Source organism: Billgrantia ethanolica (assembly GCF_021404305.1).
Classification (GTDB): Bacteria; Pseudomonadota; Gammaproteobacteria; order Pseudomonadales; family Halomonadaceae; genus Halomonas; species Halomonas ethanolica.
Genome location: NZ_JABFTX010000004.1, coordinates 566,683 through 621,130 on the forward strand (window position 1 = coordinate 566,683; position 54,448 = coordinate 621,130).

At 66.6% G+C, this 54,448-nt stretch carries 55 protein-coding genes and 1 pseudogene (2 of these 56 running past the window's edge); 22 read left to right on the forward strand and 34 right to left on the reverse strand.

What is annotated here, in order from left to right; genetic code table 11:
* A protein-coding gene (locus tag HOP53_RS19190; protein ID WP_234271481.1) for a methyl-accepting chemotaxis protein crosses the window boundary here: on the forward strand, positions 1–1,878 show its 3' portion. The gene continues 186 nt to the left of window position 1, outside the view; only the last 1,878 of its 2,064 coding nucleotides appear in the window; its start codon lies beyond the left edge, outside the window; its stop codon occupies positions 1,876–1,878.
* Between the two features lie 41 nt (positions 1,879–1,919).
* Here HOP53_RS19190 and HOP53_RS19195 read toward each other — a convergent pair whose 3' ends face one another.
* The gene (locus HOP53_RS19195) at positions 1,920–2,846 is read right to left on the reverse strand and encodes a LysR family transcriptional regulator (protein ID WP_234271482.1); all 927 of its coding nucleotides are present in this window, start codon (positions 2,844–2,846) and stop codon (positions 1,920–1,922) included.
* A 146-nt stretch (positions 2,847–2,992) separates the two neighbouring features.
* On the opposite strand from HOP53_RS19195, the gene HOP53_RS19200 reads away from it, so the two are divergent.
* Positions 2,993–3,769, forward strand: a complete 777-nt coding sequence (locus HOP53_RS19200) for a ferredoxin--NADP reductase (RefSeq protein ID WP_234271483.1) — start codon at positions 2,993–2,995, stop codon at positions 3,767–3,769.
* 75 nt (positions 3,770–3,844) lie between these two features.
* Here HOP53_RS19200 and glnK read toward each other — a convergent pair whose 3' ends face one another.
* The 3 genes from glnK to HOP53_RS19215 form a co-directional block, all read right to left on the reverse strand.
* Positions 3,845–4,183 carry a P-II family nitrogen regulator gene (glnK, locus tag HOP53_RS19205; RefSeq protein WP_086509163.1) on the reverse strand — a complete coding sequence of 113 codons (339 nt, stop codon included), beginning with the start codon at positions 4,181–4,183 and terminating at the stop codon, positions 3,845–3,847.
* 136 nt (positions 4,184–4,319) lie between these two features.
* The gene (locus tag HOP53_RS19210) at positions 4,320–5,645 is read right to left on the reverse strand and encodes an ammonium transporter (RefSeq protein WP_234271484.1); all 1,326 of its coding nucleotides are present in this window, start codon (positions 5,643–5,645) and stop codon (positions 4,320–4,322) included.
* Between the two features lie 30 nt (positions 5,646–5,675).
* Positions 5,676–6,014, reverse strand: coding sequence for a P-II family nitrogen regulator (locus tag HOP53_RS19215; protein ID WP_010625805.1), 339 nt, complete (start codon positions 6,012–6,014; stop codon positions 5,676–5,678).
* Positions 6,015–6,296: 282 nt separating this feature from the next.
* On the opposite strand from HOP53_RS19215, the gene HOP53_RS19220 reads away from it, so the two are divergent.
* Both HOP53_RS19220 and HOP53_RS19225 read left to right on the forward strand, forming a co-directional pair.
* A complete protein-coding gene (locus tag HOP53_RS19220) occupies positions 6,297–6,626 on the forward strand; it encodes an accessory factor UbiK family protein (protein ID WP_234271485.1) in 330 nt (109 codons plus the stop codon).
* A gap of 75 nt (positions 6,627–6,701) precedes the next feature.
* Positions 6,702–8,207: a YifB family Mg chelatase-like AAA ATPase gene (locus HOP53_RS19225; RefSeq protein WP_234271486.1), complete on the forward strand. Its 1,506-nt coding sequence runs from the start codon at positions 6,702–6,704 to the stop codon at positions 8,205–8,207.
* 171 nt (positions 8,208–8,378) lie between these two features.
* Here the strand turns inward: HOP53_RS19225 and HOP53_RS19230 are convergent, their stop codons facing one another.
* Both HOP53_RS19230 and HOP53_RS19235 read right to left on the reverse strand, forming a co-directional pair.
* Entirely contained in the window at positions 8,379–8,858 is a 480-nt protein-coding gene (locus HOP53_RS19230; protein ID WP_010625795.1) for a hypothetical protein, read from the reverse strand.
* Positions 8,852–9,835, reverse strand: coding sequence for an alpha/beta hydrolase (locus HOP53_RS19235; protein WP_234271487.1), 984 nt, complete (start codon positions 9,833–9,835; stop codon positions 8,852–8,854). The genes HOP53_RS19230 and HOP53_RS19235 overlap by 7 nt, the downstream gene beginning before the upstream one ends.
* A 350-nt stretch (positions 9,836–10,185) precedes the next feature.
* Between HOP53_RS19235 and HOP53_RS19240 the strand changes: the two genes are divergently transcribed.
* A complete protein-coding gene (locus HOP53_RS19240; protein ID WP_234271488.1) occupies positions 10,186–12,372 on the forward strand; it encodes a malate synthase G in 2,187 nt (728 codons plus the stop codon).
* Between the two features lie 133 nt (positions 12,373–12,505).
* Positions 12,506–12,919 (forward strand): PaaI family thioesterase, encoded by a 414-nt coding sequence (locus tag HOP53_RS19245; protein WP_010625792.1) that lies wholly within the window; start codon positions 12,506–12,508, stop codon positions 12,917–12,919.
* Here HOP53_RS19245 and HOP53_RS19250 read toward each other — a convergent pair.
* Complete coding sequence (locus HOP53_RS19250) at positions 12,895–13,299, reverse strand: DUF423 domain-containing protein (protein ID WP_234271489.1); 405 nt, start codon at positions 13,297–13,299, stop codon at positions 12,895–12,897. The genes HOP53_RS19245 and HOP53_RS19250 overlap by 25 nt on opposite strands.
* Positions 13,300–13,402: 103 nt before the next feature.
* Between HOP53_RS19250 and thiS the strand changes: the two genes are divergently transcribed.
* Genes thiS through trmB form a run of 3 tightly spaced genes read left to right on the forward strand, consistent with a single transcriptional unit; the run spans position 13,403 to position 15,219 of the window.
* A complete protein-coding gene (gene thiS, locus HOP53_RS19255; protein WP_234271490.1) occupies positions 13,403–13,603 on the forward strand; it encodes a sulfur carrier protein ThiS in 201 nt (66 codons plus the stop codon).
* Between the two features lie 56 nt (positions 13,604–13,659).
* Complete coding sequence (locus HOP53_RS19260) at positions 13,660–14,454, forward strand: thiazole synthase (RefSeq protein WP_234271491.1); 795 nt, start codon at positions 13,660–13,662, stop codon at positions 14,452–14,454.
* A 24-nt stretch (positions 14,455–14,478) separates the two neighbouring features.
* Positions 14,479–15,219, forward strand: coding sequence for a tRNA (guanosine(46)-N7)-methyltransferase TrmB (gene trmB / locus HOP53_RS19265; protein WP_234271492.1), 741 nt, complete (start codon positions 14,479–14,481; stop codon positions 15,217–15,219).
* A 10-nt stretch (positions 15,220–15,229) separates the two neighbouring features.
* On the opposite strand, the pseudogene HOP53_RS19270 reads toward trmB, so the two are convergent.
* Positions 15,230–16,084: pseudogene (locus tag HOP53_RS19270) on the reverse strand (DMT family transporter); the annotation flags it as partial.
* Positions 16,085–16,172: 88 nt separating this feature from the next.
* On the opposite strand from HOP53_RS19270, the gene HOP53_RS19275 reads away from it, so the two are divergent.
* Entirely contained in the window at positions 16,173–17,075 is a 903-nt protein-coding gene (locus HOP53_RS19275) for a LysR substrate-binding domain-containing protein (protein ID WP_234240465.1), read from the forward strand.
* Between the two features lie 242 nt (positions 17,076–17,317).
* Here the strand turns inward: HOP53_RS19275 and HOP53_RS19280 are convergent, their stop codons facing one another.
* Complete coding sequence (locus HOP53_RS19280) at positions 17,318–18,235, reverse strand: AEC family transporter (protein ID WP_234271493.1); 918 nt, start codon at positions 18,233–18,235, stop codon at positions 17,318–17,320.
* Between the two features lie 137 nt (positions 18,236–18,372).
* On the opposite strand from HOP53_RS19280, the gene HOP53_RS19285 reads away from it, so the two are divergent.
* Both HOP53_RS19285 and HOP53_RS19290 read left to right on the forward strand, forming a co-directional pair.
* Positions 18,373–18,885: a hypothetical protein gene (locus HOP53_RS19285; RefSeq protein ID WP_234271494.1), complete on the forward strand. Its 513-nt coding sequence runs from the start codon at positions 18,373–18,375 to the stop codon at positions 18,883–18,885.
* Positions 18,882–19,475 carry an SCO family protein gene (locus HOP53_RS19290; RefSeq protein ID WP_234271495.1) on the forward strand — a complete coding sequence of 198 codons (594 nt, stop codon included), beginning with the start codon at positions 18,882–18,884 and terminating at the stop codon, positions 19,473–19,475. Before HOP53_RS19285 ends, HOP53_RS19290 begins: the two co-directional genes overlap by 4 nt.
* Before the next feature lie 21 nt (positions 19,476–19,496).
* On the opposite strand, the gene HOP53_RS19295 is transcribed toward HOP53_RS19290, so the two are convergent.
* From HOP53_RS19295 to HOP53_RS19325, 7 genes are all read right to left on the reverse strand, one after another.
* Positions 19,497–20,528 (reverse strand): prolyl oligopeptidase family serine peptidase, encoded by a 1,032-nt coding sequence (locus HOP53_RS19295; protein WP_234271496.1) that lies wholly within the window; start codon positions 20,526–20,528, stop codon positions 19,497–19,499.
* Positions 20,529–20,537: 9 nt separating this feature from the next.
* Positions 20,538–21,221, reverse strand: a complete 684-nt coding sequence (locus HOP53_RS19300) for a BamJ family beta-barrel-assembly machinery protein (RefSeq protein WP_234271497.1) — start codon at positions 21,219–21,221, stop codon at positions 20,538–20,540.
* 167 nt (positions 21,222–21,388) lie between these two features.
* The gene (locus tag HOP53_RS19305) at positions 21,389–21,832 is read right to left on the reverse strand and encodes a universal stress protein (protein ID WP_234271498.1); all 444 of its coding nucleotides are present in this window, start codon (positions 21,830–21,832) and stop codon (positions 21,389–21,391) included.
* A gap of 26 nt (positions 21,833–21,858) precedes the next feature.
* On the reverse strand, positions 21,859–23,142 hold the full coding sequence (locus HOP53_RS19310; protein ID WP_234271499.1) for a TRAP transporter large permease: 1,284 nt from the start codon (positions 23,140–23,142) through the stop codon (positions 21,859–21,861).
* A 25-nt stretch (positions 23,143–23,167) separates the two neighbouring features.
* Positions 23,168–23,755 (reverse strand): TRAP transporter small permease, encoded by a 588-nt coding sequence (locus HOP53_RS19315; protein WP_422677626.1) that lies wholly within the window; start codon positions 23,753–23,755, stop codon positions 23,168–23,170.
* A gap of 141 nt (positions 23,756–23,896) precedes the next feature.
* Entirely contained in the window at positions 23,897–24,916 is a 1,020-nt protein-coding gene (locus HOP53_RS19320) for a TRAP transporter substrate-binding protein (RefSeq protein ID WP_234271500.1), read from the reverse strand.
* A gap of 101 nt (positions 24,917–25,017) precedes the next feature.
* The gene (locus HOP53_RS19325) at positions 25,018–25,542 is read right to left on the reverse strand and encodes a TIGR02444 family protein (protein ID WP_234271501.1); all 525 of its coding nucleotides are present in this window, start codon (positions 25,540–25,542) and stop codon (positions 25,018–25,020) included.
* Positions 25,543–25,620: 78 nt separating this feature from the next.
* Here HOP53_RS19325 and HOP53_RS19330 point away from each other — a divergent pair, with 78 nt between their 5' ends.
* Positions 25,621–27,573 (forward strand): ATP-binding cassette domain-containing protein, encoded by a 1,953-nt coding sequence (locus HOP53_RS19330; RefSeq protein WP_234271502.1) that lies wholly within the window; start codon positions 25,621–25,623, stop codon positions 27,571–27,573.
* A gap of 179 nt (positions 27,574–27,752) precedes the next feature.
* Here HOP53_RS19330 and dtd read toward each other — a convergent pair whose 3' ends face one another.
* The 3 genes from dtd to thiD all read right to left on the reverse strand — a co-directional run bounded on the left by dtd (position 27,753) and on the right by thiD (position 29,989).
* Positions 27,753–28,190, reverse strand: a complete 438-nt coding sequence (gene dtd, locus HOP53_RS19335) for a D-aminoacyl-tRNA deacylase (protein WP_234271503.1) — start codon at positions 28,188–28,190, stop codon at positions 27,753–27,755.
* A gap of 61 nt (positions 28,191–28,251) precedes the next feature.
* Positions 28,252–29,097, reverse strand: coding sequence for a universal stress protein (locus tag HOP53_RS19340; protein WP_234271504.1), 846 nt, complete (start codon positions 29,095–29,097; stop codon positions 28,252–28,254).
* Positions 29,098–29,176: 79 nt separating this feature from the next.
* The gene (gene thiD, locus HOP53_RS19345) at positions 29,177–29,989 is read right to left on the reverse strand and encodes a bifunctional hydroxymethylpyrimidine kinase/phosphomethylpyrimidine kinase (protein WP_234271505.1); all 813 of its coding nucleotides are present in this window, start codon (positions 29,987–29,989) and stop codon (positions 29,177–29,179) included.
* Positions 29,990–30,031: 42 nt separating this feature from the next.
* On the opposite strand from thiD, the gene HOP53_RS19350 reads away from it, so the two are divergent.
* On the forward strand, positions 30,032–30,463 hold the full coding sequence (locus HOP53_RS19350; RefSeq protein WP_234271506.1) for a YqaA family protein: 432 nt from the start codon (positions 30,032–30,034) through the stop codon (positions 30,461–30,463).
* Between the two features lie 35 nt (positions 30,464–30,498).
* Here HOP53_RS19350 and HOP53_RS19355 read toward each other — a convergent pair whose 3' ends face one another.
* From HOP53_RS19355 to HOP53_RS19375, 5 genes are all read right to left on the reverse strand, one after another.
* Positions 30,499–31,905, reverse strand: a complete 1,407-nt coding sequence (locus HOP53_RS19355; RefSeq protein WP_234271591.1) for a TRAP transporter large permease — start codon at positions 31,903–31,905, stop codon at positions 30,499–30,501.
* Positions 31,906–31,915: 10 nt separating this feature from the next.
* Positions 31,916–32,464 (reverse strand): TRAP transporter small permease subunit, encoded by a 549-nt coding sequence (locus tag HOP53_RS19360; RefSeq protein ID WP_234271507.1) that lies wholly within the window; start codon positions 32,462–32,464, stop codon positions 31,916–31,918.
* Positions 32,465–32,566: 102 nt separating this feature from the next.
* Positions 32,567–33,322, reverse strand: coding sequence for an endonuclease/exonuclease/phosphatase family protein (locus HOP53_RS19365; RefSeq protein ID WP_234271592.1), 756 nt, complete (start codon positions 33,320–33,322; stop codon positions 32,567–32,569).
* 83 nt (positions 33,323–33,405) lie between these two features.
* On the reverse strand, positions 33,406–34,053 hold the full coding sequence (locus HOP53_RS19370) for a thiol:disulfide interchange protein DsbA/DsbL (RefSeq protein ID WP_234271508.1): 648 nt from the start codon (positions 34,051–34,053) through the stop codon (positions 33,406–33,408).
* A 184-nt stretch (positions 34,054–34,237) separates the two neighbouring features.
* On the reverse strand, positions 34,238–34,858 hold the full coding sequence (locus HOP53_RS19375) for a c-type cytochrome (RefSeq protein WP_234271509.1): 621 nt from the start codon (positions 34,856–34,858) through the stop codon (positions 34,238–34,240).
* A gap of 260 nt (positions 34,859–35,118) precedes the next feature.
* On the opposite strand from HOP53_RS19375, the gene yihA reads away from it, so the two are divergent.
* A complete protein-coding gene (yihA, locus tag HOP53_RS19380) occupies positions 35,119–35,763 on the forward strand; it encodes a ribosome biogenesis GTP-binding protein YihA/YsxC (protein ID WP_234271510.1) in 645 nt (214 codons plus the stop codon).
* Here the strand turns inward: yihA and HOP53_RS19385 are convergent.
* Genes HOP53_RS19385 through argH form a run of 7 tightly spaced genes read right to left on the reverse strand, consistent with a single transcriptional unit; the run spans position 35,733 to position 41,893 of the window.
* Entirely contained in the window at positions 35,733–36,503 is a 771-nt protein-coding gene (locus HOP53_RS19385) for an HAD family hydrolase (protein WP_234271511.1), read from the reverse strand. The two genes, yihA and HOP53_RS19385, sit on opposite strands and share 31 nt — an antisense overlap.
* A gap of 3 nt (positions 36,504–36,506) precedes the next feature.
* Entirely contained in the window at positions 36,507–37,421 is a 915-nt protein-coding gene (locus tag HOP53_RS19390; RefSeq protein ID WP_234271512.1) for a tyrosine recombinase XerC, read from the reverse strand.
* Positions 37,414–38,151 (reverse strand): DUF484 family protein, encoded by a 738-nt coding sequence (locus HOP53_RS19395; protein ID WP_234271513.1) that lies wholly within the window; start codon positions 38,149–38,151, stop codon positions 37,414–37,416. Before HOP53_RS19395 ends, HOP53_RS19390 begins: the two co-directional genes overlap by 8 nt.
* Before the next feature lie 36 nt (positions 38,152–38,187).
* On the reverse strand, positions 38,188–39,021 hold the full coding sequence (gene dapF, locus HOP53_RS19400) for a diaminopimelate epimerase (protein WP_234271514.1): 834 nt from the start codon (positions 39,019–39,021) through the stop codon (positions 38,188–38,190).
* Positions 39,021–40,313: a diaminopimelate decarboxylase gene (lysA, locus tag HOP53_RS19405; RefSeq protein WP_234271515.1), complete on the reverse strand. Its 1,293-nt coding sequence runs from the start codon at positions 40,311–40,313 to the stop codon at positions 39,021–39,023. Before lysA ends, dapF begins: the two co-directional genes overlap by 1 nt.
* Positions 40,314–40,322: 9 nt before the next feature.
* Positions 40,323–40,475 (reverse strand): LPS translocon maturation chaperone LptM, encoded by a 153-nt coding sequence (gene lptM / locus HOP53_RS19410; protein ID WP_234271516.1) that lies wholly within the window; start codon positions 40,473–40,475, stop codon positions 40,323–40,325.
* Positions 40,472–41,893 (reverse strand): argininosuccinate lyase, encoded by a 1,422-nt coding sequence (gene argH / locus HOP53_RS19415; RefSeq protein WP_234271517.1) that lies wholly within the window; start codon positions 41,891–41,893, stop codon positions 40,472–40,474. The genes lptM and argH overlap by 4 nt, the downstream gene beginning before the upstream one ends.
* Before the next feature lie 258 nt (positions 41,894–42,151).
* Between argH and hemC the strand changes: the two genes are divergently transcribed.
* From hemC to HOP53_RS19440, 5 genes are all read left to right on the forward strand, one after another.
* The gene (gene hemC / locus HOP53_RS19420) at positions 42,152–43,090 is read left to right on the forward strand and encodes a hydroxymethylbilane synthase (protein ID WP_234271518.1); all 939 of its coding nucleotides are present in this window, start codon (positions 42,152–42,154) and stop codon (positions 43,088–43,090) included.
* Positions 43,091–43,888, forward strand: coding sequence for a uroporphyrinogen-III synthase (locus HOP53_RS19425; protein WP_234271519.1), 798 nt, complete (start codon positions 43,091–43,093; stop codon positions 43,886–43,888). It abuts the gene before it with no gap.
* A gap of 6 nt (positions 43,889–43,894) precedes the next feature.
* Complete coding sequence (locus tag HOP53_RS19430; RefSeq protein ID WP_234271520.1) at positions 43,895–45,475, forward strand: uroporphyrinogen-III C-methyltransferase; 1,581 nt, start codon at positions 43,895–43,897, stop codon at positions 45,473–45,475.
* The gene (locus HOP53_RS19435; protein ID WP_234271521.1) at positions 45,472–46,731 is read left to right on the forward strand and encodes a heme biosynthesis HemY N-terminal domain-containing protein; all 1,260 of its coding nucleotides are present in this window, start codon (positions 45,472–45,474) and stop codon (positions 46,729–46,731) included. Before HOP53_RS19430 ends, HOP53_RS19435 begins: the two co-directional genes overlap by 4 nt.
* 73 nt (positions 46,732–46,804) lie before the next feature.
* Positions 46,805–47,869, forward strand: coding sequence for an AI-2E family transporter (locus HOP53_RS19440; protein WP_234271522.1), 1,065 nt, complete (start codon positions 46,805–46,807; stop codon positions 47,867–47,869).
* Here HOP53_RS19440 and HOP53_RS19445 read toward each other — a convergent pair.
* Together HOP53_RS19445 and HOP53_RS19450 are read right to left on the reverse strand one after the other, a co-directional pair.
* Positions 47,863–49,569: a potassium/proton antiporter gene (locus tag HOP53_RS19445; RefSeq protein ID WP_086511738.1), complete on the reverse strand. Its 1,707-nt coding sequence runs from the start codon at positions 49,567–49,569 to the stop codon at positions 47,863–47,865. The genes HOP53_RS19440 and HOP53_RS19445 overlap by 7 nt on opposite strands.
* 252 nt (positions 49,570–49,821) lie before the next feature.
* Positions 49,822–52,131 carry a mechanosensitive ion channel domain-containing protein gene (locus HOP53_RS19450; protein WP_086511739.1) on the reverse strand — a complete coding sequence of 770 codons (2,310 nt, stop codon included), beginning with the start codon at positions 52,129–52,131 and terminating at the stop codon, positions 49,822–49,824.
* Positions 52,132–52,422: 291 nt separating this feature from the next.
* On the opposite strand from HOP53_RS19450, the gene HOP53_RS19455 reads away from it, so the two are divergent.
* On the forward strand, positions 52,423–52,815 hold the full coding sequence (locus tag HOP53_RS19455) for a fluoride efflux transporter FluC (RefSeq protein WP_086511740.1): 393 nt from the start codon (positions 52,423–52,425) through the stop codon (positions 52,813–52,815).
* On the forward strand, positions 52,812–53,204 hold the full coding sequence (locus HOP53_RS19460; RefSeq protein ID WP_234271523.1) for a fluoride efflux transporter FluC: 393 nt from the start codon (positions 52,812–52,814) through the stop codon (positions 53,202–53,204). Before HOP53_RS19455 ends, HOP53_RS19460 begins: the two co-directional genes overlap by 4 nt.
* A 38-nt stretch (positions 53,205–53,242) precedes the next feature.
* Here HOP53_RS19460 and pgi read toward each other — a convergent pair whose 3' ends face one another.
* Positions 53,243–54,448 carry the 3' portion of a glucose-6-phosphate isomerase gene (gene pgi, locus HOP53_RS19465; protein WP_234271524.1) on the reverse strand. 459 nt of this gene lie beyond the right edge of the window, so 1,206 of the gene's 1,665 nt are visible here — the last part of the coding sequence; its start codon lies beyond the right edge, outside the window; its stop codon occupies positions 53,243–53,245.

A 54,448-nucleotide genomic window follows, 5' to 3' on the forward strand; every position in this document is an offset into this window, starting at 1 on the left:
GAGGCCGGCAGGATCCAGCGCGAGCTCGAGCATGCCCTGACCCTGGCCACCCAGCTGGCCGATACCAACGCGCTGATGGGGCAGAGGGACGGCAGCGGCCGTACCGCCCTTGGCCTGAGCCGGCGCGAACTCTCCAACCTGGTACGCGAGACGGTGGTGCAGAACCCCTCGCTGCTGGATGCCTTCATCGGCTGGGAGCCCGATGCCTTCGGCCGCGATGCGCTGTATGCCGAGCTTGGCGAAAGCGACGGCTACGATGGCAGCGGCCGCTTCATGCCCTGGTGGTATCGCACCGGGGAGGGTGGCGTTGAGGTGCTGCCGCTGGGCGAGACCATGGAGAGCACGGCGCTGCTCGGCAACGGCGTGCGTGAGGGCGAATACTACCTCTGTCCGCGGGAGAGCCTCGCCCCCTGCATCATCGACCCGGCGCCCTACGACTTCGGCGGCGAGACGCTGCTGGTCACTTCGTTCAACGTGCCGATCGTCGTCGGCGGGGCGTTTCGCGGCGTAGCCGGCGTCGACCTGTCGCTGGACTTCATCCAGGAGCTGCTGATGCAGGCCAATGGCCAACTGTACGGCGGTGCGGGCGAAATGGCGCTGGTGGCGGGGCGCGGGGGGCTGGTGGCCTATACCGCCAATGCCGAGCGGCTGGGCGATGCGGCAAGCGAGGCCTTCGATGCTCAGGTGCTGTCGGCCCTCGACCGGGCTCGGGCCGAGGGCACCAGCGTGAGTCTGGCGCGGGATGGCATGCTGGAGCGCTATCAGCCCTTCACCATCGGTGCCAGCGAGCAGCCCTGGACGCTGATGATCCGGCTGCCCGAAGCGGCGGTGATGGCAGAACTCACGGCGCTGCAGGCGATGATGAACGAGCAGCGCCGGGCCGACACCCTGGGCATGGCGCTGGTCGGCCTGCTGCTGGCGGCATTGGGGCTCGCCGCCCTGTGGTGGGTCGGCACCCGCGTGTCGCGGCCGCTGCGCCTGCTGGCCGAACGCATGCGTGACATCGCCTCCGGCGACGGCGATCTGACCCAGCGCCTGCCGGTACGAGGGCGCGACGAGAGCGCCGAGCTCGCCATTCAGTTCAATGCTTTCGTCGACAAGATCCACGACGTGCTGCTCGATGTGCGCGCCAGCAGCGAATCGGTACGTATAGCGGCCAGCGAGATTGCCAGTGGCGGCGAGGATCTGTCGCGGCGCACCGAGCAGGCCGCCGCCAGTCTGCAGCAGACTTCTGCCTCCATGGAGCAGATCTCGGCCACGGTGGAACACACCTCGGCCTCCTCGCGGGAAGCCAACGGGCTGTCGAAGTCGGCCGCAGAGGTCGCCCAGCGCTCCGGCGACACGGTAGGCCAGGTGGTGGACACCATGCAGGAGATCAGCCGCTCGTCGGAGAAGATCGGCGAGATCGTCAAGGTGATCGACGGCATCGCCTTCCAGACCAACCTGCTGGCGCTCAATGCCTCGGTCGAGGCAGCCCGGGCCGGCGAGCACGGCCGCGGCTTCGCCGTGGTGGCGGGAGAAGTGCGCCAGTTGGCCACCCGCAGCGCCGAGGCCTCGCGCGACATCCGTGGGTTGATCGAGGCCTCCAGCCAGCGCGTCATCAACGGCACCGAGCTGGTGGGACGCGCCGGCGAGAGCATGGGCGAGCTGATGGCCAGCGTGAACCGTGTGGCCAACATGCTCGGCGAGATCAGCATGGCCGCCGGTGAGCAGAGCGACGGCATCGGCCAGGTCAGCGTGGCCGTGGCCGACCTCGACCGTACGATCCAGCAGAATGCCGCGCTGGTGGAGGAGTCGACCACCGCCGCCGAGCAGCTCAGCGAGCAGGCCGATCGTCTGGCCCAGGTCGTCGGCGGCTTCCGCCTGCGCGATCGCTGACGCGCAGAGGCTGAGGCACAGAGGCTGGGGCAACAGGCGGGTCAGGAGACCGGCGGCAGATCGATCTCGTCGCTGCGTCTGGCCCCCTCGGTCATCTGGCGGCACAGGCGCAGGAACTCGCGCATGCCGGTGGCCAGGTACTTGTGGCGATGCCAGATGAAGGCGAACTGACGGCTCAGGTCGAGTTCGGGCGTGGGAATCGGCACCAGGCTGCCGCGGCGAAAGGCGTCACGCAGCGCCAGCTTCGATACGCAGCCGATGCCGAGCCCCGACTCCACCGCGCGCTTGATGCCCTCGGTATGCTCCAGCTCCAGTAGTGTGTTGAAGCGCCCGCGGCGGTGCCTCGCCGCCTGCTCCAGCGTCATGCGCGTGCCCGAGCCCTGCTCACGCATGATCCAGGCCTCGCGCAGCAGGCGCTCCAGCTCCACCGGCCCCTGGCCGGCCAGCGGGTGGCGAGGCGAGCAGAATACCGATAGCTCGTCCTCCACCCAGGGTTGGGTGATCACGTTCTCTTCCTCGCAGTGACCCTCGATGAGCCCCAGGTCGAGCTCGTGCTGGCGCACGCGGTCGATGATCTCTCGCGTGTTGCGCACCGCCAGGCGTACCCGGCTGCCCGGGTGGCGCTGCATGAAGTCGCTGATCAGCAGCGTCGCCAGGTAGTTGCCGATGGTCAGGGTGGCGCCCACGTCGAGCGAGCCGATGCCCTGCTGGCCGTGCAGGATCTCCTCGATCTCCTCGGCGCGGTCGAGCAGCGCCACCGCCTTGGGCAGCAGCTGAAATCCCAGGGCGTTGAGCCGCAGCCGCTTGCCGATGCGGTCGAGCAGCTGGCAGTCGAACTGGCGCTCGAGCTCGGCCAGGGCGGTACTGGTGGCCGACTGCGACAGCGAGAGCGCCCGCGCGGCGCGAGAGACGCTCTCATGCTGGGCGACGGCGACGAAGACCTCGAGTTGGCGCAGGGTGAAGTGCATGAAACGGCTCGATGTTGATCTATATCAGAAATCTGGATAAAGGATATCCATACAATCCAATTAACAGATAAACCTTGCGCTCTTATAATGCAAGCAAATCATCTAGCCCAATGCTTTATTCGATATAGGAATATCTAGGAGCCGGCATGAGCAAGTTTGCGTTGGAAGAGGTTCTCAGTGTCCACCACTGGAACGACACCCTGTTCAGCTTCCGCACCACCCGCGAGCGCAGCCTGCGCTTCAAGAACGGTCAGTTCGTGATGATCGGTCTCGAAGTGAACGGCAAACCGCTGATGCGTGCCTACTCCATCGCCAGCCCCAACTACGAGGACCACCTCGAGTTCTTCAGCATCAAGGTGCCCGATGGTCCGCTGACCTCACGTCTGCAGCACCTCAAGGTGGGCGACCAGATCATGGTCAGCCGCAAGCCCACCGGCACCCTGGTCACCGACGACCTGCTGCCGGGGCGCAACCTCTACTTCCTCTCCACCGGTACCGGCCTGGCCCCGTTCATGAGCCTGATCCAGGACCCGGAGGTGTACGAGCGCTACGAGAAGGTGATCCTGGTGCACGGCGTGCGCAGCGTCAGCGAGCTGGCCTATGCCGACTTCATCACCAAGGAGCTGCCGGCCCACGAATACCTGGGCGACGAGATCCGCGAGAAACTGGTCTACTACCCCACCGTGACCCGCGAGGAGTTCCATACCATGGGCCGCCTCACCGATCATATCCGCAATGGCAAGCTGTTCGAGGACACCGGCATTGCGCCGATGGATCCCAAGCAGGACCGCGCCATGATCTGCGGCAGCCCGGCGATGCTCGACGAGACCAGCGCTCTGCTCGACGACCTGGGCTTCAACATCTCGCCGCGCATGGGCGAGCCCGGCGATTACGTGATCGAGCGCGCCTTCGTCGAGAAATAAAAAGGGGCGTTTCGGTGCTTGCCGAGCTTCAAAAAACCCACGGCCTTGCGGTCGTGGGTTTTTGTTTGGCTGGGCTTATACCGCATCCTTGCCGGTTTCGCCGGTGCGGATGCGAATCACCTGCTCCAGCGGGGTGATGAAGATCTTGCCGTCGCCGATCTTTCCGGTATTGGCAACCTGAGTGATGGCGTCGATCACCTGCTCGACCAGGTCGTCGTCGATGGCGATCTCCACCTTCACCTTGGGTAGGAAGTCGACCACGTATTCGGCACCGCGATAGAGCTCGGTGTGGCCCTTCTGACGACCGAAGCCCTTCACCTCGGTTACGGTGATACCCTGCACCCCGATCTCCGAAAGCGACTCGCGAACGTCGTCGAGCTTGAACGGCTTGATGATGGCGGTCACCAGTTTCATGGTCTGTTTCCTCGTTGTCGTGCGGGGTTCTTCGCTCGAACCCGGGCGGGTACGAATCGGCTGGCCTCAAGCATACACCGCCCTCGGCAGGAAGAAAAAAGGCTCCCCGCAGGGAGCCCGGAAGGGGGAAGTATTTTTATTCTGGGCGGGGCTGGCCGACCGGTGCGCCGGCTGCATAGCCGCCGGACTGCGGACGTCCACCGCTACCGCCATAGACACGGGCGACACTGAACTCGGGGTAGGCTTCCATGCCGCACTCGGCCAGGTCGACCCCCTCGTACTCTTCCTCTTCGCTGACCCGTACGCCCATGATCGCCTTGATGATCAGCCATACGGCCAGGCTGGCGGCGAAGACCCAGGCGAAGATCGCCAGGCCGCCGATGATCTGGGCGCCGAAGGTGGCGTCACCGTTGGAGAGCGGCACCGCCAGCAGGCCCCAGATGCCGACCACACCGTGCACCGAGATAGCGCCGACCGGATCGTCGATCTTCAGCTTGTCGAGGGTGACGATGGCGGCCACCACGATGAAACCACCCACGGCACCGATCAGGGTCGCGCCCAGCGCAGTGGGCTCCAGCGGCTCGGCGGTGATCGCCACCAGGCCGGCCAGGGCGCCGTTCAGGGCCATGGTCAGATCGGCCTTGCGAAACCATAGCTTGGCCAGGATCAGCGCGGCGATGACGCCACCGGCCGCTGCGGCGTTGGTGTTGACCAGTACCTGGGCCACGTTGTTGGCCGAGGCCACGTCGGAGAGCTTGAGCTCCGAGCCGCCGTTGAAGCCGAACCAGCCCATCCACAGAATGAAGGTCCCCAGGGTGGCCAGCGGCATGTTGGCGCCCGGGATGGCATGAATGCTGCCGTCCTTGCCGTACTTGCCTTTGCGCGGGCCGAGGATCAGCACGCCGGCCAGAGCCGCGGCCGCCCCGGCCATGTGCACGATGCCGGAGCCGGCGAAGTCGGAGAAGCCCAGCTCGTCGAGCCAGCCCTCGCCCCAGGTCCAGTAGCCGGACACCGGGTAGATGAAGCCGGTCATGACCACGGCGAAGGCGAGGAAGGCCCACAGCTTCATGCGCTCGGCAACGGCGCCGGAGACGATCGACATGGCGGTAGCGACGAACACCACCTGGAAGAAGAAGTCGGCGCGCATGGAGTAGTAGGGGGCGTCTTCACCGCCGGCGGTGACCGCATCGACGCTGTTCTCGCCGCCGATCAGCACGCCCAGGTTGGGCAGGATGCCGCCGGCATCGCTGGAGTACATGATCGAGTAGCCCACCAGCAGATACATGGTGCAGGCGATGGCGAACAGGGCGATGTTCTTGGTCAGGATCTCGGCTGTGTTCTTGGCGCGCACCATGCCGGCTTCCAGCATCGAGAAGCCGGCGGCCATCCACATCACCAGCACGCCGCAGATCAGGAAATAGAAGGTGTCGAGCGCATAGCTCAACTCGGCAAGTTCACTCATGGGTGTTCTCCGTTGTTCTCGTTATGACGATCAGACGGCTTCGGCGCCGCGTTCGCCGGTACGGATGCGAATCACATCCTCCAGCGGCGTCACGAAGACCTTGCCGTCGCCGATCTTGCCGCTGTTGGCCGCACCGCAGATGGCGTCCAGCACGCTCTCGACGCGGGAGTCGTCCACGGCCACCTCGACCTTGACCTTGGGCAGGAAGTCGACCACGTATTCGGCGCCGCGGTAGAGCTCGGTATGGCCCTTCTGGCGACCGAAGCCCTTCACTTCTGTCACGGTGATGCCTTGCACGCCGTTGTCGGCCAGGGCCTCGCGTACGTCGTCGAGCTTGAAGGGTTTGATGATGGCGGTGATGAGCTTCATTAGCGTCTCTCCATGCTGGGAATGGGGCGATGAGTTGCCAGCTGTGCCCTGCTTATGCGCATTACGTGCCATTTCCGAAAAAAACCTTTTCTTACAGCCGTTTTTCAGAGCGAGGGAGGCTCGATTCACCAAGAGGGAGAGAGGGGCTGCACGCCCATGCACCAGCTTGGTGCTCTGCTCTGGTGCAGGTGCGTCATGTCGGAGCGTGAGAAGGGCATGCGTCGTTGCAGCGCCTTGCGTATGCTGTAGGGCAACATGCCCAGGCAGAAGGAGAAGCGCACCATGGCGAGTCAGGACCCCATCAGCCGATTGGCGCAGCAGCTCGGCGAGCGCCTGCAGGGGGCGGCCCAGGCGCCGGAAGAGTTGCAGAAGGGAATACAGCAGGTCGTGCGCGGCGCCTTCGACCGCCTCGAGTTGGTATCGCGGGAGGATTTCGACATCCTGATGGACGTGCTGCAGCGCACGCGTATCCGGGTCGAGGCGCTGGAGCAGCAGGTAGCCGCGCTGGAGAAGGCGCTGGCGGCCCGCGAAACTCCGGTGACCCAGGCGACTCTCACGCTGCCCGAGGACGCAGGCAAGGACGACGGCGAACCCAGCGAAGCCAAGCGCTGAGCCAGCGTGGAAAGCCCATTGCGGCATAGTGCTAGTATCTGAGCCTCACGCAAATGAACTGCGAGGGACCGCAAGATGCTGGCGATCGTTGCCACGCGGGCTGGCCTGGGGCTGGAAGCGCCCGAAGTGCAGGTCGAGGTACATCTGGCCAACGGCCTGCCGGGTATGACCCTGGTGGGTTTGCCCGAGGCCGCCGTCAAGGAGAGCCGCGAACGGGTGCGCAGTGCCCTGGTCAATGCCGGCTTCGACTTCCCCAACACACGCAGAATCGTGCTCAACCTGGCGCCCGCCGACCTGCCCAAGGTCGGCGGGCGTTTCGATCTGCCCATCGCGCTGGGCATTCTGGTGGCTTCAGGCCAGCTTCCCGGCGAGGCGCTGGAAGGCATCGAGAGCGTCGGCGAGCTGGCGTTGGACGGCCGGCTGCGTCCCATCAGCGGCGTGCTGCCGCTGGCGCTGGCCGCACGCAAGGCCGGGCGCAAGCTGATCGTGCCTAAGGAAAATGCCGACGAGGCGGCCCTGGCCGGCGATCTGCAGGTGCTGCCGGCGGAGCACCTGCTCGACGTCATGGCGCACCTGCTGGGGCAGCAGCCCATCGCCGCGCACCGCCTCGAGGCGCCGCCCGCTGCCACCGTGCGCGAAGGCGATCTGGCCGACGTGCGCGGCCAGCACCAGGCACGCCGTGCGCTGGAGATCGCCGCGGCCGGCGCTCACAACCTGCTTTTCGCCGGCCCACCCGGTACCGGCAAGACCATGCTGGCGAGCCGCCTGCCCGGCATCCTGCCCGAGCTCACCGAGGAGGAGGCGCTGGAAGTCGCCGCCATCCGCTCGGTATGCGGTCTGCCCCTGGCCGAGCAGTGGGGGCGCCGGCCGTTTCGCGCGCCGCACCATACCGCCAGCGCCGTGGCCCTGGTCGGTGGCGGCTCCTGGCCGCGCCCGGGGGAGATCTCCCTGGCCCATCACGGCGTGCTGTTTCTCGACGAGCTGCCCGAGTTCAGCCGCCACGTGCTCGAGGTGATGCGCGAGCCGATGGAGTCGGGGCGAATCCATATCGCCCGGGCCAACCACGAGCGTCAATTCCCGGCTCGGTTCCAGCTCGTCGCAGCGATGAACCCATGTCCCTGCGGTCATCTGGGCGATCCGCGCCAAGCCTGCCAGTGCACCGCGGCGCAGATCCAGCGCTACCAGTCGCGCCTCTCCGGGCCGCTGCTCGACCGCATCGATCTGCAGATCGAAGTGCCGGCATTGCCGCCGGAGCAGCTGACGTCACGTGAGGTGGGTGAAAGCTCCGCCGTGGTGCGCGCCCGGGTGATGGCAGCTCGCGAGCGTCAGTACGCCCGCGGCGCGCTCAACGCCTACCTGGGCGGGCGCGAGCTGGAGGCGGCCTGTGCGCTCTCCACGTCCGACCGTGCCTGGCTGGCCGGTGTGCTCGAGCGCCTGCGGCTCTCGGCGCGGGCCTACCACCGGGTGCTGCGGGTGGCGCTGACCCTGGCCGATCTGGCCGAAAAGCCGCACCCGGAGCGCGGCGAGCTGATGGAGGCGATCGGGTATCGGCAGCTCGATCGCCAATTGCGCCAGGGTTGAGAGGCTGCTTACACGCTACTGCGCTAGGCCATGCTGTGTTGAAATCAATCTCAAATTGCTCATTTACAAACCAGTAAACTCCGCTTTTTCGATTGATTTCGCCTTGCCTGGCCGTCGCTCGTAACGCGTGTAAACACCCTCTCCTAATGAGCCAATGCTTGCTGATGAGCTTTACAGCGCCGTGGCGTCGAAGGCGCCTTCGACCTCGGTCTGCCACAGGGCGCCGTCGTTGTCGGGGCGATGTAGCGACAGCGTGAGGCGGTAGGGCAGCAGGTCGCGGTCGGTCAGGCGCAGGCGCGGTGCGGTGGCTTCCAGCCGGCTCTCCATGCGCCACTGGTGAGCGCCGCCCTCTCCGGCCATCGCCGGCCGCCAATCGATCACCTGAGGGCCGTCGCTCACGCCCAGCAGGGCACGGGTGAGGCTTTCGAGGAAGCGGTCGCTGTCGATCTCGAGGCTATCGTCAACCTGGGGCGAGACCAGCAGCAGCACTTGGTCGGCGGGGGGCTGCAGGGCATCTACCTGGATCACCCGGTCGACGGCGCGGTCGCTCAGGTTCTGCAGGGCGCGGCGAATGGGATCGGGTTCGGGCGGCTGGGCGGCACAGCCCGCCAGCAAAATGAGAAGAGCGAGCAGCGCGATATGTCTCAGCATCGAATGTCAGGCTCCTGAGCGGCCGGTGCCAGGCGCTGCTCCAGCTCCTCGACGAAGGCGTCGAGTGACTTGAACAGAGCGTCGCGGATGGGCTCGGCTTCGTTGACTAGATGATGGCGCGCTTCAGGATGGCGCTCGATGCGGGCCTTGGGGAATTTTCGCTCCAGTACCGCCAGATTCCACTCCCAATCGACGGTGACGTCCTGCTCCCCTTGAAGGATCAGGGTGGGGAGGTCGCGTGGGGGCAGGGCGAGCAGCTCAGGCATCCAGCGGCGCATGGCGCTGACCCAGTTGAGCGACAGGTGCTCCGGCTGCAGCGGATCGTGCTCGCGCAGGAAGGCGGCAAACTCGGCGTCGGTGGAGTTGGCGCCGAAGCGGCGCGGCAGGGTCTCGACGAAGGGGCCCACCAAGGTGTGCAGCCACCCCGCCTGAGGCCAGCCGAAAGGGCGCACCAGGGGCGCGAGCAGTGCGAGGCCGGCCCAGCGATCCTCGTCGGCGTGGCTCAGGGCGTCGGTGGCAAGAATGGCGGCCCCGGTACTCTGGCCCACTCCGAGCCAGGGCCGGGGGGCCAGCCCGCTCCCTTCCAGCTGATCCTGCAGCGCATTTAGGCACTCGCCGTAATGCGCGAAGTCATCGATGCAGGCGCGCTTGCCGCTGGACAGGCCATGCCCCGGCAGGTCCCACATCACCACCCGCCAGCGACGCTCCAGCAGCCGCTGCAGCAGGTGTCGGTAGAGGCCGAGATGATCGTAGTAGCCGTGTACCACGAAGGCCGTGCCGATGGGCTCCGCGGGGTTCCATACCTGGGTCCACAGCTGATAGCGCTCGGTGCCGGTATAGCCAACGTAGAGGCCGACATGGTCGGTGAGCAGCGGTGCCAGGCCGTAATGTGCCAAATAGCCCGCCAGCGAAGGCTCGCCTTCGGCACGAAAGGGCGCCACCGGTCCCAGCGCCTGCAGGGGCGTAAAGTCGGTCATGACGTGCTCCAGCGGATCAAGACACTTTCCCTTCGATTCCTTTCATCTGTCGCGACACCGAGCGTGCAGTGAGTATAACTTCCGGCCATGCTGTCGAGTGAGGGAAACCACTGCACTCGCTCATCGACTTGTGCAGCGCTTCCCGAAAGATCGCTGCGGTAGCCGATATTTGTTGACCATTTGGTCAGAAAAACGACTCTTAACCCTATGTCTAGTAGGGTAGCCCTTCCTTCGGGTTTACATATGGAACAGTTTTCCACAAAATTGGCGCCTCGCAGTGGTATCACCCCCACGAATTGCGGCGAGCCGAGAGCAGGATAGTCGGCCGCCACGCAGGAGGAGACTCTTCCATGTCCGAACGCGTTACTCGCCATCGTCTCCAGGTGGCCGCTGAGCTGGACCGTTTCATCAACGACCAGGCCCTGCCGGGCACCGGCATCGATGCCGAGAGCTTCTGGGCCGGGGTCGACGCCATCTTTCATGATCTGACACCGAAAAATCGTGAATTGCTCGCCGAGCGCGAGCGACTGCAGGCGCAGCTGGATACCTGGCATCGTGAGAATCCGGGTCCGGTACGCGACATGAGCGTCTATCGCGCCTTTCTCGAGGAGATCGGCTACCTGGTGGACGCCCCGGCACAGGTGACGGTGTCCACGGCCAACGTCGACCGTGAAGTGGCCATTCAGGCCGGCCCGCAGCTGGTGGTGCCGGTGAGCAATGCGCGCTATGCGCTGAACGCCGCCAATGCGCGCTGGGGCAGCCTCTACGATGCGCTCTACGGCACCGACGCCATCTCCGAAGAGGGCGGCGCCGAGAAGGGCTCGGGCTATAACCCCAAGCGCGGCGAGAAGGTCATTGCCTACGCCCGCGGCGTGCTCGACCTGGCCGCACCGCTGGCCACCGGTTCCCACCGCGATGCCGTCAAGTACGTGCTGCGTGACGGCCACCTGGTCGTGAGTCTCGAAGGCGGCCGTGAGACCGGCCTCAAGGAGCCGGGCAAGCTGGTCGGCTACAGCGGCGATGCGGCAAGCCCGCAGTCGATTCTGCTCTCCAACCATGGCCTGCATCTGGAAATCCAGATCGATCCCAGCCACCCCATCGGCAAGACCGACCCGGCCGGCGTCAAGGATCTGCTGGTCGAGGCCGCCCTGACCGCCATCATGGACTGCGAAGACTCCGTGGCCGCGGTCGACGCCGAGGACAAGGTCGGCGTCTATTCCAACTGGCTGGGCTTGATGAAGGGCGATCTCGAAGAGGCCATCGAGAAGGGCGGCAAGACGTTTACCCGTCGCCTGCACGCCGATCGCAGCTACACCACTCCGGACGGCGGCAGCCTGACCCTGCCCGGCCGTTCGCTGATGTTCGTGCGCAACGTCGGTCACCTGATGACCACCCCGGCGGTGCTTGACGCCGACGGCAACGAACTGCCCGAGGGCATTCTCGACGGTATCGTGACCAGCCTGCTGGCCCTGCACGATCTCAAGAAAGGCGAGAGCGATCCGCGCAACTCCCGCAGCGGCTCGGTTTACATCGTCAAGCCGAAGATGCACGGACCGAAGGAAGTCGCCTTCTCCAATGAGCTGTTCGGCCGCGTCGAGGACCTGCTGGGCCTGGCCCGTGACACGCTCAAGATGGGTATCATGGACGAGGAGCGGCGCACCTCGGTCAACCTCAAGGCGTGTATTGCCGAGGCCGCCTCACGCGTGGTGTTCATCAACACCGGCTTCCTTGACCGTACCGGCGACGAAATGCACACCGCCATGGAAGCGGGCCCGATGATCCGCAAGGGCGATATGAAGAATGCCGCCTGGATCGGCGCCTACGAGCGCAACAACGTGCTGGTCGGTCTGGCCTGCGGCCTGCGCGGACGGGCCCAGATCGGCAAGGGCATGTGGGCCATGCCGGACCTGATGGCGGCCATGCTGGAGCAGAAGATCGGCCACCCCAAGGCCGGTGCCAACACCGCCTGGGTGCCGTCGCCTACCGCCGCCGCCCTGCATGCGCTGCACTATCATCAGGTCGACGTCAGCGAGATCCAGCGCGAGCTCGAGGCCCAGGGCGAGCCTGCCCTGCTGGAGGAGCTGCTCGACAAGCTGCTCACCGTGCCGGTGGCCGAGAAGGCCGAGTGGTCCGACGCTGAGCTGCAGCAGGAGCTCGACAACAACTGCCAGGGCATCCTCGGTTACGTGGTGCGCTGGGTCGAGCACGGCGTGGGCTGCTCCAAGGTGCCGGACATCCACGACGTGGGCCTGATGGAGGACCGTGCCACGCTGCGTATCTCCAGCCAGCATATCGCCAACTGGCTGCACCACGGCGTGGTCGACGCCGAGCGCGTGCAGAAGACCCTGGAGCGCATGGCCAAGGTGGTCGACGAGCAGAACGCCGGCGACCCGACCTATACCGCGATGAGCGCCGATTTCGCGGCCTCCACCGCGTTCAAGGCGGCCAGCGACCTGGTCTTCAAGGGCCGCGTGCAGCCCTCCGGCTACACCGAGCCGCTGCTGCATCACTGGCGGGCGGTGCACAAGGCGCGTTGATGCCTTGACGCTGCTTCCTCAGGCCGACGTCTGATCCACTGCGCCCCGGGTACCCGCCCGGGGCGCTTTGGGTTATGTTGGGCTCCACGATCACCACCGCTAGCCACGAGCACAACCAGCAGGGAGCCCGACGATGACCGTGATGACCGCCGCCGCCATCGAAGATTTTCTCGACGAGGTCTTTCCCCAGCGTGCCGGCACCATCGAGGCGGTCGATCACATGCGCGCCACCATGAGTCTGGCTATCGAGGACGAGCATCTGCGGCCCGGCTCCAGCGTCTCCGGGCCCACCATGATGGGGCTGGCCGACGTCTGCCTCTACGTGGCCATCCTGGCCCAGATCGGCCCCGAGCCGATGGCCGTGACCACCGATCTCAACTGCCACTTCCTGCGCCGCGCCCGCGGCGACCGCGACCTCATCGCCAACGCCCGCGTGATCAAACTGGGCCGTCGCCTGGCGGTGGGCGAGGTGCAGCTCTTCTCCGCCGGCGACGAGCGCCCGGTGGCCCACGTCACCGCCACCTACGCCATTCCCGACTCCGACTGAGCGTCGCGCCCGGCGCGCAAGGCGCCCACGGCCAGCGTCAGCCAGCCGGCGATCATCAGCACGCCGCCGAACGGGGTGATCATGCCCAGGCCGCGCAGGCCGGTCAGCGCCATGACATACAGTGAACCGGAGAACAGCAGCACCCCCACGGCCCACAGGCCCAGCACGACGCCGAACCCGCGCCGCGGATGCGAGGCGCGCCAGGCGAGCACGCCGAGCATCGCCAGGGTGTGCCACATCTGGTAGCGCACGCCGGTCTCGAAGGCGGCCAGCAGCCGCTCCGGCAATTGACCCTGCAGGGTATGAGCGGCGAAGGCGCCGGCCATGACTGCCACTCCGCCCGACAGCGCCGCCAGGCACCACCATCCGCGATCGCGCATCTCGTCCTCCTTCGGGGATTGGGATTGCCGCCTACCGTACCCCGGGCGGCGTTAAGGGGCTACAATATGGGCCCGCGACACTCGTCAACTGAAGAGGGACGCCATGCAGATCCAGCTCAACGGTGAGCCCCGCGACCTTGCCCCCGACCTTACGGTGGCGCAGTTGGTCGACGACCTTGGCCTGAGCGGTCGGCGCATCGCCGTCGAACGCAATGAGGAGATCGTGCCCAAGAGCGAGCACGGTGCCACGCGCCTGGCCGACGGCGACCGCATCGAGATCGTTCACGCCATCGGCGGCGGCTGATTGCCACCTGCCGACGGTTCCCGCTTCCAGACCCGCTACAGACACAGGCCCACGCGATGACAGACTTCTTCCAGGATCAGCCGCTGCGGATTGCCGGCCACGCCTTCACCTCACGCCTGCTGGTCGGTACCGGCAAGTACAAGGATTTCGACGAGACTGCCGACGCCATCGCCGCCTCGGGCGCCGAGGTCGTCACCTTCGCCGTGCGTCGCACCAATCTCGGCCAGGAAGACGGCCCCAACCTGCTCGACGTGGTGCCGCCGGAGCGTTTCACCCTGCTGCCCAACACCGCCGGCTGCTACACCGCCAAGGACGCCGTGCGCACCTGCAAGCTGGCGCGTGAGCTGCTCGACGGTCACAAGCTGGTCAAGCTCGAGGTGCTCGGCGACGACTCGACCCTCTACCCCAACGTGGTCGAGACCCTCAAGGCGGCGGAGGAGCTGATCCGCGACGGCTTCGACGTGATGGTCTACACCAGCGACGATCCCATCGTGGCTCAGGAGCTCGAGCGCCTGGGCTGCTGCGCGATCATGCCGCTGGGCTCGCTGATCGGCTCCGGCCACGGCATCCAGAACCCGCATAACATTCGCCTGATCATCGAACACGCCAACGTGCCGGTGCTGGTGGATGCCGGCATCGGCACCGCCTCCGACGCCGCCATGGCCATGGAGCTGGGCTGCGACGGCGTGCTGATGAACTCCGCCATCGCCCACGCCCGCCAGCCGGTGCTGATGGCCAGCGCCATGAAGAAGGCCGTCGAGGCCGGGCGCGAGGCGTTCCTCGCCGGACGCATGCCGCGCCGTCAGAGCGCCGATCCCTCCTCCCCCTTTGCCGGCCGCATCAACGGCTGAATTCACTGGAGCCGCAACGAATCCATGAGTGACCCGCAACGCGACCCCTCGACTACCGGCCCGGAAGGGCCGGACGCCCCGCTGCATCGTCGCGGCATCAAGAGCTACGTGCTGCGCGCCGGCCGCATGACCCAGGCCCAGACCCGCGGCCTGGAAGAGGTCTGGCCGCGGCTGGGCCTGACCCTGGCCGAGGGGCGGCAAGATCTCGACGCCCTGTTCGGACGCCGGGCGCCGCGGGTGGTGGAGATCGGCTTCGGCATGGGCGCCTCGCTGATCGAGCAGGCCGAGACCCACCCCGATACCGACTTCATCGGCATCGAGGTACACGCCCCTGGCGTAGGCAAATTGCTCGACGAAGCCGACAAGCGCAACCTGACCAATATCCGCGTCTACCGCGAGGACGCCCTGGCAGTGCTCGAGCAGTGCCTGCCGGAGGCCAGCCTCGCCACCCTGCAGCTGTTCTTCCCCGACCCCTGGCCGAAGAAGAAGCACCACAAGCGGCGCATCGTCCAACCCGCCTTCGTCGAGCTGATTCGCAGCCGTCTCGAGCTGGGCGGCAAGCTGCACATGGCCACCGACTGGCAGGCCTATGCCGAATGGATGGCCGAGGTGATGGAGTCCGCGCCGGGCTACGTCAATACGGCGACACCCGAGACGGCGCCCTATGTGCCGCGTCCCGAGTTTCGTCCGCTGACCAAGTTCGAGGCCCGCGGCGAGCGTCTGGGCCACGGCGTGTGGGACCTGATCTTCGAGCGCTGCGAATAGCCAGACCGGCGCCCGCCCCGGCGAGTGCCATGCCTGCCAGGCCGGTGGGGCCGAGGCGTTCGCCGAACATCGCCGCGGCCCACAGTAGCGTCACTCCCGGGGTCAGATGCACCAGCGCCGAGGTCAGGGTGACGCCCAGCCGGCGCAGGCTGGCGACGAAGAAGCCGTAGCCGCCCAGGCTCGACAGCACCACCAGCCAGCTCATGGTCACCAGCACGGCAGGTTCGAAGCCGGGGGCGGTCAGCTTGCCGCCCCCCGTCACCCAGGCGGCCACCAGAAAGATGCCGCCGGCCGCGAGCAGCTGGGCCAGCAGCGCCGTCGGCAGCGGCAGTACCGAGGGCTGGCGCACCGCCAGCAGGCTGCCGAGCGTCACTGCTGCGACCGACAGCAGCGGCAGCAGATAGGCCCAGCCCGGCGCAGCCAGCGAGCGCTGCATGTCGTCGCCCACGCACAGCGCCACGCCCAGGGTGGCCAGCACCATCCCCAGCCAGCCGTATGCGCCCAGGCGCTCGTCCAGCCAGCGTCCGGCCAGGGCTGCCGCCAGCAGCGGCTGCAGGGCCGCGATCAGCGCCGTGATGCCGACGCTGACGCCGAGATCGATGGCCACGATCACTCCCAGCAGATAGCCGCCCATGGTCAGGCTGCCCACGAGCATCTCGCGCCTCATGTCGCGTATTGCCGGAAGTGTGCCAAGCGTCAGGCGACACCACAGCGCCACCAGCAGCGCGGCGAGCAGGAAGCGCCAGGCGAACAGGTCGAGCACCGGCGTGTCGAGCTCGCTGGCCAGCCGACCGCCGACGAAGCCCGAACTCCAGCACACCACGAAGCCGATGGCGATCAGTAGCGCAGGAACCTGTGCTGGCATCGTCGTGCTCCTTCATCGATGGCGGTGCTTGAGCTTGACGGTCATCCCGGCTTCAATGAAGCGATATATTTTGTAGGCAGGATTCAATATGGCTGAAGTCTCGTCGGCAACGCTGGATCTCGAGCTGCTGCGCAGTTTTCAGGCTGCGGCCCAGCTCGGTTCGCTGGCGGCGGCGGCCGAGCAGCGGCACCGCACTGTCAGCGCCATCAGCATGCAGATCAAGCGCCTGGAGGCGTTGCTCGACGTCCGCCTGCTGGAGCGTGGCCCGCGTGGCGTGGTGCCCACTACCGCCGGGGCGGCACTGCTGCAGGAGGCGCGGGAGCTGCTGCGCATGCACGACGGAATCCTGGCCCGCTATGCCGGGCGCGGGCTGCGGGGCAAGGTGCGCTTCGGCCTGCCCGAGGATTATGCCCGCGAGCTGCTCGGCGACGTGCTGCCCGAGTTCACCTCGCACCACCCCGAGGTGCTGCTGCAGGCGGTGACGGCCACCAGCGGCGAGCTGGTGCGGCAACTGGAGCGCTCGCGGCTGGACTTGGCAGTGGTACTGGACCGGCCCATCGCACTGCCCGGCGGCGAGCCGCTGTGGCGCACCACCCCGGTATGGGCCGCGCCGCGTGCCGCCAACCTGACCGAGCGGGACAGCCTGCCACTGGCCCTGCATGAGGTCGACTGCCCCTACCGGGCGCTGGCCACCGAAGCCTTGGAGCGGCTCGGCAGGCCCTGGCACGCGCTGTTCACCAGCACCAGCATCCACACCATCGAGCGCGCGGTGGAGACGGGGCTGGCGATCAGCGTGCTCGACCGCGAACGCCTGACCCCTGCCATGCGCGAGCTGGGCGAGGCCGAAGGCCTGCCCGCTCTCGGCCGCTGCGAAGCGCAGCTGCATTTCGCCCGCGCCATTGCACCCGCCTCGCAGCCTGCTGCCCAGGCCCTGGCCGAGCTGCTGCGCGAGCGTCTGCGAGGACGCGGCCCCTGGCGCGGAGCCGGATGAGTCGGGAGTGGGCACAGGCAAGACCCTGACCCGGTGAAGAGCAGCAATGAGGGGGGTGTTTTCTGAACAAAAAAGGCGCCTCCAGAGGAGGCGCAGGCAAGACCGTGACTAGCAATGAGGGGGAGAAACCATAGCGGGAAACTGGCGGTTCCCCTAATGGCCGTGGTGCCTCATCAACACCACGTCCTCAATGTAAGTCATTCTCATTCTCTCTGTCAACACGAATGCGAACGTTTTTTATTTCAGCTTCCGGCCAGGTGCAGCCACAGGGGCAGCGTCGCCATGGCGAGCAGCGTCTGACCGGTGATCAGGGCGGCCATCAGCTCGGCGTCGCCGCCCAGCTGGCGAGCCAGGATATAGGCCGAGGTGGCGGTGGGCAGGGCGGCGAACAGCAGCGCCACGTCACGGCTCACGGCGTCCAGCCCCAGCAGCAGCGCCAGGCCGAACACCAGCGCCGGCATCAGCATCAGCTTGACCAGATTCGAGACCCACACACCGCGATCGAGGCGCAGTAGCGCCTGGGGGCGCAGGGCGACGCCCACCGCCACCAGCCCCAGCGGCAGGGCGGCACGACCCAGCAGCTCCACGGCCGAGCCGCTCCAGCCGGGCAGGCCGATACCGGTGAGATTGAGGGCGATGCCAGTCAGGCAGGCCAGGATCAGCGGGTTGCGCACCAGGGCCGCCAGGCTCTTGGCCAGGCTCGAGGGGCCCAGGGTGCCGGCGGCGATGAAGCTGGCCACGCACAGCACGTTGACCACCGGCACCATCAGCGCCACGGCCACCGCGGCCACCGTGGCGCCGGCCGAGCCATGCAGGGCGGCGGCCCCGGCGACCCCCACGTAGGTATTGAAGCGCAGCGCACCCTGGAAGACCGAAGTGAAGGCCGCCGGCTCCAGGCCCAGCCGCCGCTGCGCGGCCCACAGCAGCCCGGCGAAGGCCAGCATGCCGCCGAGTAGGGCGATGGCCAGGCGCACCACCGGTACCTCGCCCACGTTGGCGTTGGCCAGCGTGGCGACCAGCATGGCGGGAAAGAGCAGGAAATAGATGACCTTCTCGAGCTGTACCCAGAAATCGTCGCTCGGCTGGCGCAAGCGTCCCAGCGCGGCGCCGAGCAGTATCAGCAGGAACAGGGGGCCCAGCGCATTGGTGACGCCATCCATCTCGATGTCCTTGTCGTCTCGGGATTTGAGGTGCCGGAACCGTTAAACCCTGCGACAACGGTACACGCCAGGGCGACCGGCAAATGCTGTTAAGCTTACCTTCTACCGCCGTTTCGTGAAGTGCTGCTTTCGCTGCCATGTCCTCGCCCACCCTGCCTAACGTCGGCAAGTCCCGCTTTCCGGGGCTTAGTCTGCTGATACTGGTCACGCTGCTGACGCTTAGCGTGGCGCTGTGGTATCTGGCCTCGCACCTGCTGCGTGGCGGCGCCGACGTCGACTGGCATCTCGCCACGCAGCCCTGCGAGCTTCAGCGCGGCGAGTGCAGCGCCACCCTGGGTGGGAGACGCACGCTGACCCTTGACGTCGGCGCGCCCGGGAGCATTCGGGCGCTGGAACTTCTGCCGCTGAAGGTGCATGTGGATGGCGTCGAGGCGCAGTCGGTCAGGGTCGACTTCGTTGGCAGCGACATGGATATGGGCTTGCATCGTTTCCCTCTGAGCAAGCAGGATAGAGGGCATTTCGAAGGCGTCGGCCAGGTGCCGATCTGTACCGAATCGGTTATGCGCTGGCAGGCTCAGGTGGTGGTGGAGACACCTGAAGGCCGGTTAGGGGGCCGATTCGATTTCACGGTGGAGCGGAGTTTGCCATGAAACGGCAACGTATATGGATGGCGCTGGGGGCGCTGATCGTCGTGGTGGGCCTGGGAGGACTCTTCGGCTACCAGCAGTTCCAGGATGACGACGACGGCAGTCCGCGGGGCGGCCCGGTGGAGCTGCCTTCTACCCAGGGCGACTTCTCGCTGACCCAGCTCGAGGACGACCAGCTGGCCGTGCTGTTCTTCGGCTACACCTACTGTCCCGACGTGTGCCCGATGAGCATGGCGGTGATGCGTCAGGTGATGCAGGGGCTGGACGACGAGCAGCGTCGCCGGGTGGTGCCGGTGCTGGTCTCGGTGGATCCCGAGCGCGACACCATCGAGCGGCTCACCGAGTACGTCGGCTACTTCGGCGACGACTTCATCGGTGCTACCGGCAGTCAGGAGCAGCTCGAGGAGCTGGCCGCGCGCTATGGCGTGGTCTGGCGCCGGGTGGAAACGCCCGAGTCGGCGATGGAGTACACCGTCGATCACAGCTCCTCGCTCTACCTGGTCGATCGCGAGGGCACTATCCGTCAGCGCGTCCTCTACTCGCCGGCGCCGCATGCCCTGCGCTCGGCGCTGGAGCAGGAGCTCGGCGGCTGAGGCCGCGGAGTTCGCCTACCCTCACTCAGGGCTCTGTCCGAGCCGTTCGAGCATGCTCATCAGCGCCTTGACCTGTACGCCTTCCCGGGTGTCGTGGAGCGGGTCGAGTTGCCAGGTACTCTCGGTGAAACCCCACCAGTCCCAGCAGCCCTGGGGATTGGCCAGGCTGGTGGTGGCCTGGGGATAGAGCACCACGCGCCGGTTGGTTTCGGCCCACTCGTTGAGTCCGCTGTACTCCACGAAGGCGCGGTCGATCTGCTCCTCGGTCATGCCGCAGCCGTGCAAGGCGATCGTCAATTCGCAGCCGCCTTCCTCGCAGCCTTCGGGAATCATCACATAGCCGGCCTTGCCCAGGCCGCGAGCGGCGAACGGGGCCTGATCGAAGCGCAGCAGCTCACTGCCGGCGCCCTGCCGAGGTGGCGTCAGCGAGCCGTGCAGCCAGCCCAGCGCCTCGCCGGCAATGTCGAGATCGCAGGCCAGCATATGGGTACCACCGCCGAGTCGACACTGCGCCAGCTGGCTCGGTGGGACCTGCTCGTCGGCCTGGACGGGCCAGCCGTGACCGACACCGGGTGAGCGCACGACCCTGAGTTGCTCGTCGGGGCTGGTCAGCCAGCCGGCGAGCTGCTCCGCCAGGGCCTCGCCCAGGGCTGGATTCACCACGCCGTCCTCGTCACCGTGCCAGACGAAGGCCCGCAGTTCGGCCAGCGCTTCCGCCTCCCCCACCAGGCCGCGGGCCTGATAGTCCCGCAGGCGCACGTCCAGCGCGCTGAGGTCGGGCGGTCCGCGGCGCGTGGCCATGCACTGACCCAATGCCTGACCGAGCCCGCCCTGAGCGCAGCTCCAGGGGCCGGCCGCCAGTATGGCCACGCCGGCGAAGCGCTCCGGCCAGGCAACGGCCAACTGGGCGGCCATGTAGCCACCCGAGGAGACACCGATCACGCTGACCCCATCAGGCTCGATGCCGAGTCGGGGCAGGTCCGGCAGGCGCTCGTCGGCCTGCGCACCGGTCGTCAGCAGCAGGCCGACGACCAGGAGTGTCGAGGCTCTCATGACGTCATGTCACTCCATGACGTCGAGCAGCTCGACGCGGAAGATCAGCGTCTCGTTGGGGCCGATGGGGCCCTGACCCTGGGCGCCATAGCCCAGCTCCGGGGGAATGAACAGCATCCAGGTATCGCCTACGCTCATCAGCTGCAGGGCCTCCTGCCAGCCCTCGATCACCTGGTCGACGCGGAAGCTCAGCGGCTGGCCGCGCTCCAGGGAGCTGTCGAACACCGTGCCATCGACCAGGGTGCCTTCGTAGTGCACTTCCACATGGTGGCTCGGCCCAGGGCTTTCGCCGTCGCCGCTCTCCAGTACCTCATACTGCAGGCCCGAATCGGTGGTGGTGACCTCCTCGCGTTCGCCGTTCTCGGCCAGGAAGGCCTGACCTTCGGCGAGGTTGCGCTCGGCCAGCTGCTCGGCTTCGGCCTGGCGGGCCGCCAGCGCGTCCTGCTGGAACTGGCTCAGGGTCTCGGCCATCTCCTCGGCGCTCATGGCCGTGTCGTTACCCTCGATGATGTCGCGAATGGCAGCGCTGAAGGCGTCGACATCGAGCTCGGGATACTCCTGGGCGATGCTCTGGCCGTAGGCGATGCCGAGGCTGTAGCTGAGACGCTCATCCTCTGTCTCCGGCGCAGCCAGGGCGAAAGGCGCCGCGGCCACCAGGGCAGCCAGGGAGGCGCAAGTCAGCAGTGTCTTCATGCAGAGTCCTGTCGATTGATCGTTGGGCGATTTGTACAGTGCTCCCGTGGGAGCGGTCGGCTCGATAACAGTACTCGGACTCTATCAGGGCAGGGCCGGTTCCGCACATGCGTGGTGCATGACGAATGGTGCATGGCGAATGGTGCATGACGAAACCGGCCTGTGGGTCACACCACCAGAGTGGGGCAGTGGGCAGAGCCTGCCACCCGCTGCGCCACGCTGCCCAGCAGCAGGCTCTTCTCGCCGTTGGTGCCCTGGGCGCCGATCACGATCAGGTCGCACTCACGCTTGCGCGCGAAGCGCACGATGGTGCGCGAAGGCTGGCCGCCCTTGACGAAGGCGCGCAGCTTGTCGGGGTCGGCTCCCAGCCCCACCGCCTCGCTCTTGGCCTGCACGGCGATTTCGGTGGCGTACGCCTTGAGCGCATCGTCGGGGATGTCGAGCTTCGCCGGGCGCACCATGGAGAGCGAGGCCTCCAGCAGACTGTGGTGCTTGAACACGCACAGCACGTAGAGCTCGGCGCCGGTCAGCAGGTGCAGGCCCACGGCCTTCTGCAGCGCCTTCAGGGCGCCCTTCGAACCGTCCACCGGTACCAGTATGCGATTGAACATTTCAGCGTCTCCTCAGCCTCGGGCCGCTAGCGGAAGGCCATGTCGCGCAGGAACAGGGCGATCTGCGGGAACATGATGATCAGCGCTGCCGACAGGATCAGCATGAAGACGAAGGGCGGCGTGCCGCGTATCACCTCCCAGTAGGGTCGCTTGAATATCGCGATGGCGGTGAAGATGTCGCAGCCGAAGGGTGGCGTTGCCGAGCCTATCGCCACCTGCAGCGTGATCAGCACGCCCACCAGCACCGGGTCGAGGCCGGAGGCGGCGATGGCCGGGGCGAAGATCGGCGTCAGCACCAGGATAACCACGATGGGATCGACGAACATGCAGGCAATGAAGAAGGCCACACAGATGGCGATCAGCACGCCGACCGGCCCCGCCTCGTTGATGCCGAACGCCTCGAGCAGGGTCTGGGGGATCTGGGCGAAGGAGATGATCCAGGAGAATCCGTTGCCCACCGCCACCAGGATGAACACCACTGCGGTGATCAAGCCGGTGGACTTGGCGATGGCATACATGTCCGGCAGCTTCAACGAGCGGAAGATCACGAACTCCAGCAGTACGGCATACAGCACGCAGGCCGCGGCGGCCTCGGTGGGGCTGAAGATACCGCCATAGATACCGCCCACGATCAGCACCGGAAAGCCCAGCGGCCACAGTGCCTTCTGCACCGCGGTGAGGCGTTCGCGCCAACTGGACTTGGGCTCGGTGGGCACGTCCTTGATGATGGCGTAGGCCACGCAGTAGAGCGAGAACATCAGCAGGATCAGCAGGCCGGGACCGATGCCGGCGATGAACAGCTCGCCGATGGAGGTGCCCGAGATGACCCCGTAGATGATCATGCCGATGCTCGGCGGGATCAAAAAGGCAATGTCGCTGGAGTTGATGATCAGCGCCAGAGTGAAGGGATCCTTGTAGCCGGCCTTGAGCATGCGCGGGCGCAACGGTGAACCCACCGCCACCACGGTGGCCTGGGTGGAACCCGAGACGGCGCCGAACAGGGTGCAGGAGGCCGCGGTGCTGACGGCCAGGCCGCCCTTGATGTGGCCGACGAAGCTCATGACCATGTCGATCAGGCGGTGGGCCGACTGGCCGCGGGTCATGATATCGGCGGCGAGGATGAACATCGGCACGGCGATCAGCGCCGTGGGTCGGATGCCGCCCATCATCTGCTGAATGAGGGTTTCCATCTGACCCATGCCGCCGAAGGTCATGTAGAAACCGACGAAGGCCGCCGTGGCCAGGGGGATCATCATCGGAAACCCCAGCAGCAGCAGCACGATCATGATGGTGAGAATAATGGCTGTCATGGTTATTGTTCCTTGTCGCCCTGCGTCAGACTTCCGTCTCGGTATCCTTGTAGCCATCGACCACATGGGTCGACAGATAGACGTCGCGTGAGGTGAGGTTCTTGAACGCGGTCAGCAGATACTGGATGCCGGTGATGGCGAAACCGATGGGTACCCAGAGATAGATCGTCCACACCGGAATGCTCAGCGAGGGCAGCACCCGGCCGCGTCCGTAGAGCGTCTGGATGTAGCCGATGGAGAAATAGCAGAGCACCAACATCACCAGCGCAGTGAACAGGCAGATGAAGATCATCAGGGCGCGCCGGCCACCGGTGGGCAGCACGTCGTAGAAGGCGGACATGCGGATGTGGCGGCCGTGGCGCGCCGCATAGCCGATGCCGGCGAAGGTGATCATCACGATCAGGATACGGTTGACCTCTTCGGCGAAGTGCAGACTCTCGCCGAAGGCAAAACGGCTGATCACGTTGGAGACGGTATTGATCGCCATCAGGATCACGCCCACGGCCAAAATGACGGCCTCGGCGCGGCTGATCCAGGTGTCGACGACGCCGAGGGGGCCGGGGAGCGTGGAACGGTAGTTCTTCTCGGCGATGTCTTCTTCACTCATGTCCATGGCGGCAGGCTCCAGGCTCCGCTGCGCGGGATGATGCGCAGAAACGGGTTGGGTTGAGTTTCAGTCGGATCTGCGTCCAAACGCCGAGGGGGCAGCCGACCGGCCACCCCCTCGATGCTTGCACGTCGAATCGCTCGCGGCTTACTCGTCGCCGGTGACGGCTTCGAGGTCTGCCTTGAACTGCTCGAGGAGCTCGCGACCGCGATCGCCGGTCATCTCGATGAAGCGTTCCTCAACCCGCGGAGCACGCTCACGGAAGGCTTCGATCTCGTCCTCGTCGAGACGGGTCACGGTGACCTCGTCGGAGGCTTCCTGGATCTTCTCCAGCGACTCGTCGGCCAGGCCCGAGATGTGCTCCATGGTGTGCTCGTAGGCCGCCTCGGCGGCGTCACGCACCAACTGCTGCTCCTCCTCGGAGAGGCCGTCGAAGAAGTCCTGGTTGGCCATCATTGCGGTGGTGAACCAGCCATGACCGGTGAAGATCAGGTGCGGGGAGACCTCGTAGAGACCGCCGGACTCGATCCAGAAGATCGGGTTCTCCTGACCCTGGATGATGCCGGTCTGCAGACCGCCGTAGACCTCACCCCAGGGCAGCGGGGTCGGTGTGGCACCGAAGGCGCGATAGGTTTCGGAGAGCAACGGGTTGGTCATGGTGCGGATGTTCTTGCCGCGCAGGTCTTCCGGGGTGCGGATCGGCTCATCCACGGTGATGACCATTTCGCCCTCGGGGTACATCTTGAGCAGCTCCAGGCCCTGTTCGGCATAGAGCTCGGGGAACATCTCGTTGATCGCCACGCTCTCGTCGAAGAACTGGAGAACGGTCTCTTCATCGGTGGGCAGCAGATAGGGGATGAAGAAGATCTGGGCTTCGGGGATCAGGGCGCCGGTAAAACCGGGTGACTGGTTGACGAACTGCAGGATGCCGGCCTGGGTCTGCTCCATGATATCGTCGGATTCACCCAGTTCGCCGAAGCGGTAAATCTGGACGGTATTATCGGAGTTTTCCTCGATGTACTCCTTGAAGGCTACGGCGAATACGTCCTGAACGTCACCTTCGAATTCCTCATGCGCATAACGCCAGTTGGCGGAATGGGCGGCAGCCGACATGCCGAACAGCAGTGCGCCGATACTGGCAGTGGTCAACAGCTGGGTTGCCTTCATTATTATGTTCTCCTTGCAGGTTTGGCCCGTGAAAAAAGCGGTATCGACAGGCATTGGTAGCCACAAAACGCTACACATCTTTTTTCAGGCTAGCGTGCCGCCTACAGAGGGTCAAGCTGGCATTCGAGGGTTTGAACCGCCAAAAGTTGCTCTTTTTTCTGTAATTTCCAGCGACTTGCAAGGGAATTTTCGAGGTCAGGAGTAGCGGCGGAGAAGGCCGACGGCGGCATCGTTCGCAGGGCCAGATGCTGCAGTCGCAGCAACGTTTCACGTTCGGCCGCAAGCTCGGCCTGCTGAATGCGACGGCGCACCTCGGCGGTGCCGGGGTCTTGGGCGGCCTGGGCCTTCAACCGTCGACGCAGCGTCCGCAACGGCACCGTCACCTCGTCCTGCCAGTGACGTATCGCTGCCAGCTCGTCGGGCTCTCCGGCAGGCGCCAAGCCGTGACGATGCAGCCAGCAGCGCCACAGCAGTTCGCAGACATCGACACCGGCGTCATCCTGCAGCAGCAGGCAGGCCGCCTCTACACCGGGGCGGGCATAGAAGGAGAGGGCGAATTCCCACAGCGGGTCGGCGGCAAGCCCGGCCCGCAGAGACGCCATGGTTGCGGTAGAATCTTTGCTCATGATCCGAAGTCGTCGCCGCTGTCTCGATAGCGAGCATCGGGCCGCGACCGTAACCCTGTATCGCCAGTTGGAGCCTGCATGATTGCACTGCGCCAGGTTGCCCTGCAACGCGGCACCCAGACCCTGCTCGAGGAAGCCGAACTGACCCTGCATGCCGGGCACAAGGCCGGTATCGTCGGCCCCAACGGGGCCGGCAAGTCCAGCCTGTTCGGGCTGCTGCTGGGCACGCTTGCCCCCGACCGCGGCGAAATCGAGATGAGCGGGGGCCAGCGCATCGCCCACATGGCCCAGGAGGTCGATGCCCTCGACCGGCCTATCGTCGACTACGTGCTCGACGGCGACCGCGAGCTGCGCCAGACCGAGGCCGCGCTCGAGGAGGCGCGTCGCCAGGGCGATGCCAACCGCGAGGCCGAGCTGCACGGTCACATCGAGGCACTGGATGGCTACCGCGCGCCGTCGCGGGCCGCTCAGCTGCTGATCGGGCTGGGCTTCGGCCAGGCCGATCTGAGCCGCCCGCTGTCGGCCTTCTCCGGCGGCTGGCGCATGCGCGCCAACCTGGCGCGCACCCTGTTCATGCCGTCGGATCTGCTGCTGCTCGACGAGCCCACCAACCACCTCGACCTCGATGCCCTGCTGTGGCTCGAGCAGTGGCTTATGCGCTACCCCGGCACCCTGCTGCTGATCTCCCACGACCGCGACTTCCTCGACGCGGTGTGCGACCACATCGTCCATTTCGACCGGCGCCGTCTGGTGCTCTACCGTGGCAACTACTCCACCTTCGAGCGGACTCGCGCCGAGAAGCTGGCCTTGCAGCAGGCCGAGGCGGCCAAGCAGCAGGCCCGGCGCGAGGAGATCGAGCGCTTCGTGGCGCGCTTCAAGGCCAAGGCGAGCAAGGCGCGCCAGGCCCAGAGCCGCATGAAGATGCTCGAGCGCATGGGCGACATCGCCGTGGCCCACGCCGACTCGCCGTTCCACTTCACCATTCCGTCATCGGACAAGACCTCGCATCCGCTGCTGGTGCTCGACCAGGCGCGGCTTGGCTACCGCGACGCCGCAGGCGAAGAAACGCTTCAGCTCGACGAGGTCAAGCTGACCATTCTGCCGGGGCAACGCATCGGCCTGCTGGGGCCCAACGGGGCCGGCAAGTCGACACTGATCAAGTCGCTGATCGGTGAGTTGCCGCTGTTGGCAGGCAAGCGCATACCGGGTGAGCATTTGGCAGTCGGCTACTTCGCCCAGCATCAGCTCGAGGGGCTCGACATGGCGGCCACGCCGTTCATGCACGTGCAGCGGCTTTCACCCACCGCCAGCGACCAGGCGATCCGCACCTTCCTCGGTGGCTTCGGTTTCCAGGGCGACGACGCCTTCGGCGAGGTGGGACGCTTCTCCGGCGGCGAGAAGGCGCGCCTGGCGTTGGCCCTGGTGGCCTGGCGCAAGCCCAACCTGCTGCTGCTCGACGAGCCCACCAACCACCTCGACCTAGAGATGCGCGAGGCGCTCACCGAGGCGCTGGCCGCTTTCGAGGGCACGGTGATCCTGGTTTCCCACGACCGTCACCTGCTGCGTGCCACCGTCGACGAGTTCTGGCGCGTGGCCGACCATCGCGTCGAGCCCTTCGACGGCGACCTGGAGGACTATCGTGCCTGGCTCAAGGCGCGGTTGGAGGGCGAGCGGCGCGAGGCGCGGGCCGACAAGGCCGAGCGCCAGGCGGAGAGTGCCGCGCCCAAGGAGGATCGCAAGGCGAGCCGCCGCGCCGCCGCCGAACTGCGCGAGAAGCTGCGGCCGCTGAAGAAGGCGCGCGACCGCGCCGAGCAGGCGCTGGAGAAGGCCCAGGCGGAGCTGGCCGCGGTGGAGGAAGCGCTGGGTGAGGCCGAGCTCTACACTGACCCGGCGCGCAAGGCCGAGCTCACCGAGCGGCTGGCCCGGCAGGGCGAACTCAAGTCACGGCTGGAGACGCTGGAAGCCGAGTGGCTGGTCGCCGAAGAGGCGCTCGAGGCGATGGAGGCGGAGCTGCTCGAAAGCGGGGCCTGACATGCCCGGAACAACGACATCACGATGCTGATGGCAGCTTACGCTAGCGGCGCCGGGGACAGGTCGAAGAGGAGGTCATTTGCCATGGATGGCAAATGTAGCGCCCAGGGATGGGTTCACAGCGCCTCCTCGTAGGCCTGTCCCCGGATCAGCCGCGGGATGCGGCCAGCATGGTGCCTTCAACTCTCCAGCAGAAAGGTCACCGGCCCGTCGTTGATCAGCTCGACCTGCATGTTGGCGGCGAACTCGCCGCTCTCGACCCGGGGCCAGGCCGCCCGGGCGCGGTCGAGCAGGTAGTGGAACAGCCGCTCACCGTCGGCCGGCGGTGCGGCGCTGGAGAAGCTCGGGCGCAGCCCCTTGCGGGTATCGGCGGCCAGGGTGAACTGGGAGACCAGCAGCAGCCCGCCTTCGACCTGCTGCAGGTCGAGGTTCATCTTGCCCGCCTCGTCGCTGAACACCCGGTAGCGCAGCAGCTTGTGCAGCAGGCGCTCGGCGGCGGCCTCGTCGTCGCCCTTCTCCACTCCCACCAGGGCCAGCAGGCCATGATCGATGGCGCCCACCGTTCGCTCATCCACCGTCACGCTGGCGCGTCGCACGCGCTGTATCAGGGCCTTCATGCAGCGAGTTTCCCTTTCAGACTCAAGTTGGCCGAAAGGGTATCACGCCCGGCAGAGGGTGTTACCAGGCGCGGCACAACATGATGTCGCAATGCGGCTCCGCCAGCAGCGCCTCGGTGATGGGGCTCTGACGCCCCAACTGGCCGCGGCTGCTCAGCGCCAGCAGGTCGGGCGGCTGGCGCCGCAGTCGGGTGACCAGCACCTCAAGCGGGTCGCCCTGTTCCAGCACCAGGTCGACGTCGGGCACGCTGTCGAGCTCGCCCATCAGCTGATCGGTCTCGCGTTCGAGCTGGCAGCGCAGGCGCTCCACCTCGCGGTCGCGCCAGCGGGCATAGTCGCTGTCGGAGCCCATCTCGCGCTCGCCGGGGATGTCCCAGGCGTGCAGAAGGGTCAGGTGACTTTCGGGGAAGCGCTTGAGCACCTCGCGCAGGGTGTTGCGGCTGGCCAGCGAGAAGTCCACCGGCAGCAGCACCTCCTGCCAGTCGCGGTTGGCCGGCTGGATCACCGACAGTACCGGGCAGGGTGCGCTGCGCAGCACGCGAGCCAGGGTGGTGCCGACGATCAGATCGTTCTGGCCGCGCTTGCGGTGGGAGCCGAGCACAATCATGTCCACTTCACGTTCGTGGGCTTCGCGGACGATTTCGGCATAGCTGGCGCCGGCCACGGTCTGCAGCATGACGCTGGGCTCCGGTAGGGCGTAGTCCTCGCGGATGTCCTTCATGATGGCCTGCATGTCGTCGACCACGGCGGCCTCGAGATCGTGCAGCACGCGGCGCGGTAGATAAGGGTCGAGAACGTGGATCACGTCCAGGCGTGCGCCGCTCTCGGTGGCCAGGCGAATGGCCCGGGCGAAGGCGGCACGGTTCTCGGCCGAAAGGTCGCAGGCGAACAGCAGGGTCTGGGTCATGGCGTCTCTCCGATGCGATGAGCCTGGCGAGGCAGACTTCAGCATGGGCGCCACTCGGCGAGGCTGCAAGGCCGTTTCGTTACCACCAGCGATGGAAGTGGTGCACCGGTCCGTGGCCCTGGCCCACCGTGAGCCGCCGGCTCTCGGTCAGCGCCGTCTCGAGCCACTGCTTGGCTGCGGCGATGGCGACGGGCAGCTCATCGCCCAGGGCGAGGCGGGCGGCGATGGCGGAAGAGAGCGAGCAGCCGGTGCCATGCAGGTTTGAGGTAGCGATGCGGGTGCCCTCGATCCAGCAGCTCTCGCCGGCCTCGATCAGCAGGTCGGGGCAGCTTTCGTCACGCAGGTGCCCCCCCTTGAGCAGCACGGTAGCGGCGCCCAGGCCGGCCAGCGCCGGCGCCATGGCCAGCATCTCATCGCGGCTGGCCGGCGCCGAGCGCCCCAGGAGCACTGCAGCCTCGGGCAGATTGGGGGTGATCAGGTCGGCCAGCGGCACCAGCACCTCGCGCACCGCGGCGATGCCCACGTCATCGACCAGGATGTCGCCGCTCTTGGCCACCATCACCGGGTCCAGAACGACCCAGCGCGGGCGCCTGGCCTCGAGTGCGTCGCGGATGGCCTCGGCCACCTCGCGGCTGGCAACCATGCCGATCTTCACCGCATCGATGGTCACGTCATCGAGCAGGGTTTCGAGCTGCAGACGAATGAACTCCACCGGTATCGGTTGCACGCCACGCACGCCAAGGGTGTTCTGGGCGGTCAGCGCGGTGATGACGCTGGTACCATAGGCGCCCAGCGCCGAGAAGCTCTTGAGATCGGCCTGAATGCCGGCGCCCCCGCTGGGATCGGAGCCGGCGATGGTGAGCGCATTGGGAATGGGGCGGTGGGTCGTCATGGCGTCCTCTCGCAAACAGAATGGCGTGTGTAGGGAGGCTGGATGCTGAGTCTTTTCGTGGTGGCGTTCGTCAGCGCCACCCTGTTGCCGGGTGGCTCCGAGGTATGGCTGGCGCGCCAGTGGTGCCTCGGCCAGCCGGTGCTGGCGCTGTGGCTGGTGGCCACCTCGGGCAATACCCTGGGCAGTCTGGTCAATGTCTGGATGGGACGCTATGCGCGCCGCTTCCAGGACCGGCGCTGGTTTCCCGCCTCGCCCCAGGGCCTGGCCCGGGCCGAGGGCTGGTATCACCGCTTCGGCGAGTGGAGCCTGCTGCTCTCCTGGGCGCCGGTGATCGGCGACCCGCTCACCGTGCTGGCCGGCATCTTCCGCCTGCCCTGGTGGCGGGCCATCCTGCTGATCACCGTGGCCAAGGGGACGCGCTACGCCGTGGTGCTCTACCTGGCCCAGGCGTGGCTGGCCCCGCTCTGCCAGTAACGTAAGACCAGGCCAGGCTCAAGACCAGGCCAGGTTCACCTCAACACCGAAGGCAGCCAGGTGGCCAGCCCCGGGAATAGCGCCAGCGCCCCCAGCATGCCCAGCTGCATCAGGATGAAGGGCACCACGCCGCGGTAGATCGCCGAGGTCGGCACCGACTCCGGCGTCACCCCACGCAGGTAGAACAGCGCGAAGCCGAACGGCGGCGTCAGGAACGAGGTCTGCAGGTTCACCGCGATCATGATGCCCAGCCAGATCGGGTCGAGGCCCATCATCAGCAGCACCGGGCCGACGATCGGCACCACCACGAAGGTGATCTCGATGAAGTCGAGAATGAAGCCAAGCAGGAAGATCACCAGCATCACCACCAGGGTAGCGCCCACCACGCCGCCGGGCAGCGCCTCGAACATCTCCTTGACCAGCTCCTCGCCGCCGTAGGCGCGGAACACCAGCGAGAACAGCGCCGCACCGATCAGGATCAGGAACACCATGCTGGTGACCTTGGTGGTGGTGAACACCACCTTGCGCAGCATGGGGATGTTCAAGCGGCGGTTGGCCAGCGCCAGCAGAAAGGCGCCGGTGGCACCCACTGCCGAGGCCTCGGTGGGGGTGGCGAAACCGCCGAGGATCGAGCCCAGCACGGCGACGATCAGCAGCACCGGGGGAATCAGCCCCTTGATCAGCAGCGGCAGGATGCTGCCGGTTTGGCCCAGCTCCTGTTTCAGCACGTCCCGATCGGCGGCCGGAGCGCTTTCCGGCTTCAGCCATGCGACGATCATCATGTAGAGGATATACGCCACCACCAGCAGCAGGCCGGGAATCAGGGCGCCGACGAACAGATCGCCCACCGAGACGGTCTTGGGGCTCCACACGCCCATGGCCAGCTGGGCGCGCTGATAGGCGTTGGAGAGCACGTCGCCGAGCAGCACCAGGGCGATGGAGGGCGGAATGATCTGGCCCAGGGTGCCGGTGGCGCAGATGCTGCCGGTGGCCAGCGCCGGCGAGTAGCCGCGCTTGAGCATGGTCGGCAGCGACAGCAGGCCCATGGTGACCACGGTGGCGCCGACGATGCCGGTGGAGGCGGCCAGCAGCATGCCCACCAGAATCACCGAGATGCCCAGCCCCCCGCGCAGGGTGCCGAACAGCAGCGCCATGGCGTCGAGCAGGGTCTCGGCCACGCGGGACTTCTCCAGCAGCACCCCCATCAACACGAACAGCGGCACCGCCAGCAGGGTCTGGTTGGTCATGATGCCGTAGAGGCGGTTGGGCATGGCGCCCATCATGCGCGCCTCGAAGGGTACCGGCACGCCCATCTGCAGCAGCAGATGGCCCAGACCGGCAAAGATCAGCGCAGTGCCGGCCAGCGCCAGGGCCACCGGATAGCCCAGCATCAGCACGGCGCAGACGGTGAAGAACAGGAACAGCGGCATGAATTCGAGCAGGGCTTCCACGTCAGACTACCTCGTCGTGGTCGGGAGTATTGCCCGGCGCCTTGCCGCGCAGGATCAGAATCTGACGCATCACCTGGGCCACGCCTTGCACCAGCAGCAGCGCCATCATCACCAGGATCAGCGTCTTGAGCAGGTAGACGCCTGGGATGCCGCCGTCGGGGGAGCGCTCGAGGATCGCCCAGCTGCTGCGCACGTAGCCGAAGCTCGACCAGGCGATGAACAGCACTACCGGGAACAGCAGGATCAGCGTGCCGCCGAGGTCGATCCAGGCACGGCCGCGGGCGGAGAGCTTGCGGTAGAAGATGTCGACGCGCACATGGCCGTCGTGACGCAGGGTCCAGGCGGCCCCCAGCATGAACACCATGGCGTGCATGTACATGACCGACTCCTGCATCACGATGCTATGGATGCTGAAGACGTAGCGCATCACCACGATGGCGAACTGTACCGCCATCATGATGATCACCAGCCAGGCGATGGAGCGGCCCACGACCTCGGTAAAGCCGTCGAGCCACGCGAGCAGGACCGGATCACGGTTCGCGGTAGGCATGGGTGGGTCTCGTGTCGAAGCGAATTCAGGGATCGCATCATCGCCGATTCCGCCGCGGGCGTCATCCCCGGTCCTCAACGCCCGGCCTCGTGTGATGCGGAACTAGCGGATCTGCTTCCTGTGCAGCGCCTCCAGCACTGCCTGGCAGGATGACGGCAGGGCGACGTCGACGGCAATCGGCAGGTGGTCGGAGAAGAGGTGATCCAGCACGCGCACGTCCCGCGCCTCCAGCGAATCGGAGAGCAGGATGTGGTCCAGTGCACGGCGCGGCTGCCAGGAGGGGTAGCTGAGCAGCGGACGCACGGGGTGCAGCGGCAGCGAGGCGCAGAAACGTGAATGCGAGTGCAACTGCTCCGGCGTGCAGTTGAGATCGCCCATCACCACCACGTGGCGCAGCGGCTGGATGATCTCGCTGAGATAGTCGAACTGGCGCATCCGCGCCCGGTGGCTCAGGGCCAGGTGGGCGACGAACAGGTGCAGGGCGTCCGGGCCGTCGCCGTAGCGGGCGTGGATGGCGCCGCGGCCCGGCAGCGTGCCGGGCAGGCGGTGCTCCTCGACCAGCGTCGGGGCGAGCCGCGACAGCAGACCGTTGCTGTGCTGGGCGAAGCGTCCCAGGTTGCGGTTGAGCTGTTGGTAATGGTGAGGAAAACCGCCGCGGGTGGCCAGGTACTCGACCTGGTTGACGTTGCTCGAGCGAAAACTGCCGCCGTCGACCTCCTGCAGGCCGACGATGTCGAAGCGGCTCAGCACGCTGCTGACCATGTCGAGCCGCCGCGCCCGATGCGGGTGCGGCAGCAGATGTTGCCAGCTACGGGTAAGGTAGTGATGATAGGCCGACGTCTGGATACCGACCTGCATGTTGAAGGTGAGCAGCTTGAGGTGCCCACCCTCGAGGGTCGGGGTCCTGGCCTGGGCCAGGTGCGAGTTCTCGGCAGTCACGGTCAGTCTTCGCGCTCCTGACGCACGCGCTCGAGCAGGGCATCGGCCACCTGCGGCATGTTCTCCAGGCTGCCGGCGCTGCTGGGGGTGACCAGATAGCGGCCGTCGATGATCAGCGCCGGAACGCCCATCAGGCGCATGCTGCGCATCCGCGCGTGGGCCTGGTTGACCTGTGATTTGACGCCGAAGGAGTCCAGCGCCTTACGAGCCTCTTCCTCACTGACGCCGTATTCGCTGAAGAAGGCGGCAATGCTGTCGGCATCGTTCAGCCGACGTCCCTCTTGATGAATGGCGTTGAAGATGTCGGCATGGGCCTCTTCGCGGATGCCTAGCTCCTCGGCGGCATAGAACACCACGGCGTGGGTGTTCCAGTCGCCGCCCATGGTGGCGGGCAGATGCTCGACGCTGACGTCGTCGTCCAGGGTCTCGTACCACGCCTTCACGCTGCTTTGCAGGTTGTAGCAGTGGGGGCAGCCGTACCAGAACGCTTCGACCACCTCGATCTGGCCCTCCTCGACGCGGGTCTCGACGGGCTCGGGCAGGCGCTCGTAGTGCTGGCCCTCGACCACATTGGCCGAGGCGAGCGATGCCAGACCGAGGCCGGCCACGGCAATCACGGCTGACTGAAGAAGGCGTAAAGGCTTGAACATGGATGAGCTCCTTGAGAGGCCGCAGGTTAGGGCGGCAATGTCAGCATAGCGAATTTGCTGCTCACTTTGAGGGCTGGAGTCGGTGACGGTTCCCCAGGAACCCTCTGTCGCTGCATACGGAGAAGGCGGCCGAAGCCGCCTTCCGCTGCCGGCTCGGGGCCGGCGTATGCCTGTCGGCAGCGATTCAGTGCAGACCGTAGATGTAGTTGGCCACGGCCTGCATGTCGGCATCGCTCATCTTGGCGGCGATGTCGGCCATCATGTTGTTCGGGTCGTTGGCCCGCTCGCCGCTGGCGAAGTCCTGCAGCGTCGACACGGTGTACGACGGGAACTGCCCGGAGAGCGCCGGGTAGACGGCAGTGTTGATGCCGGCGCCGGTGGGGCCGTGGCAGGCCGCACAGGCCGGGATGCCCTTGGTCATGTCGCCGGCACGGTAGAGTTCCTGGCCGCGCATCAGCGCTTCCTCGTCGGCGTCGGCCTGGCCGACATGGGCATCCTGCTCGGCATAGAAGGCGGCCACGTCCCAGGCATCTTCGTCGGAGAAGTCGTCGACCTGACCGGCCATCTCCGGCACCACGCGATTGCCGTCACGGATGTCCATGATCTGCTTGGCCGTGTAGGTCATGTTCTGACCGGCGAGATGCGGGAAGGAAGAAGCGGAGCTGATGCCGTTCTGACCGTGACAGGCGGCACAGGACTGTGCCAGCTCACGTCCGGCGGCAGGATCGGCGTCTGCTTCCAGGTCGGCGTGGGCGACGCCAACGGCGCCGATGGTAAATGCCAGGCTTGCCAGTAACTTTCTCATCGCTTTTTCACTATGCCGTTATGGGTTGTACCGGTACGCATCCTGGGAGCTGCCCGGGTCTCTCACGAGCCAGGCCGGGCTCATCCTGTCGAAGCGAGCGCCGCGAGCGTCGGTCGCTGCCGGCAAGAGCACGGTGGTACACTAGCGCGCCCAGGTCGCAGACAAAAGACACCGCATTATAACGAAACAAGCCGGCATCGGGAATGCAGGTCAAGAACCCGGCGCTGCCCCTGATGCCCATGTCGTAGGAAGTCGAGGTCATGTCCCGTTTGAACTACCAGAGCGCGCGTTTCCTGATCAGCGCCCCCACGCTTGCCAAGTGCCCGGTCGACGACGGTGCCGAAGTCGCCTTCGCCGGCCGCTCCAACGCCGGAAAATCTAGCGCGATCAACAGCTTGACCCGGCAGAAGGCGCTGGCGCGTACCTCGCGCACACCGGGACGCACCCAACTGATCAACTTCTTCTCGCTGGGCGAGGATACCAGCCGCCGGCTGGTCGATCTGCCCGGCTATGGTTATGCCAAGGTGCCGGAGGCGGTCAAGCTCGAGTGGCAACGCCACCTGGCCGAGTACCTGCGGGAGCGGCGCTCGCTGCGCGGCCTGGTGCTAGTGATGGACGTACGCCATCCGCTGACCGAGTTCGACCAGACCCTGCTGGGCTGGGCCGACGATCAGGACAAGCCGGTGCACATCCTGCTGACCAAGGCCGACAAGCTCAAGTCCGGCGCCGCCAAGAACGCCCTGCAGCAGGTGCGCAGCCGCCTGCGCGAGTGGGAGGATCTGGTGACGGTGCAGCTGTTCTCCTCGCTCAAGCGCGAGGGGGTAGACGAGGCGTGCGCCCGCCTGGACCAGTGGCTGACGGAGCCCACCGAGATTCAGGAATCGGGCAGCACCGGGGCCTCCTGACCCAGCCGGCGCAGCAGCGCAGGTAGCTCGCGTACGTGGTCGAGGCGATGCACGCCGGGCGGCAGGGGCAAGCTGTCCACCTGAGGTGAGATCCACACCGCCTGCATGCCTAGGCGCCTGGCCGGCTCGACGTCCTCACGCCAGGAGTCGCCCACGTGCATGGCGCGGGTCGGCGTCACACCCAAACGCCCCAGGGCCGCCAGGAACGGCCGCGGATCCGGCTTGGGGGCGAACATCTCACCGGCGGCAATGGCCACTGGAAAGTGCCGGCCCAGGGCCAGCCGCTGCACCGCCACGTTACCGTTGGTGATGCTGGCCAGGCGGTAGTGCCGGCTCAGCCCGACCAGCAGCGGCTCCACCTCGGGGTGCGGCTCGACCCGATGACGCAGCTCCATGAAGCGCTCCATGGCCGCTCCGGCCCACAGCCGGGCGGCGGCCGGGTCGAGGCCGAACTCCGCCAGCATCTCGCGCAGGGCTCGCTCGCGCAGCCAGGTGAAGTCGCCGCGGCGCAGCGGATGGGCGCGCGCCAGGGCGCGGCGGCGCTGCTCGAAGGCTTCCAGCGGGAAGCGCTCGGCGAACGAGGGCGAGCCCTGCTGTCCACGCATGCTCAGCCAGGCGCCGAGCTCGCGGTCGAGCCAGCCGTAGTGGCCGGTTTCGGTGGCCACCATCACGCCGTGGTTGTCCCACAGGGTGTCGTCGAGGTCGAAGGTGATGGCCTGGAGCGGCGTGGTTCGCAGCATGGTTCAGGTGCCCGGAGAGTCGTCGCGGCGCCGCCGCGCGCGGGGGTGCGCGGCGTCGTAGCTGGCCGCCAGGTGCTGCCAGTCGAGCTTGGTGTAGACCTGAGTGGTGGAGAGGTTGGCGTGACCCAGCAGCTCCTGCACCGCGCGCAGGTCCTGACTCGACTCCAGCAGATGACTGGCGAAGGAGTGGCGCAGCCGGTGCGGATGCAGGTGCTCGGGCAGGCCGCGCTGGCGGGCCACCTCGGCCAGGCGTTTCTGAATCGCCCGATGGCCGAGGCGGCTGCCGCCGCGGCCGACGAAAAGGGCCGTTTCGCCATCGCCGGCCAGGGTGCCGCGTACGGCCAGCCATGCTTCCAGGGCGCGTCGTGCGCTGCGGCCGACCGGCACCTGGCGCGGCTTGCTGCCCTTGCCCATGACCCGTACGCGGCGGCTGGTGGCGTCGCCCAGGTCGAGCCCGGCCAGCTCCGCCAGGCGCAGGCCGCTGGAGTAGAACAGCTCCAGCATCGCCTGGTCGCGCAGCGCCAGCGGCGAGCCGTCGTGTGGCGTATCGAGCAGCCGGGCGAGCTGGTCGGCATCCAGCGGCTTGGGCAGGTGGGCGCCCTGGCGGGGCGTCGGTACCAGCTCGGCGGGGTTGTGGCCGAGCACGCCGGCGTTGACCAGGAAAGCACCGAAGTGCGACACGGCGGCACGGCGGCGCGCCAGGCTGCGAGGGGCCAGGCCGCGGCTGCGCTCGGCGCCGAGAAAGCGACGCACCAGGCTCAGGTCCAGGTGCGCGGCGTCATGGATGTCGCGGGCCTCGAGAAATTCCGCCAGCGCTTCGAGGTCGCGGCGGTAGGCGCTCAGCGTGGCCGGACTGGCCTGCTGTGCCAACCGCTCGAGGCACGCGTCCAACTGATGGCGCAGCGCGCTATCAGCCATGGGCCGGGGGGCTGTCATGGACACTGGGCGCATGGCGCAGCAGCAGCCGGGCCAGCACGTCGCCCAGGTATTCGGTGAACAGGGTGTCCATGCTGGCGCGGAAATGGTCCGGGTCGGGGCTGGCCAGCACCAGGTAGCCCATCGGCTCGCCCAGGGTCAGCCGGGTCAGAGCGCAGGAGCCGGCCTGGCGCGGCGGTCTGACATGAGGCAACAGACGCCCCCAGTCGGTGGGGGTAAGCCGGGTGCAGCGGCTGGTGCGCCCGTCGAGCAGTGCGGCCAGGCGGACGCCGGCGTGTTCGTCGAGCACGTGGCGCGGCGGCTGCGGCGGCAGCGGCTCGTGGTTGGTGAGCTGAGCGGGGCACCACAGGGCCACGGCGGGGATCTGAAAACGCTCGGCCATCTGCGTGGCCAGCGCCTGGCCCAGGGCGTCGGCATCTTCGGCCTCCAGCAGTGCCAGCACCAGCTCGCGGGTGCGGCGATACTGCACCTCGTTGTGGCGCGCCGACTCCAGCAACTGCTCCAGCCGCCACTCGGCCTGCTCGGCGCGGCGGCGCAGGTCGTGAACCAGGCGCTCCAGCAGCGAGGTGGTGCCGTGGGCCTCCGGGTGGGGCACCTTGAGCTGCTGCAACAGCCCCTCGCGGCCGACGAAGAAGTCCGGATGGCGGGCCAGCCACTCGGCCACCCGGTCCGGATCGAGGGTCTTGCGCGGTTCGGGAACGGCTCGGGTCATGCAGTGACTCCTACGGTTCGGGGTGGGCCCGTTACATCAGGCCAGGGCGATACGCCCTTCGAAGACGCGTTCGGCCGGGCCGGTCATGAGCAGCGGCGCCTCGTCGCCGGACCACTCGATGCGCAGGTCGCCGCCGCGCAGATGGACCGTGACCGGGCTCTCCAGCAGACCCTGACGGATGCCGCTGGCCACCGCGGCACAGGCGCCGGTGCCGCAGGCCAGGGTCTCGCCGGTGCCGCGCTCGAATACCCGCAGGCGGATCTCGTGGGGAGACACCACCTGCATGAAGCCGGCGTTGACCCGGCGCGGGAAGCGTGGATGGCGCTCGATCAGCGGGCCGAGGCGTTCGACGGGGGCAGAGTCGACATCGTCGACGCGCAGCACGGCGTGGGGGTTGCCCATGGAAACGGCGCCGATCTCGTAGCGCTCGCCGTCGACCTCGAGGCTGTGCAGCGGGCGATCCTCGGTGGCATCGAAGGGCAGGTCCGAAGGCGCGAAACGCGGAGTGCCCATGTCTACCGTGACCTGGTCGTCGTCATTGACCACCAGCGTCAGCGGCCCGCCGGCGGTCTCCACGTGGATCTCGCGCTTGTGGGTCAGACGCTGATCGCGCACGAAGCGGGCGAAGCATCGCGCGCCGTTGCCGCAATTCTCCACCTCGCTGCCGTCGGCATTGAATATCCGGTAGCGGAAGTCCATGTCGGGGCTGCGCGGCGGCTCGACCACCAGCAGCTGGTCGAAGCCGATGCCGAAGCGGCGGTCGGCGAGCTGGCGAATCTGCTCGTCACGCAGCCGCGCCCGCTGGGTGATCAGGTCGATCACCATGAAGTCGTTGCCGAGGCCATGCATCTTGGTGAAGTGCAGCAGCATCAGCGCGTGTCTCCTTCACTTGCCGCGCTGCCATGGGGCAGCAGCGCCTCGCCGGCCCACAGCGATTCGACGCTCTCGCGCTGGCGCACCACGTGATAGGCGTCGCCATCCACCATGACTTCGGCGGGGCGCGGGCGGCTGTTGTAATTCGAGGCCATGACGAAACCGTAGGCGCCGGCGGAGCGCACCGCCAGCAGGTCGCCGGGGGCGATGGCCAGCTCGCGTTCCTTGCCGAGGAAGTCGCCGGTTTCGCACACCGGGCCGACCACGTCGTAGACGGCGCTCTCGCGCACGGGCCTGGTGTCCACCGGAATGATCGCCTGCCACGCCTGGTAGAGCGAGGGCCGGATCAGGTCGTTCATGCCGGCATCGACGATGGCGAAGTTCTTGGTCTCGCCGGGCTTGAGGAACTCGACCCGGGTCAGCAGCACGCCGGCATTGGCGGCGATCGAGCGGCCCGGCTCGAACAGCAGGGTCAGGTTCTCGCCGTGCTTCCACTGGGCCAGGCGCTCGAGCAGCGAGGCGGCATAGTCGAAGGGCTGGGGCGGACGCTCGCCGCGGTAGGGCACGCCGAGACCGCCGCCGAGATCGAGGTGCTCCACGCTGATGCCGCGCTCGTGCAGACGCTCGAGCAGCACCAGCAGTCGGCCCAGGGCGTCGAGGAAGGGCGCCAGCTCGGTGAGCTGCGAGCCGATGTGGCAGTCGATGCCGACGACCTTCAGTCCCGGCAGGCGGGTGGCCAGCTCGTACACTTCGAGCGCCTCGTCCACCGCGATGCCGAACTTGTTGTCCTTGAGCCCGGTGGAGATATAGGGGTGGGTACCGGCGTCTACATCGGGATTGACCCGCAGCGACACCGGCGCCACCTTGCCCAGCCGCTCGGCCACGGCGGACAGGCGCTCGAGCTCCGGGCGCGACTCGACGTTGAAGCACTTGATGCCTACCTCGAGGGCACGGGCCATCTCGTGCTCCTGCTTGGCCACGCCGGAGAACACCACCTTGGCCGGGTCGCCGCCGGCGGCCAGCACACGCTCCAGCTCGCCCAGCGAGACGATGTCGAAACCGGCGCCCAGGCGTGCCAGCAGGTTCAGCACCGCCAGGTTGGAGTTGGCCTTCACCGCGTAGCAGATCAGGTGAGGGTGGCTGCCCAGCGCCTCGGTGTAGGCCCGGTAGTGGCGGGTCAGGGTGGCACGAGAGTAGACGTAGCAGGGCGTGCCGATCTCGTCGGCCACCTGGGTCAGCGGGACCTCCTCGCCGTAGAGTACGCCGTCGCGGTATTCGAAGTGATCCATGTTGGTCCGTTAACTCTCGTCGTCGTTGGGAGAGGCAGCGCCCGTGCCGTAGCGTTCGGCGGCGGCCTCGTCGTCGGGCAGATAGAGCGGCCCGGTCTGGCCGCAGCCGGCCAGCAGCAGGCTGGCCGCCAGCGTCAGCGCGGCCAGGGCGAGACGGTTCATGGGTGGTTGCCTCGCAGGGCGGTCAGGGCCTCGCGGGCACGGCTCGCCGCGGCGCGCACCTGGTCCGGCGCGGTGCCACCAATATGGTTGCGCGCGGCCACCGAGCCCTCCAGGGTCAGCACCTCGAACACGTCGCTCTCGATCACGTCGGAGAATTGGCGCAGCTCGTCGAGGCTCATCTCGGAGAGGTCCCTCTTCTCGCGAATGCCGAAGGCCACGGACTGGCCGACGATCTCGTGGGCGTCGCGGAAGGCCACGCCGCGGCGCACCAGGTAGTCGGCCAGGTCGGTGGCGGTGGAGAAGCCGCGGCGGGCGGCCTCGTACATGCTCTCCTTGCGCGCTTCGATGGCCGGCACCATGTCGGCGAAGGCCTTGAGGCAGTCGCGCACCGTATCGAGGGTGTCGAACAGCGGCTCCTTGTCCTCCTGGTTGTCCTTGTTGTAGGCCAGCGGCTGCGACTTCATCAGCGTCAGCAGGCCCATCAGGTGGCCGTAGACGCGCCCGGTCTTGCCGCGCACCAGCTCGGGCACGTCGGGGTTCTTCTTCTGCGGCATGATCGAGCTGCCGGTGCAGAAGCGGTCGGGCAGGTCGATGAAGTCGAACTGGGCGCTGGTCCACAGCACCAGCTCCTCGCTCATGCGCGACAGGTGCATCAGCAAGATGCTGGCGAAGCTGGCGAACTCGATGGCGAAGTCACGATCGCTCACCGCGTCCAGCGAATTCTCGGCGGGGCGTTCGAAGCCCAGCAGCTCGGCGGTGACATGACGATCGATGGGGTAGGTGGTGCCGGCCAGCGCCGCGGCGCCCAGTGGCATCACGTTGACCCGCTTGCGGCAGTCGAGCAGGCGCTCGTGGTCGCGGGCGAGCATCTCCTGCCACGCCAGCAGGTGGTGGCCGAAGGTCACCGGCTGGGCGGTCTGCAGGTGGGTGAAGCCGGGCATGATGGTGTCGGCTTCGCGCTCGGCGAGTTCGATCAGCCCCTCGCGCAGGCGGCTGAGCTCGGCTTCCACCACGTCGATTTCGTCGCGCAGGAACAGGCGGATGTCGGTGGCCACCTGGTCGTTGCGCGAGCGGCCAGTGTGCAGCTTCTTGCCGGTGATGCCGATCTTGTCGGTCAGGCGCGCCTCGACGTTCATGTGCACATCTTCGAGCTTCACCGACCACTGGAACTCGCCGCGCTCGATCTCGCCGCGGATCTCAGTCAGTCCGGCGACGATGGCGTCGCGCTCGTCGTCGGTCAGCACGCCGACCCGGGCCAGCATGGTGGCGTGGGCGATGGAGCCCTGGATGTCCTGTAGCGCCAGGCGCTGGTCGAAACCGACCGAAGCGGTGAAACGTTCGACGAAGGCATCGGTGGGTTCGCTGAAGCGACCGCCCCAGGACTGGTTGGTGCCGGGGGTTGTGGGACTAGAGCTCATCGGCGTGGACATCCTGCGCGTTGCGTGCTGTGACGTTCATCGGGAAGCCGCCTGCGGCGGCGGCAGTCAGGTCTTGCAGTGTACCAGAGTCGGCGCGGCTGGCGAGGGGCGGCGGCCAAGCGCGGGGCGCTCGATTTTTCCTGCTTCGCTCGGTGCTTTATGATGAACGTCAATGACCGACTGCCGACCGTGACCGATAATGTTGCGGCAATCATCGTTGAGCAGGGCCGCCGGGGCCCGCTGCCTGGGGAGAACCACGTGCGATCCATCAACACGCTGCGCATTGCCACCCGCAAGAGTCTACTGGCCATGTGGCAGGCCGAACACGTTCGCGATCTGCTGATGGCCGAACACCCGGGGCTCGAGGTCGAGCTGGTGGCGCTCTCCACCCGCGGCGACAAGATCCTCGACACGCCGCTGGCGAAGATCGGCGGCAAGGGGCTGTTCGTCAAGGAGCTGGAAGAGGCGATTCTGGACGGCCGTGCCGACATCGCCGTGCACTCGATGAAGGACGTGCCGATGCACTTCCCCGAGGGCCTCGGCCTGTCGGTGATCTTCGCCGGCGCCGAACCCACCGATGCTTTCGTCTCCAACCACTATGGCTCGCTCGACGAGCTGCCCGAGGGGGCTCGCATCGGCACCTCCAGCCTGCGTCGCGGGCTGCAGATGCGCGAGCAGCGCCCCGATCTGGAGATCCTGACTCTGCGCGGCAATGTCCAGACCCGCCTGGCCAAGCTCGATGCCGGCGAGTTCGACGCCATCATCCTGGCGACCTCCGGTCTCAAGCGACTGGGGCTCGGCGAGCGTATCGCCCAGGAGCTGGCGCCGGAGGTGTGTCTGCCGGCCTGTGGCCAGGGCGCGCTGGGCATCGAGTGCCGTATCAACGACCCGGAGCTGATCGCGCTGCTGGCGCCGCTGGACGACCCCATCACCGCTACCCGGGTGCGCGCCGAGCGAGCCATGAACACCCGTCTCGAGGGCGGCTGCCAGGTGCCCATCGGCGGGTACGCCACCTTCGAGAACGACGGCCAGACGCTGTGGCTGAGGGCGCTGGTGGGCAACCCTGAGGGTACTCAGGTGCTGCGCGCCGAGGGGCGTGGGTCGATTCACGAGCCGGAGGCGCTGGGCGTTCGGGTGGCCGAAGAGCTGCTGGAGCAGGGCGCCGGCGAAATCCTGGCGCAGGTCTACGGCGCCTGAATGGCTGCCGAGCCCGCCGTCCTCATCTGCCGCCCGGGTGAGCGCGCCGCTGCGCTGAGGGCGGCCATCGAGGGCGTGGGCTACCCGGTGCTCAATCTTGAGGCGATGGCACTGGAAGCGTTGCCGGAAGACCCGGCGCTGCGCCAGGCCTGGCTAGACTTCGACCATTTCCATAAGGTGGTGGTGGTCAGCCCCTTCGCCGCGGAATGTCTCTACCAAGCCCTGGATCGCTACTGGCCGCAGCTGCCGCTGGGCACCCAGTGGTATGCGGTGGGGGCGGCCACCGCCGAGACGCTCCACGAGCGGCTCGGCGTGCGGGTCCACCTGCCCCCGGCCGCCGCCGGCGAGGATACCAGCGAGGCGCTGCTCGAACTCGCCTCGCTGCGCTCGCTGAACGATCAGCGCGTGCTGCTGGTGGCCGGCGAAGGGGGACGCACACTGCTGGCCGATACCCTGGCGGCACGCGGCGCCAAGGTCACACGGGTAGCGCTCTACCGCCGGCGGCTGCAGGCTCCCCCGCCGGAGCTGCAGGAGCGCCTGGCACGTGGCGAGTTTCGGGCGCTGGTGGTCAGCAGCGGCGAACTGCTCGAACATCTGGCAAGATGGTGTGCCAGGGCCACCTTCAACCAACCGCTAATCGTGTCCAGTCGCCGTTTGGCTACACTGGCCAGCAACTTGGGTTTTCGCACTCCCGTGGTGGCGGCGGGTGCCACGCCGGCGGCTCTCGCCAGTGCCGTGGCCGCAGCCTGTAACCAGGAGGATGCCGATGTCGATCAAGACGATCTCGAAAAGGGCTAGCGACAGATGAGCAAGCAGACCAACGATCAGGATGAACGGAAGGCGTCTTCCGGCAAAGGACAGGACGGCAAGGGCCGCGAGGCGGAGGCAAAGTCGAAGCCCGCCAGCGACAGCGGCAGGAGTGCGGCGTCTTCGCCAGCGGCGGGCAGCGACGCCAAGAGCGTCGAGAAGCCCACCGCCGCGCCTGTGGGAGGCTCCCCGAGCGCTGCCGGTCCTGCTGACAAGAAGGATGCCGGCCCTGCTGCTGCCAAAAACGCTCCTACCGGTTCCGACAAGCCGGCCCAGCCCGTCGCTGCGACCCCTGCCGAGACCAAAGCCGCTCAGGAAAAGGCCGCTCAGGAAAAGGGTGGTGGCAAGCCCGCTGCGGCCAAGCCCGAACCTGCCAAGCCCGCCAGCAGCGACAAGCCGGCTGCAGCGGGCAAGCCTACGACCAGCGATAGCAAGAGCGGCATCGGCAAGAGCGACGGCGATACTGCCAAGGCGGCACCGGGCGGCGGCGCGGCGACCCCGCCGCCGGCGTCTGCTGCCAGTGGCGGCGGCCAGGGCGGCGGGCGTGCGGCCGGTGTTCTGGCTCTGATCCTGGTGCTGTTCCTGGGTATCGGCGCCGGCCTCTTCGCCTGGAACGCCTGGGAGCGCCTCGACGAACAGCAGCAGCGCCTGGCCGAACTCGAGCAGCGCGCCGAAGGCGCGGCGTCCGCCGACGAGGTCGCCAGCCTGCGCGAGGAGCTGGAGCGTGCCGACGAGACCCGCGACGCCGAGGTGGCCGAAGCTATCGAAACCATGCGCAGCGAATTCGCCAGCTACCGCAGCGAAGTCGACGGTGCCCTGGACCAGGTGCTGGCCGAGCTCTCCCGCGAGCAGGATGCCGACGAGCGCGAATGGCTCCACGCCGAAGCCGCCTACCTGCTGCGCCTGGCCAACCAGCGGCTGCAGCTCGAGCGTGACGTGGAAGGGGCCGCGGCGCTGTTGCGTACCGCCGATGCCCGTTTGAACGAGGCCGACAACCCGGCGCTGCTCTCCGTACGCCGTGCCATCGCCGCCGAGCTTTCTGTTCTTGACGGCGTGCCCCGCGTCGACCGCACCGGCCTTTATCTGGCGCTCAACGCCCAGCAGCAGCGTCTGGCGCAGCTGCCGCTGTCCCGCGAGCTGGAAGAGATCCCCGCACGCCCCGGCATCGAGGAAGCGCCCACCGGCGGCTGGCAGGATCAGCTCTCCCGCTTCGGTCAGGAGCTGCGCGAACTGGTGGTGATCCGTCATCACGACGAGGCGCTCGAGGCGCTGGTCACGCCGGAGCAGGAGGCCTACCTGCGCCAGAGCGCCCGACTGATTCTCGAGCAAGCCCAGCTGGCGCTGCTCAAGGAGGAGCAGGAGCTGTACGAGGCCAGCCTCGACAAGGCCCTGGCCATGATCGAAGGCTACTACGACACCGAGCGCAACGAAGTCCAGGCCGTCATCGCACGGCTCCAGGAGCTCAGGGGCGAGAACATCCAACCCGAGCTGCCCGACATCAGCGGCTCCCAGCAGGCGCTGGCCGAGTTCATCGAGCGTCGTTTCGGTTCGCGCGGCGAGCGGGGAGATGAGGCATGAGAAAGCTGCTGCTGATCGTTCTCTTCGGCCTGGCGCTGGGAGCGCTGCTCGGCCAGCTGATGGTCTCGGTGCCGGGCTACTGGCTGGTGCGCGTAGGCGATACCTCCTACCAGACCTCGTTCTGGTTCGGCCTGGTGCTGCTGCTGGCTGCCTTCCTCGTGCTGCACTTCGTGCTGCGCCTGCTGATGCGCATGAGCCACCCCGTCAGCCGGCTCAAGGTGTGGAATCGCCGCACGCGCCATCGCAACGCCATGAAGCGCACCGTGCGCGGCCTGGTGGCGCTGGCCGAAGGGCGCTGGAAGCGCGCCGAGAAGTCGCTGGTCAAGGCCGCCGACGATTCCAGCACGCCGCTGGTCAACTATCTTTCCGCCGCCTTGGCGGCCCACTATCAGGGCCGTTACGAGCAGGCCGACACGCTGCTCAAGCGTGCTCACCTCTCCACCGAAGGCGCCGACACCGCCGTGGGGCTGATGCAGGTCCAACTGATGCTGGACCGTCAGCAGTACGAGGAGGCGCTGGCCATCCTGACCCGCCTCGACCGTCAGCTGCCCAACCACCCTCAGGTGCTCAAGCAGCTCAAGCAGGCTTATCTCAGCGTCAACGACTGGGAGGGTCTGCGTCGCCTGATGCCGCGTCTGGCCTCGCGCCAGCTGATCTCGCCCCAGGAGCGTGGTCAGCTGGAGCTGCGCGCCTACAAGGAGCTGCTGGTACACGAGTCCCGTGACCCGGGGAACGTCGAGCGCATTCGCAGCCTGTGGGCCGACATGCCGGACTCTCTGCGTGGCAACGTCGAGTTGATCGTGCTGTATGCCGAAGCGCTGGTGCGGGGCGACGAAGAGGGTATCGCCGAGCGCCTGCTGCGCCATTCGCTCAAGGAGCACTGGGACAGTCGCCTGGTGCTGCGCTATGGGCTGCTCAACGTCGACCCGGCGCGTCAGCTGGTGCACGCCGAGAAGTGGCTGCAGGAGCGTCCCAATGACCCCGACCTGCTGCTGACCCTGGGCCGTCTGGCGCTGCGCAACGCCTACTGGGGCAAGGCCCAGGAGTACTTCGAGGCGAGCCAGCGCCAGCGCCCCAGCGGGCTGGTCTGCGCCGAGCTGGCGCGGCTCTATGCCAACCTGGGCGAGCACAACAAGAGCCAGCTCTACTATCGCCAGAGCGTCGAACTGCTCGACAAGTCGCTGCCCTCTTTGCCGCAGCCGGCCGAACCCGCCGGGGCAACGGATGCGGAGCCGGCCTCTCCCAAGGCGAGCTGAGTCGGCTTCAAGCCGTCGCAAGGCAACGCAAGGGGCGCCTCGGCGCCCCTTTGCCGTGTCGCAGGAGGACACCGTGGCACTCAAGCAGGTCTGGCAGCGCTGGACGTCCCGTTACTTTTCCGACGAACAGGCGGTGATCCTGCTCGTTCTGCTCATCGCCGGCTTTGCCGCCGTCCTCTGGCTGGGGCGCATGCTGGCACCTTTCCTTACCGCCCTGGTGCTCGCCTTTCTGCTACAGGGAGCGGTAACGCGCCTCACGCGGCGGGGCATGTCGCACCTGGCGGCGGTGATCACGGTCTTCGTGGTGTTCGTCGGGCTGCTGCTCAAGGTCGTGCTGCTGCTGATTCCGCTGGTGTGGTCACAGCTGACCGCCCTGGTACAGGAGATCCCCTATATCGTCGGCCAGGGCCAGGAGCTGCTGGGGCAGCTCGAAACGCGCTTCCCCAACCTGGTGAGCCCCGAGCAGATCCAGGCGTGGACCGCCATGGCCGGGCGTGAGGCCACCCAGCTCGGTCAGCGGCTGCTGGCGCTGTCGCTGGCTTCGCTGGGTAATGTCATGGCGCTCATCATCTATCTGGTGCTGGTACCGATCCTGGTGTTCTTCCTGCTCAAGGATCGCGCAGTGCTGCTGGGCTTCTTCCTGCCCTTCCTTCCGGAGAAGCGCACCTTGATGAGCCAGGTCTGGGCGGAAATGGAGGTGCAGTTGAGCAACTACGTGAGGGGCAAGGCGCTCGAAATCCTCATCGTCAGCACGGTCAGCTATGCCACCTTTGCCCTGTTCGGGCTGCCCTATGCGCTGCTGCTGGGCATTCTGGTAGGGCTCTCGACGCTGCTCCCCTATATCGGTGCTGCCGTCGTCACCCTTCCCGTTGCCGCCGTGGCGGGCTTCCACTTTGGTCTCACCCAGCCATTTCTCTACGTGATCCTGGCCTACGGCGTGATCCAGGCGCTGGATGGCAACGTGCTGGCCCCGCTGCTGTTCGCCGAGGCGGTGAACCTGCATCCCGTGTCTATCATCGTGGCGGTGCTGTTCTTTGGCGGCATCTGGGGCTTTTGGGGGCTGTTCTTCTCGATTCCCCTGGCCACCCTGGTCAAGGCGCTGTGGTTGGCCTGGCCAAGGCAAGCGCCGGCTCAATAGAAGCGCACCCCCACCTTGAGCACCTTGTCGCCCGCCACCTCGCTGACCACCCAGTGGATGCCATGCCAACTGACGTCGTCGCCCACTACCGGATGGCCGCCTACGCGTTTGGAGATAAAATCACCAAGCGAAACGTCACCCTCGCCGGGCGTCACCGAGAGCCCATACGCCTTGGCGATATCGGCCATGCGGGCCTCAGCGTCAATCACGAAGGGGCCGAAGAATTCCTGGGCTTTCTTCAGGCGCTTCTCGCCGCTGAACAGCTTGTTCAACGCCGGCAGATCATGGTTGCGGCCAATCACGCAGACTACGTCGTCAAGCTGTAGACGGGTGCTGCCCTTGGGATGGAGCATGTCGCGCTCGCGGAATAGCGCCGAAATCAAGGCCCCGGAGGGAAAGCGCAGCATACGGATTGGCACATCGTCCAGCGCTTGGTTCTCGACCCGATAGACGAACAACTCGTAATCGTCCTCCGGTAGGATGCCGAGCGGCCCGCGCTGTTCGGGTGTCACCCCCGGCGGTACCTCGACCTTCAGCAGACGAGCCATCAAGGGAATGGTGCCGCCTTGGATCAGCAGCGACATCAGTACCACGGCAAAGGCTGCGTTGAAGTAGAGCGAGGCGTTCTCAACTCCGCCGATTACGGGAAAGATCGCCAGAACGACGGGCACCGCGCCACGCAGCCCGACCCAGGAGATGAAGCCGATTTCGTGCCAGCGGAACTTGAAGAAAGGCTTGATCGTGAGCACTACGGCCAGCGGGCGCGCCACGAAGATCAGGGCCAGTCCCACGATGGTGGCCGGTAAGGCATACTCGAGTAGGTCGGTGGGATTGACCAGTAGGCCCAGCACCAGGAACAGGCCTATCTGACTGAGCCAAGCCAGGCCGTCATTGACGGGCAGTATGAAATTCAAGTGCTTGCCCGGCTGGTTGCCGATCATCAAGCCGGCAAGATAGATGGCCAGGAAGCCGCTGCCACCCGCGACGCTAGTCAGACCGAAGACGCAGAAGCCCAAAGCGAGGGCGAGAAGCGAGTAGAGGCCGGGCTCCAGGTCGACCCAGCGCATGAAGCGCGCGATCAGCCAGCCACCCGCGACCCCCATTGCCACTCCGACACCGAACTGCTGGAAGAAGAAAAGCGTGGTTTCCACTACTCCCCCGATATCCCCGACCAGCACTTCAATCAGCATGATAGTGAGGAATATCGCCATCGGGTCGTTGGTACCTGACTCGATCTCCAGCGTCGCCCCGACCCGTTCGTTGAGGTTCACGCCTTTTCCGCTCAGCATCGAGAAGACGGCAGCCGCATCGGTAGAGCCGACGATGGCACCGATCAGCAGTCCCTCGATCAAGCTGAGGCCGAAGACCCACATGGCGATCAGGCCGGTGATGCCACTGGTGAGAAAGACTCCGATGGAGGCCAGCGAGAGAGCCGGCTTGAAGGCCGAGCGAAAGGTCGAAAGGCGGGTGCGAAGGCCACCGTCCAATAGGATCAGCGCCAATGCCAGGTGGCCGATGGTAAAGGCGAGGGGATAATCGTCAAAGCGAATGCCAAGCAGGCCCTGCTCGCCTGCCAGCATGCCCAAGGCGAGGAAGAGAACCAGCAAGGGCAAGCCGAACAGGGAGGAGAGCCGGCTGGCCAGGATGCTCAGCGCCAGCAAGGAGCCGGAAAGTAGAAACAGGGTGTTGATAGTGTCCATTCGCTAGGCCCCGAGTCGGCGCTATCAGAGACTCATATCCTTGTCCATAAGCCCGTGTATGTGAGTAGCGTTTATGAATGCACTGTGGTTTAACGTGCGCTTTGATTTTAAGTGGTTGATTAATATAACGAGTGCAGCTTTGTTGGGCAAGCCTGGCTGAAGTCGCTGTCGGCAGTTGCCGGGGCGCGCTTAAAAAGGCAGTCGCTATGGCGGATGACTACACCAGTAGCTCATCCGCCGAGGTGTGGAAGGTCAGGTTTCCTCGTCGAAATCCCCTTTGAATTTCGGATTGGGTCTTGCCCTGGGGTCGTAGCGGTCGTCGGTATGGCTATCTTCCGATTTGGGTTGGCCCGCGGGGCTGCCGTCGATGGTGAAGTCCTGCTGCATGACCCGCAGGTTGGCGGGCGGGGCCGAGCCGGTCTTGTCCTGGCCGAAGTAGAGCGTGGTGTGCGGGAAGGGAATCTCGATGCCCCTGGCGTCGAAGTGCAGTTTGACCAGGCGATTGTAGGCGCGACCGATGCCCCAGTGAGTGCCGGGCGTGGTCTTGATGCGCACGCGAAGATTTACCGAGCTGTTTGCCAGAGCCGTGACGCCAGCCACCTCCAGCGGTGCCACGATGTTCATCTTGTGGGTCTCGTCGGCGGCCAGTTCATCGAATGCCTCGCGCAAGGCGATGATCGCTTCGTCGATGTTCTCGCGGTAGGCGATGCCGTATTCGCCGACGTGGTAGCCGAAATCACGCATGAAGTTGGAGACGGTATCCACGCTGGAGAAGGGCACGATGTGGTAGGTGCCGGCGAGATCGCGGATGCCAACCGAGCGAATGCTGAGCCGCTCGGCGGTGCCGGTGATGCCGCCCACCGAGACCACGTCGCCGGTATTCATGGCGTTCTCCACCTGAATGAAGATGCCGGTGATGATGTCCTGCACCAGCCTCTGGGCGCCAAAGCCGATGGCAAGACCCAGCACCCCGGCACCGGCGATCAGTGGGCCGATATTGATGCCGATCTCCGACAGCACGATCATCCCGGTCATGGTGATCAGCGCAATGGCCAGCGCATTGCGGAACAGGGTCAGCAGCGTCTTGGCGCGGGCATCGGGCTCACCGGTACCGGTCTCCGGATTGAGCTTGTGCTCGATCAGGCTGGCTAGTGCCAGCCATACGGCAACGGCCAGGGCCAGAATCGTGGCTACGCTGGCGACCATGGCCACTACGCTTCGGCCGGCTTCGGAGGCGTACCAGGCGGCCAGGTCGAAGGCGCCCCAGGCATTAAGTATCAGCAGCACCACGACGATGAGGATGATCGTGCGGATGAACCGCAGCGCATTGGGCACGTAGCTGTTGAGCCGTGGCTCGAGCAGCGGCAGTTTGCGACGCAGGTCGTCGGAGAGGCGGATACGCCGTCCGATGGAGTGGGTCAGCAGGTTGGAAAGTAGCATGCCTACGATCACCACCGCCAAGGTTTGCAGGGTGGCAATCAGAACGAAAGGCAGCGCATCGACCGGGCGCGTCAGGGTCAGCACCAGCACTATCAGGAAATAGAGCAAAGCAAAGAGGTGCCAGGTGCGTGCGAACAACTGCAGGGTGACCCGGGTCGCGGTGAAGTCGGAGCGCGCCGCCATGGCATTCAGCTCATCGCGGATGCGCAGGCGGTTCTTCAGCACCACTGCCACGGCATAGATGAAGGCGCCGAACATGATCAGCACGCCGACCGCCTGGCCCATGGTCGGGGCCAGATAGACGCTGGTCAGTGGCGCCACCACCAGCAGGCCGTAGCCGACCAGGCCGATCAGCCGGGCCAGCCAGCGGTTCCAGTAGGAGGCCTCGGCCGCCGAGATGGGCAGCAGCCTGAGCCCCTCGTAGCGCGAGGCGAACAGCATGCGAACGGCCGCCTTGATCAGCTCGATGATCAAGAAGGCGTTGAGGAACAGCGAGGCGCGGGTCGAGAGTTCGCCGGTCTCGCCCACGGCGAAGGTGGCGATCAGGTTGCCGCCCACATAGGCCAGCGCCACCACCAGCACGTCGGCAACGGCAGCGGCCAGTACCCCTAGAACGAGTCGAATGGTGGGATTGAGCCCACCTTTCTGCTGTTTCCAATGGCTCAAGCGAACGAAGAGTGGCCGCTCAAAGCGGCGGAATACCATGAACAGGGCGAAGGTGGCGGCGATGACCAGCCCCAGGTTGATCGCCGCAGTGAGAAAGTCGCCCCAGTCGATGGCGGTGGTGTCGGTCTCGGCGGTGAACAGGCCAGCCACCACGTCGAACAGGTTGCGCATCTCGCCACCGATATCGCTGACGACGCGACTAGTCATTTCGGCCAGCTGCCTGGGCAGCGATATCGCGCCATCCGGTTCGGCAGCCAGCCCCGGGTCGGCGGCAGCCTGACGACGCAGATGTTCGATCAGCTGCTGACGGGTCTGCTCGTTCTCGAGCAGCTCGGCCAGTACTTCAGGGGCCGGAGCGGCGCCGTTGTCGGCGGGTTGCGCCAAGGCCGGCGAAGACGCCAGCAGGGCGATAGATAGCCAGACCAGTAGGCAGGCAAGAATCCGTTGGGCAATCACGCAGGTCCTCCATTTCGGGCGTGTCGGCAGGCAGCGAAGCGTACTGAGCCAATCATACGGGTTCAAGGCGTGAGGAACGAATGCTTGTGCTGCACGCCCGGCTTTCTTATTCAGCTATTGTACATCATTTGATTGTTGTGTAATATTTAACCTGCGCCATCCCCCTTGTGGCGCGATTCCCTGCACCAAGTTCGACATCCCTCTTCGCCACCCATCCCCTGGGTGGCTTTCTTTTTGTCTCGGCCACCCGAGTCGGCTAGCATCGGCTGGCGACAGCGACGAGAGAGGCGCATGAATGCGAGCGTGGGGCTAGTGCTAATGGTAGCAGCGGGCGGTGCCTTGGGTGGCATGGCACGCCTGGCAATCACCAACCTGTTTGCCAGGTGGGTGGGTACCGCCTTTCCCTGGGGCACTCTGTTCGTCAATCTCAGCGGGTCGCTGCTGGCCGGTGCGCTGGCCGGCTGGTTCGGCCTGGCCCGAGGGGGCGAGATGACGGGCGGCTGGCTGTTTTTGGTCGTCGGCCTGCTGGGCGGCTATACCACCGTCTCTTCGCTGAGCCTGCAGAGCCTGACCCTGTGGCAGAGCGGCCACCGCCGGGGGGCGATCGGCAACGTTGCCGTCACCCTGGTAGCCGGGCTGGCATTGGCAGCGTTTGGCTGGTGGCTGACGGGGCGACTGACATGAACGGCTGGCGCGCCTATGCGGCGGTGGGGCTGGGCAGCGCCCTGGGCAGCGCGCTGCGCTATCTGGTATCGCTGGCCAGCCTTGCCACGCTCGGCCCGGCCTTCCCCTGGGGCACGCTGGTGGTCAACCTGCTGGGCTCGTGGCTGATCGCCGCCTTCGCCGCTCATGCTGCCCTGCGGGTCGGCGGCAGAGTGGCGCGCTGGCAGCCGTTCCTGGTGGCCGGCTTCTGCGGCGGCTTCACCACCTTCTCGCTGTTCAGCCTGGAAACGCTCTTCCTGCTCGAGCTCGGCTGCCCCGGCCTGGCGCTGCTCTACGTCGTGCTCAGCGTGCCGCTGTGGCTGGCGGCGGCCTGGTGGGGCGACCGCTTCGTGCGAGCCCGTCACGGCTGACGGGCCGCGTCTGGCTGCCTTCCTTCCTTTTGGCGCTGTCAGCGCCTGGCCTTCGCCGTCTTCTTTCCCACTTTGCCGGCTTTGGCCGGCTCCACCGTCTCCTCCGCCTCTGGGGCGGAGCGGAAGTGCTCGCGGACCAGCGCCAGCAGGCCCTGGGTCGAGGCATCGAACTCCTGGCTGCGCTCGTCGATGCGCTCGCTGATCTCGCCGGCGATGCGCTTGCCCAGTTGAACCCCCCACTGATCGAAGGAGTTGATGTTCCAGATCACCCCCTGCACGAACACCTTGTGCTCGTAGAGCGCGATCAGCGCGCCGAGGTTGCGCGGCGTCAACTCATCGAGCAGCAGCACGCTGGAGGGGCGGTTACCGGGGCAGCTGTAGGGGTCGAGCTGGCTGCCCTCCTGACTGCCCATCATGAAGGCGTTGGCCTGGGCCAGCATGTTGGTGAGCAGGGCGAAGTGGTGCTCCTCGACGCCGGGCTCGGGCTTGAGCGAGGCGATGAAGTCGATGGGCACGTAGCGGGTGCCCTGGTGCAACAGCTGGAAGAAGGCGTGCTGGCCGTTGGAGCCGGTCTGGCCCCAGACGATGGGCCCGGTCTTGTAGTTCACCGGGTGGCCGAAGATGTCCACCGACTTGCCGTTGGACTCCATGTCGAGCTGCTGCAGGAAGGCCGGCAGCTGATGCAGCGCCTGATCGTAGGGCACGATGGCCTGGGTCTCGGCGCCGAGGAAGTTGATGTACCAGATGCCGATCAGCGCCATCAGCACCGGCATGTTGCGGGCGTTGGGGGCCTCGATGAAGTGCTGATCCATGGCGTAGGCGCCCTCGAGCATCTCCATGAAGCCATCGAAGCCGATGGAGAGCGCGATGGGCAGGCCGATGGAGGACCACATCGAGTAGCGTCCGCCGACCCAGGCCCAGAACTCGAACACGTTCTCCTCGCGGATGCCGAACTCCATGGCCGCCTTGCGGTTGGTCGAGGCGGCGACGAAGTGAGCGCCCACGTCGGCGCCCTCACCGGCATTGTCGAGGAACCAGCGGCGGGCGGTCTTGGCGTTGAGCAGCGTCTCCTGAGTAGAGAAGGTCTTGGTCGAGACGATGAACAGCGTGGTGGCCGGGTCGAGTCGCTTGAGCACCTTCTGGATGTGGGTGCCGTCGACGTTGGAGACGAAGTGGAAATTTAGCTCGGCGTGGCGGTACTTGAGCAGCGCCCGGCAGGCCATGTTGGGGCCGAGGTCCGAGCC

Coding starts and splice junctions, on each gene's coding strand:
- HOP53_RS19315 (WP_422677626.1), bottom strand. CDS start 23,755: ATGGACATGAGTGAAGAAGACATCGCCGAGAAGAACTACCGTTCCACG.
- HOP53_RS19435 (WP_234271521.1), top strand. CDS start 45,472: ATGAGAAAGCTGCTGCTGATCGTTCTCTTCGGCCTGGCGCTGGGAGCG.
- HOP53_RS19300 (WP_234271497.1), bottom strand. CDS start 21,221: ATGAAGACACTGCTGACTTGCGCCTCCCTGGCTGCCCTGGTGGCCGCG.
- HOP53_RS19460 (WP_234271523.1), top strand. CDS start 52,812: ATGAACGGCTGGCGCGCCTATGCGGCGGTGGGGCTGGGCAGCGCCCTG.
- HOP53_RS19445 (WP_086511738.1), bottom strand. CDS start 49,569: ATGGACACTATCAACACCCTGTTTCTACTTTCCGGCTCCTTGCTGGCG.
- HOP53_RS19220 (WP_234271485.1), top strand. CDS start 6,297: ATGGCGAGTCAGGACCCCATCAGCCGATTGGCGCAGCAGCTCGGCGAG.
- HOP53_RS19210 (WP_234271484.1), bottom strand. CDS start 5,645: ATGAGTGAACTTGCCGAGTTGAGCTATGCGCTCGACACCTTCTATTTC.
- thiD (WP_234271505.1), bottom strand. CDS start 29,989: ATGACGACCCACCGCCCCATTCCCAATGCGCTCACCATCGCCGGCTCC.
- yihA (WP_234271510.1), top strand. CDS start 35,119: ATGTCCCGTTTGAACTACCAGAGCGCGCGTTTCCTGATCAGCGCCCCC.
- trmB (WP_234271492.1), top strand. CDS start 14,479: ATGAGTGACCCGCAACGCGACCCCTCGACTACCGGCCCGGAAGGGCCG.
- HOP53_RS19195 (WP_234271482.1), bottom strand. CDS start 2,846: ATGCACTTCACCCTGCGCCAACTCGAGGTCTTCGTCGCCGTCGCCCAG.
- HOP53_RS19275 (WP_234240465.1), top strand. CDS start 16,173: ATGGCTGAAGTCTCGTCGGCAACGCTGGATCTCGAGCTGCTGCGCAGT.
- HOP53_RS19235 (WP_234271487.1), bottom strand. CDS start 9,835: ATGACCGACTTTACGCCCCTGCAGGCGCTGGGACCGGTGGCGCCCTTT.
- dapF (WP_234271514.1), bottom strand. CDS start 39,021: ATGCTGCTGCACTTCACCAAGATGCATGGCCTCGGCAACGACTTCATG.
- HOP53_RS19320 (WP_234271500.1), bottom strand. CDS start 24,916: ATGAAGGCAACCCAGCTGTTGACCACTGCCAGTATCGGCGCACTGCTG.
- thiS (WP_234271490.1), top strand. CDS start 13,403: ATGCAGATCCAGCTCAACGGTGAGCCCCGCGACCTTGCCCCCGACCTT.
- HOP53_RS19200 (WP_234271483.1), top strand. CDS start 2,993: ATGAGCAAGTTTGCGTTGGAAGAGGTTCTCAGTGTCCACCACTGGAAC.
- HOP53_RS19245 (WP_010625792.1), top strand. CDS start 12,506: ATGACCGTGATGACCGCCGCCGCCATCGAAGATTTTCTCGACGAGGTC.
- HOP53_RS19360 (WP_234271507.1), bottom strand. CDS start 32,464: ATGCCTACCGCGAACCGTGATCCGGTCCTGCTCGCGTGGCTCGACGGC.
- HOP53_RS19280 (WP_234271493.1), bottom strand. CDS start 18,235: ATGGATGGCGTCACCAATGCGCTGGGCCCCCTGTTCCTGCTGATACTG.
- HOP53_RS19455 (WP_086511740.1), top strand. CDS start 52,423: ATGAATGCGAGCGTGGGGCTAGTGCTAATGGTAGCAGCGGGCGGTGCC.
- HOP53_RS19340 (WP_234271504.1), bottom strand. CDS start 29,097: ATGACCCAGACCCTGCTGTTCGCCTGCGACCTTTCGGCCGAGAACCGT.
- lptM (WP_234271516.1), bottom strand. CDS start 40,475: ATGAACCGTCTCGCCCTGGCCGCGCTGACGCTGGCGGCCAGCCTGCTG.
- HOP53_RS19430 (WP_234271520.1), top strand. CDS start 43,895: ATGAGCAAGCAGACCAACGATCAGGATGAACGGAAGGCGTCTTCCGGC.
- HOP53_RS19285 (WP_234271494.1), top strand. CDS start 18,373: ATGTCCTCGCCCACCCTGCCTAACGTCGGCAAGTCCCGCTTTCCGGGG.
- dtd (WP_234271503.1), bottom strand. CDS start 28,190: ATGAAGGCCCTGATACAGCGCGTGCGACGCGCCAGCGTGACGGTGGAT.
- HOP53_RS19325 (WP_234271501.1), bottom strand. CDS start 25,542: ATGAGCAAAGATTCTACCGCAACCATGGCGTCTCTGCGGGCCGGGCTT.
- HOP53_RS19390 (WP_234271512.1), bottom strand. CDS start 37,421: ATGGCTGATAGCGCGCTGCGCCATCAGTTGGACGCGTGCCTCGAGCGG.
- HOP53_RS19240 (WP_234271488.1), top strand. CDS start 10,186: ATGTCCGAACGCGTTACTCGCCATCGTCTCCAGGTGGCCGCTGAGCTG.
- HOP53_RS19425 (WP_234271519.1), top strand. CDS start 43,091: ATGGCTGCCGAGCCCGCCGTCCTCATCTGCCGCCCGGGTGAGCGCGCC.
- HOP53_RS19295 (WP_234271496.1), bottom strand. CDS start 20,528: ATGAGAGCCTCGACACTCCTGGTCGTCGGCCTGCTGCTGACGACCGGT.
- HOP53_RS19290 (WP_234271495.1), top strand. CDS start 18,882: ATGAAACGGCAACGTATATGGATGGCGCTGGGGGCGCTGATCGTCGTG.
- HOP53_RS19365 (WP_234271592.1), bottom strand. CDS start 33,322: ATGCAGGTCGGTATCCAGACGTCGGCCTATCATCACTACCTTACCCGT.
- HOP53_RS19260 (WP_234271491.1), top strand. CDS start 13,660: ATGACAGACTTCTTCCAGGATCAGCCGCTGCGGATTGCCGGCCACGCC.
- HOP53_RS19395 (WP_234271513.1), bottom strand. CDS start 38,151: ATGACCCGAGCCGTTCCCGAACCGCGCAAGACCCTCGATCCGGACCGG.
- HOP53_RS19370 (WP_234271508.1), bottom strand. CDS start 34,053: ATGTTCAAGCCTTTACGCCTTCTTCAGTCAGCCGTGATTGCCGTGGCC.
- HOP53_RS19230 (WP_010625795.1), bottom strand. CDS start 8,858: ATGCTGAGACATATCGCGCTGCTCGCTCTTCTCATTTTGCTGGCGGGC.
- HOP53_RS19250 (WP_234271489.1), bottom strand. CDS start 13,299: ATGCGCGATCGCGGATGGTGGTGCCTGGCGGCGCTGTCGGGCGGAGTG.
- HOP53_RS19305 (WP_234271498.1), bottom strand. CDS start 21,832: ATGTTCAATCGCATACTGGTACCGGTGGACGGTTCGAAGGGCGCCCTG.
- HOP53_RS19350 (WP_234271506.1), top strand. CDS start 30,032: ATGCTGAGTCTTTTCGTGGTGGCGTTCGTCAGCGCCACCCTGTTGCCG.
- HOP53_RS19215 (WP_010625805.1), bottom strand. CDS start 6,014: ATGAAGCTCATCACCGCCATCATCAAACCCTTCAAGCTCGACGACGTA.
- glnK (WP_086509163.1), bottom strand. CDS start 4,183: ATGAAACTGGTGACCGCCATCATCAAGCCGTTCAAGCTCGACGACGTT.
- HOP53_RS19310 (WP_234271499.1), bottom strand. CDS start 23,142: ATGACAGCCATTATTCTCACCATCATGATCGTGCTGCTGCTGCTGGGG.
- HOP53_RS19225 (WP_234271486.1), top strand. CDS start 6,702: ATGCTGGCGATCGTTGCCACGCGGGCTGGCCTGGGGCTGGAAGCGCCC.
- argH (WP_234271517.1), bottom strand. CDS start 41,893: ATGAGCTCTAGTCCCACAACCCCCGGCACCAACCAGTCCTGGGGCGGT.
- lysA (WP_234271515.1), bottom strand. CDS start 40,313: ATGGATCACTTCGAATACCGCGACGGCGTACTCTACGGCGAGGAGGTC.
- HOP53_RS19375 (WP_234271509.1), bottom strand. CDS start 34,858: ATGAGAAAGTTACTGGCAAGCCTGGCATTTACCATCGGCGCCGTTGGC.
- HOP53_RS19385 (WP_234271511.1), bottom strand. CDS start 36,503: ATGCTGCGAACCACGCCGCTCCAGGCCATCACCTTCGACCTCGACGAC.
- HOP53_RS19330 (WP_234271502.1), top strand. CDS start 25,621: ATGATTGCACTGCGCCAGGTTGCCCTGCAACGCGGCACCCAGACCCTG.